A 56,046-nucleotide genomic window follows, 5' to 3' on the forward strand; every position below is an offset into this window, starting at 1 on the left:
GCGCCAGCGAGATGACGGCGCAGGCGAAGGCATCCTTCAGCACCGGCCAGGCAAAGCTGTGGCGCACCTCGGGGAACTGGCTGAGGCCGTAATAGACGAGGAACATCTGGATCATCAGCGGCGAGCCGCGGAAGATGAAGATGTAGCCGGCCGCGAAGCGCTTGAGCACCGGGTTGCGGCTCACCCGCATCCATACGACGCCGAGCGCGAGAATGCCGCCCAGGCTGATCGATAGGACGAACAGCCCCAGGGTCGTCGGCAGAGCGGCGAGCAGCTTGTTCAGGGTGTCGGAGAGGAAGGCGATGTCCATTGCTCTTGTCCTCAGGTCCGGCCGATGCCGCCGCGGAAGCTCCTGCCCACGCGTCTCTCGGCTGCCCCGAAGGCCCGGTCAGAGATCGAGGTGAGGATCAGGTAGAGAGCACCGCCAACGATGTAGAAGAGGAAATACTGGTGGGTCGATCCGGCCGCGACCTGGCTCGAGCGCATCAGTTCGGCAAGGCCGGTCACCGAGACCAGCGCCGAATCCTTGAGGCTCAACTGCCAGACATTGCCGAGACCGGGGAGCGCGAAGCGCAGCACCTGCGGCACGACGATACGCCGGAAACGCAGCATGCGGTTCATGCCGATGGCGCGGGCGGCCTCGATCTCACCCCGCGAGACGGCGAGGAAGGCGCCGCGATAGACCTCGGCCTGGTAGGCACCGGAAATCACGCCCACCGCCAGCGCACCGGCGAGAAACGACGGCAACCCGAGGAAGCCCTCGATGCCAAACGCCGCCCCGATCGAAGTGACGGCGCGCGAGCCGCCGAAATAGACGAGATAGATGATGAGTAGTTCCGGCACGCCGCGAAACACCGTGGTGTAGGCGTCGCCAACAAAGCGCGGGATCAAGCCGCGCGACAGCTTCGCCCACGCAACCAGGGCACCGAACACCGAGCCCAGCGCCAATGCGGCGAGGGTGACGGCGAGGGTGGTCAATGCCCCGATGAGCAGCAGCCCGCCCCAGCCCGTAGGTCCAAATCCAAGCGTGTCGAAAATCGTCATGAAGGACTGCTCCAGCCGTCAAAGACAAGTCGCAGGACACCCGGTGCGGCGAGAGGTGTCCGCATCGCGGCGGACACCTCTCAAAACACGCTGATCAGGGTGCGATATTGACCTTAAACCACTTCTCGCTGAGCGTCTTGACCGTGCCGTCGGCCAGAGCGGCGGCGATGGCGGTGTCGAACAGCGCCTTGAGATCGGTATCCGCCTGGCGCAGGCCCAGGCCTTCGCCTTCACCCCAGATCGGGCCGCCGATTTCAGGGCCGGTAAAGGCGAGGTCGGCATACTCAGGGGACTCGAACGCGGCCTTGAACACGGTGGCGTCGTCGAAGCCGGCATCGATGCGGCCCGACGCGAGGTCGAGGTCGCGCTCGGCGGCGGTCTTGTATTCCTTCACCGTCGCGGTAGCGCCGAAGTTGTCGTAGATGAACTTGGCGTAGACGGTCGCGGCCTGGATGCCGATGGTCTTGCCCGCAAAGGCGTCGCGGATGGTATCGACCGTGGCCTTGTCGGCGGCGAGGTCGCCGCTGAGCTTCACCGTGGTGCCGGTGCCGGCGAGGTTATCGAGGCTCGAGCCCTTCACGGTGGCGAAGGTAGCCGGGGTCGCGGCGTAGGGGACCGAGAAGGCGATGACTTGCTTCCGCTCCTCGGTGATCGACAGCGCATCCATGATCACGTCGAACTTGCCGGCATTGAGGCTCTCGATCATGCCGTCCCAGTCGGCAGCGATCAGCTTGCATTCGACCTTCATGCGCGCGCAGAGGTCGGCGGCGAGCTCGGCTTCGAAGCCGCCGATGGTGCCGTCGGGATTGGTGAGGTTCCAGGGGGCATAGGCGCCCTCGAGCGCGATGGTGACGGTGGTCCAGTCCTTGGCTTGCGCGGGGATAGCGGCAAGGCCGGTCAGCGCGAGGGCGCCGGCGAGTATCAGATGTCTTGCGTTCATTCTGCTTCTCCTGTTCGGTCGTCGTTGCATGAGGTCTAGGCGTTAGGCTTTGGAAAGCTTGGCGAGGACGGCGCGAAAATCGCGATCGACCTGCTCGTCCTGTTGGTGGTGCCGGTCGCGGATCTGCCAGGCGCCGGCGACCATGACGTCGCGCACGGCGTGGTCGCCCACGACGAACAGCCACCGATCGAGGATCTGGTCGTCAATGGCGGCGCCGACATAGGGGTCGGTGTCATCGAGCACGACGAGCGACGCGACCTTGCCCTTGGCGATCTGCCCCAAAGGCTGGCCCAGAGCCTGTGCGCCGCCGGTGCGGGCACTGTCGAAGATCGAGCGGCCCACCGATTGGCCCGGGCCGCTTGCCAGCCGGTTGCGGCGGCGATCGCGCAAGCGCTGCCCGTATTCGAGCAGGCGCAACTCGTCGGCAACGCTGGTCGAAACATGGCTGTCGGTGCCGATGCCATAGCGTCCAGCCGCCGATGCATAGGCGACACCGGGGAAGATGCCGTCGCCGAGATTGGCCTCGGTGGCCGGGCAGAGGCCGACAACGGCGCGAGATTGCGCGATGCGCGCGATCTCCGCCGGCTCGATATGGGTAGCGTGGATCAGACACCAGCGCTCGTCGACCGGCATCTCGTCGAGCAGCCACTCGACCGGACGGCGCCCGCTCCAGGCGAGGCAATCATCGACTTCCTTGGTCTGCTCGGCGACGTGGATGTGGATCGGGCCGGAGGAGGGCGCCGCCGCGAGAATGGCGCGCATCTCATCGGGCGTCGCGGCACGCAGGGAGTGGAAGGCGTAACCGAGGGTTGCGCCGGCGTCGGCACAACTGGGACCCAGCGATTGCATAAGCGCCAGGAAGCCGTCGACATCGTGAATGAAGCGCGCCTGGCCGGGATTGGGCGCAGCGCCGCCGAAATTGGCGTGGGCGTAGAACACCGGCAGCAGCGTAAGCCCAATGCCCGCCGTAGACGCGGCGCGGAGGATCGCCTTCGACATCTCGGCCGGATCGGCATAGGGGGCGCCGCCGGGGCCGTGGTGCAGGTAGTGGAACTCGGCGACGGCGCCGAACCCGCCCTTCAGCATCTCGACATAGAGCTTGGTGGCGATCGCCGTGACATCATCGGGCGTCAGCGCGCCGACGGTGCGATACATCTCTTCGCGCCAGGTCCAGAAGCTGTCGTCGCCTGTTCCGGCGATCTCGGCAAGGCCGGCCATGGCGCGCTGGAAGGCGTGCGAGTGCAGATTTGGCAGGGCGGGGATAACCGGGCCGGCGGCGACGAAATCACCCGGCAGCGGCGCGGCTTGCGATACAACTGCCTCTATGATTCCGCCGGCGCTGGTCTCGATCGCGACATTCGACGCCCATCCGTCGGCGAGCAGGGCTCGCTTGGCGTGCAATCGATGGGCGACGGGTTCGGGCATTGCCGGCTTGCCTGTGCTCAGTTGTATAGGGTACCATATGCATATTAATCCACGACGCAAGCTGAAAAGTGAAGCGATTGTGCACTTTGTGAATTTGCTGAAGGAATAGGCATATGGACAGGAAGACTGCCGTAACCGACAAGGCGCCCGTCCTTCCTGCTGACCAGCGGGCTGCCGCCCGGCGCGGTAAAGGCGCCAAGGATGCGGCCAACGATCCCGCTCCGCTCTATGCGGGGGTGAAGCAGCTGGTGCTCGACCGGATCCGCAGCGGCGAGTGGCCGCCCAATCATCGCGTCCCGTCCGAGAACGAACTTGTCGCCGAACTCAAGGTCAGCCGCATGACGGCCAACCGGGCGCTGCGGGAACTGGCGAGCGAAGGTGAGCTGGTGCGCATCCAGGGCGTCGGCTCGTTCGTGGCCGAGCGCAAGGGGCGGTCGGCGCTGTTCGAGGTGCGCAACATCGCCGAGGAGATCGCCGAGCGCGGCCACGTTCATTCGGCGCAAGTAATTCTGCTACAAGAAGAAAATGCCTCACCGGAGACGGCCGATGCGCTGGATCTGCCGATCGGGGCGCCGGTGTTCCATTCCATCGTCGTGCACAGCGAGAACGATGTGCCGGTGCAGATCGAGGATCGCTTCGTCAATCCGGCTTCGGCGCCGGGCTATCTCGCGCAGGAGTTCACGACAATCACTCCGAACGCCTATCTGACGCGCGAGGCGCCGCTCAGCCAGGCTGAGCATGTCGTCGAAGCGGCCATGCCGCAGCCGTGGGAATGCAAGCTGCTGGTTATCCAGCGCACCGAGCCCTGCCTGATGATCCGCCGGCGCACCTGGTCGGGCGACAGTGTCGTGTCGCTGGCCCGGCTGCTCTACCCGGGCAGCCGCTATCGCCTGGAGTCGCGAGCCAGCGCGCCGCCGCCTCGCTAGACCCCTCGATTTTGCCGATTGCCAGATCGTAAATCCTGTCCTAGCTTATACATGCTTGTATAGGCAACATGGATGCGAGACGATGCTCAGCAACACCCGTTATCGTGACACCGAAATCCGTGCCCCGCGGGGCACCACGCTGTCGGCCAAGAGTTGGCTGACCGAGGCGCCGATGCGGATGCTGATGAACAATCTCGATCCGGATGTGGCCGAGAACCCCAAGGAACTGGTGGTCTATGGCGGCATCGGCCGCGCCGCCCGCGACTGGGAATCGTTCGACGCGATCGTTGCGACGCTGAAGCGGCTCAACGACGACGAGACGCTGCTGGTGCAATCGGGCAAGCCGGTCGGCGTGTTCCAGACCCATCCCGGCGCGCCGCGCGTGTTGATCGCCAATTCCAACCTCGTGCCGCACTGGGCCACCTGGGAGAAGTTCAACGAGCTCGATGCGCAGGGCCTGATGATGTACGGCCAGATGACGGCCGGCTCGTGGATCTACATCGGCAGCCAGGGCATCGTTCAGGGCACCTACGAGACCTTCGTCGAGGCGGGCCGCCAGCACTTTGACGGCAAGCTCGCCGGCCGCTGGATCCTCACCGCCGGGCTCGGCGGCATGGGAGGCGCACAGCCGCTGGCGGCGACGCTGGCTGGCGCCGTGTCGCTCAATATCGAGTGCCAGCAGCAGAGCATCGATTTCCGCCTCCGCACCCGCTATCTCGACAAGCAGGCGCGCGATCTAGACGACGCGCTGGCGTTGATCGAGCATCACACCAAGCGGGGTGACGCGGTCTCCATCGGGCTCCTCGGCAACGCCGCCGAAATCCTGCCCGAACTGGTCCGCCGTGGTGTTCGTCCTGACCTCGTCACCGACCAGACCTCGGCGCACGATCCGCTCAATGGTTACCTACCGATTGGCTGGAACTGGTCCGAGTACCGCGAGCGCGCCCGCACCGAGCCCGAAGCGGTGACCAAGGCTGCCAAGCGCTCGATGGCCATCCACGTCCAGGCGATGCTGGATTTCCAGAAAATGGGCGTGCCGGTGTTCGACTACGGCAACAACATCCGCCAGATGGCCAAGGAGGAGGGGGTCGCGAACGCCTTCGATTTCCCCGGCTTCGTTCCCGCCTATATCCGCCCGCTGTTCTGCCGCGGCGTTGGGCCGTTCCGCTGGGTGGCGCTGTCGGGCGACCCCGAGGACATCTACAAGACCGATGCGCGGGTCAAAGAGCTGATCCCGGACGACGCGCACCTCCACAAGTGGCTGGACATGGCGCGCGAGCGCATCAGCTTCCAGGGCCTGCCGGCCCGCATCGCCTGGGTCGGGCTCGGCCAGCGTGCGCGTCTCGGGCTCGCCTTCAACGAGATGGTCCGGTCCGGCGCGGTGTCGGCGCCCATCGTTATCGGCCGCGATCACCTCGATTCCGGCTCGGTCGCCAGCCCCAACCGTGAGACCGAGGCGATGATGGACGGCTCGGATGCGGTCTCGGACTGGCCACTGCTCAATGCGTTGCTCAATACCGCGTCGGGCGCCACCTGGGTGTCGCTGCATCATGGCGGCGGCGTCGGCATGGGCTTCTCGCAGCATTCCGGCATGGTCATCGTCTGTGACGGATCGGAAGAGGCGGACCGCCGCATCGCGCGGGTGCTGACCAACGATCCGGGCACCGGCGTGATGCGCCATGCCGACGCCGGCTACCAGATCGCCCAGGATTGCGCCCGCGAGCAGGGGCTCGACCTGCCCATGCTGGCCCGCTGATGCCGGCGCGGGTCCTCGGCCCCGCCGATTACACCGCGATGCCCTGGCGCAACGGCAAGGGCACGACGCTCGAACTAGCCCGCGAAGACGATGCGGATGGCGCGATGCTGTGGCGCCTCTCGTCGGCCGACGTGGTCGAGGCCGGCGCCTTCTCGCTGTTTCCGGGCATCGACCGCATCCTGATGCTCACCGAAGGCGACGGGTTCGACCTCGATTTCGGCCCGCACGGCCGCGTCGCCCCGGTTGAGCCGCTGGTGCCGGTCCACTTCTCCGGCGACTGGACCACGCGGGCCGAAAACGTGCGTGGGCCGTCGCGAGACCTCAACGTGATGGTGGCTCGCGGCCGCGCCGTGGCAAGCGTTGGTGTTCATCGCGACGCCATGCGGACGACCAGCTTGGCTGATTACTGCATGATGTTGGCCCTCGCTGGCACCTTCGCAGTGACGGTTGGCAGCGACGAGTTCATGCTCGCCCCGTCACATCTGTTGCTGGTGCGCGGAGAGAAGGGACGCCGCGCAACGACGAGCGGATCCGGGGTGCTCATGCAAATCGACATCAACGCGCGGCATTCTTGACGAGGCCTATGCCAGGTGTCCGCTCCTGGCGCAAAGCGGACATCGGATAGGTCATCCCGACTATCTCGGCGAATTCGTCCGGACTGATCGCACGCCGCATTCCCTGATCAGACTACGCCCGACTTGCAATATCGAGGAACTGATCGACGAGATCGTGGAAGGCATCACGTGCGTCGCGGCGGATGAAGTGGGTTGCTCCCGGGATCACGGTCACATCGGCGCCAAATGAGCGGATGATCGCGCGATGGTTCGCGGTGATGCCGATCCGGACTGTGCCGGTGATGATCTTGACCGGCACTCCCGCCCCCGCCAGGTCGTCCAGCAGGGTGGGCCAGGCCCGCGTCGGAATCACGTCACCCTGCTCGACAAGTGCGACGTCCATGTCCTCTTTCGCCTTCGACCACGCCGCAAGCTCATCCCGGGGCCAGCGAGGAAACATCTCGACGGCATGGGCTTGCCGCCCGGCGTCGCCGAGGGCCTGCAACCGTTTCAGCTCCGCGGCGGCCGCCGCCGCCACTTCCCGGTCCTGAAAAGGCGTGACGGGCAGCCTCCAGAAGGGATCCTCGAGAACGACGGCGGCGACCTGCTTGCGCAAAGCGGAGGCAACAGCTGCCGCGGCAGCGCCACCGGCAGAATGTCCGAACAACACCAGCCGATCGTCGCCAGCGGTGAGCAGAACGTCCAGATCGCACAGGATGTCTTCGACGATGACGTCACCGGGATGGCGCCTCAGCAGGTCTTGGGTCCAGCGCGGGGAGGGGCCATGACCGCGCGGATCGATGGCGAGGACGCGGAAGCCGCGGCTTGCCCAGTGCCGGGCGGTGATGCTCAGCGTCTCCGCCGATTCCATGATGCCAGGCACCGCGACGATCGTCCCGCGATAGCGCCCGACGGCCGGTAGGTCCATCACATGGAGGGTGGTGGTCATCTCAAAGCCTCGGGGAAGGCGAGTGGCCGTCCGAGCACGATGCGGTTGAGTTCGCTTGCCACATGCTCGCCCATGCGCCGGATCTCCGTGCCCATGGATCCCGAGATATGCGGGGTAAGGAAGACGTTGGGCAACGTATAGAGCTCGTCGTCGGGCCGCAGGACTTCCGGGTGCGTGACGTCGAGGATGGCTTCAATCCGGCCATCGCGCAGCTCGAGGGTCAACGCTTCCTGGTCGACGATGAGGCCGCGCGAGGTGTTGATGAGCGTGGCGCCGTCGCGCATCAGCGCAATGTGGCGGCCGGTGATCATGCCGACGGTCGCGGCATTCAGCGGCGGATGCAGGGTGACGATGTCGCTGGTTGCCATCAGCTCGTCGAGCGATACGAGCCGCGCGCCCAGCCGGGCGGCTTCCGTCGGCGTGACGAACGGGTCGTAGAGCTGGACGGACACGTCCATCCCGCTCAGGCGCTCCATGACGATGCGGCCGATGCGAGAAGCGCCGACGATGCCGACGGTCTTCGCCACATTGCCCGCTGTAGGGAATTCCCGCTCGCGGTCGATGTGGTCGCGCCGGCGTCCGTAGAGACGGCGAGCGCGGAACGTCTCCTTGTTGGCGAGGACAATCATCGCGACAGTGAACTCGGCCACGGGGATGGCGTTTATCCACCCGGCATTGGAGACCTGAATGCCACGATCGGCGGCGCTGTCGGGCAGCAAGGGGGCAGCCTGGCCGCCGGCGTGCAGCACGTAGCGAAGCCGCGGTGCCGCATCGAGGTCGCCATCGGTGAGCTGGCTGGCTCCCCAGCCGGTCACGAGCACCTCCGCCCGGGAGAACGCCTCGCGTGCCTCGATCGCGTCGAGGGAGGTGTACGGCACGGGATGCAGGGGCGTCGCGCCGGCGTTCCTCAGAGCCTCGAAATTCGGGCCGAACAGCCGACCGGCCAGGTCCGGTGGGTTCATCGTGGCGACGAATGTCACGAGGCCACCCAAACGGTCGTCAACACCGCTGCGCTCCGCCGGCGCGTTTGAAGGGGGCAGCAGTGACATCAAAGCCTCATCGATACTCGGATCGATGAGAAACTAGTTACACATGCAGCCGAAAGCAAGCTTAGTTCAGTCGCACTGCCGAGCCGCGACGCATGAAACGAGTGGGGAGCAGCACATGCTGCACCGGCGCGAGGCCGAGTGCGATCTCCGCGGCCCGCACGCCCACCTCGAAGAACGGAGGATGCACCGTGGTGAGCCCGGGGGTGAGATCGGCAACGACAGGCACATCGTCAAAGCCAATGATCGAAAGGTCATCGGGCAGGGCGAGGCCGTGCTCGCGAGCGGCTCGGTAAGCGCCAACTGCGATATTGTCGGTCATCGCCACCAAGGCGGTCGCTTTGATACCGGAGCTCAACATCTCGCTGACCGCCCGGGCCCCGTCGGCCTCGGAATTGGCTGCCGTTCGCACCAGCGCCGGGTCGGGCACGATGGCGTGGCGGGCAAGGGCGGCCTGGTATCCGTCGAGCCGCAGTTCGGCCGTTGTCATGCCGCGCGGCTCGCCCACATAGGCAATCCGCCGGTGCCCCAGGCCGACGAGCTCATCCACCGCCTCCGCTACGCCGGCCGCCTGGTCGTAGTCGACGCTGATCAGGTCGGGATGGCCGATGACGGGGGGACGGCCGCAGAGGATCAGCGAGGCATTCACTTGTGCCAGATCCCTGGCATAGCCGGCCGCCCGTTCATCGAATGCAGCGTGGCTTTCGGTGGATCCGACGAGGAGGACAGCCTTGACCCGGAGTTCACGCAGGACGCCGATCAGCTCCTTCTCGCGCTGCTCGTCGCCTTCCGTGGCGCACATCAGCACCAGGTGACCGTTCTTTCCGGCGACGCTCTCGACCCCCGCTGCCAGCGAGGCAAAGGTCGGGCCGATCATTGCGCGGACAACAAAGGCAATGGACCGTGGTCCGCGTCCGGTCATGGCCCGCGCCAACCCGTTGACGACGTAGCCGAGCTCCTCGGCGGACGCCAGGACGCGCTCCTTGATGGGTTGCTGCACATTCGCGTTGCCCGCAAAGACCCGCGACGCCGTCGCTACCGATACGCCGGCGTGCGTGGCTACGTCGCGCAGGTTGACCGGGGCCATCCGCTCGGGTCCTCGCGAACCGCTACGGCTCGGCTTCCGACTGCTGTCGTTCTCATCCATTCCACGACATCTACAACCTCCCTTGACTCGTGTCGACGCGTGGCCTAGCGTTTGAGAAACTAGTTACACAAACTAGTTACACACTATGCCGGAGGAGGGCATCGTGCAAGGGAAAGCCGTTGTCGCAGCCTCGCGGAAGCGCGGGCTGTCATCGCGAGATAGTCTTCTGTTGCTGGTTCTGGCGCTGCCGGGCATCGCCTGGTTCGCAGTCTTCGCCTACGGGCCGATGGCCGGCCTGGTTGTGGCCTTCAAGGACTTCAACATTCGCGACGGCATCTTCGGCAGCCCGTGGAACGGCTTCGCGAACTTCCGCTACTTCCTCGCCAGCGGCGACGCTCTCACCATCGTCGTCAATACGCTCTTTCTCAACGCGCTGTTTCTCAGTGCCTCGCTGCTGACCGGCCTGATCCTCGCGCTGATGCTCAACGAGATCCGCGGCAGCCTCTATCGCCGCTTCATGCAGTCGACGATCTTCTTTCCCTATTTCGTCTCGCCGATCGTCATCAGCATCATGCTGCAGGTGATCCTCTCCGGCGTTGGCGGCAGCGGCGGGCTGCTCAACAACCTGCTCAGCATCATCGATGTGCCGCAGGTCAGCTGGTACACCGAGCCCGGTGCCTGGCCGTGGATCCTGACCATCGTCAAGATCTGGCAGCTGGGCGGCTACACCTCGGTCATCTTCCTTGCCGCCATCACCTCGATCTCCGAGGAAGTCTACGAGGCCGCCGCCATCGATGGCGCCAGCCGGGCGCGGATGGCGCTCTCCATCACCACGCCGCTGCTGCTGCCCACCTTGGGCGTGCTCATGGTGCTTGGGGTGGGGCGCATCTTCTTCGGCGACTTCGCGACCATCTACGCCATCGTCCAGGACAACGGCATCCTCTTCCCGACGACCGACGTCATCGACACCTATGTCTTCCGCTCCCTGAGGACCATAGGGGACTTTGGCACGACGGCCGCCATCGGCCTGTTCCAGTCGGTCGTCGGGTTCTTCTTCGTCACGGCCGCCGTGCTCGTGCAGCGCCGCTTCCAGAAAGAGAGCAGCATCCTATGAGCACGGCTGGCTACAACGAGAGCCTTGCCGGGCAGGGCATATCGAAGTCTCAGGGAACGACGACGCCGGCAACGCGCCGCAAGGCAAGGCGGCGTCCGGAGCCCTTCACCGCCGTCAGCTATGTCGTAGTGACGCTCTTTGGGCTTTTCTGCCTGATCCCCCTGTGGATGATCATCGCCGGCTCCCTCACCGACGAGTCGGTGCTGGCCACCCAGGGCTACAGCCTTTTCCCTCAACCCTTCTCGCTCACCGCCTACCAGATGCTGTTCAGCGGGCAATCGCTGCTCAACGGCTATGCCGCCTCGGCGTTCATCACCCTCGTCGGCACCCTGCTGTCGGTCTCCTGCACGGCGTCGCTCGCCTGGGTGATCGCTCGTCGGCTGCCCTGGATCAGCCGCTCGCTGACCGTCTTTTCCTACGTGCCGATGCTGTTCCACGGCGGGCTCGTGCCGCTCTACCTGCTGGTGACGCAGGTGCTCAACCTTTCCAACAGCTGGTTCTCGGTGATCCTGCCGATCATGCTGGCGCCGTTCCTCATCTTCGTCACCGTCAGCTTCTTCCGCCAGCTCCCCGAGGAGATCCTGGACGCTGCCCGCATCGACGGCGCCGGCGAGCTCAGGATCTTCTTCCAGATCATCCTGCCGCTATCGAAGCCGATCCTCGCCGTGCTCGGTCTCTTCTACGCCGTTACGTACTGGAACGAGTGGTTCATGGCGCTGCTGTTCGTGTCCGATCCGGACAAGTATCCGCTGCAGCTGATCCTCCAGAACCTCATCGCCAACGTCACCAATGCCACCTCGCTTCCGGGCGCGACGGCCGCGGAGGCCGCGATCCCGGTCTATCAGCTGCGCTTCGCCATGACGGTGCTGACGGTCGGCCCGATCCTTTTGGCCTACCCGTTCGCGCAACGCTTCTTCGTCAAGGGCATCACCCTGGGCGCCACCAAGGGGTAGCGGCACTCCCGACCAGAGCCGCGAGAAATCAGGAGGAGCATACCGATATGACACGTAACTTCAGTCGCCGAAACTTCCTCGCCCTCAGCGGCGCAGCGGGCCTTGGTGCTGCCTTTGCCGGCGGTATGTCGCGGGCTTACGGCCAGGGCCTTTCGGGCACGTCGCTGACCATCCTGCCGTCGCAGGCGCCGAGCAACTGGAAGGCTGTGCTGGACAAGGCCAATGCCGCGCTCCAGGCCGAGCACGGCTTCACCCTCGATGCGCAGTTCATCAACTGGAGCAATTACGGCCAGCAGGCGCTGCTGAAGTTCACCGCCGGCGCCGAATTCGACACCGCGCTGCAGGCACTGTGGCTGAACATGGCGCAGCTGCAGCAGGACGGCTCCCTCGCCGACCTCACCGGCCAGATCGACAAGTGGCCCAACCTCAAGGCGCAGATCGCCCCCAAGCTGATCGAAACCAACAGCTGGAACGGCAAGCTCTGGGGCATCCCGCAGGTCAACAGCGCCGGCCGTGTGCAGCACTTCAGCATCCGCCAGGATCTCGCCGAAAAGCACGGCTTTGTCGAAATCCAGGACTTCGACACCCTCGAGCGCTTCTTCTACGCCATCAAGGAGAAGGAGTCCGGGATCACCCCGTTCGGTATCGCGAGCAATACGACCTGGGTGCTGGCCGTGCCGACGCCGACCGGCATGTTCAACCAGCAATCGTGGGAAGATCCGACCCGCATGCAATACCTGTTCGCGGGCTCGGGCCTGCGGTTCCTGCTGGCCAAGGACGCCGCGACCACTGGCTCCTCCAGTCCGATTCCCTTCTGGGAAGACGAGGGCGTGGTCGCCGCCTTGCGCAAGATCCGCAAGTACCACGAGGACGGCATCATCAATGCCGATCCGTTCAATTCGGACTCGGCCACCATCCAGAGCCAGTTCCAGGCCGGCCGCATTGCCAGCGGTTGGTCGATCACCGATGGCCTGGCCAGCAACGCCCTCGTTGGCCTCAGGAAAGCGGTTCCGGAAGCGCGCCTCGCCCAGGTGCTGCCGTTCGGCAAACCGTTCAGTGAGGTCAAGCCGGTGCAGACCTTCCAGGCCGACAACATGGTAGTGGTGAACGCCAATGGCGGCGACGTCGACCGGGCGCTGGCGCTGCAGGACTGGCTGTCGGTGAAGGCCAACCACGACCTCATCGAATACGGTATCGAGGGCACCGACTGGGAAGCTGTCGGCGACGACGGGCTGAACCAGCTCAGCCAATACTCGTTCCCCGGCTACGCGCTGCTGTGGCGAGCCAGCCTCGAGCGCCGCTCTTCGTTCATAACCGAGTCTGAGAAAAAGGTCTTCGACTGGGCGCAGAACTACGACAACTTCACCACCGACACGTTCGCCTCGTTCATCCCCGACGTCACCCCGGTCAAGCAGGAGGCGGCACAGATGAACAATGTGATCATCCAGCACGCCAATCCCCTGTTCCACGGGCTGGCCGATGTCGATGTCCAGTTGGACAAGCTCAAGAGCGCCGCAGACGCCGCAGGCCTCGACATTCTCCGCGCGGAGATGGCGAAGCAGGCCGATGCCTATCTGAAGGCCAGGGGGTAGCCTAGGGTCCTATGCTCGCCGGAGAGTGCCTCGCCAGCTTGGCACCCTCCGGGTTTTCTTCACGCCAGCGGCCCGGTCCATCCCAGGTGACGGCGCTACCGACGCCGCTCTCCGAGAGTCCACTCTTGGCGCGAAGCGGTCGTTCGGTTGTCCGGCCTTGCACGATGCGTTGCGAACGGTGGGCGTTCCCAGATTGTGCGCGTTCGCGCCACCTACAGTCCCGCGGCGGCGCGCAGCGTCTCGATCGGGCTCTCGTGGAACGTTTCCGCGTAGTACGCCGCGAAGCGCCCCAAATGGAAGAAGCCGGCTTCCGTGGCGATCTGCGCTACAGTCCTCGGCTGGCCGTCGGGTCGGAGCATTGCCCGGCGCGCCCGGCCCAACCGGTGCTGCCGCAGCCAGACGCGTGGACTAACCCCCGTCGACTCAATGAAGGCCTGCCGGAGGACATGCTGCTGTACCCTCAGTTCGTCGGCGAGGGCTGCGACAGTCAGGCCATCGTCCGGCATGTCGTCCACGCGCTTGCGTGCGCGGCTGAACAGCGAGTGGGCGTAGGACTCGCGCAAGTGCACGACGGTGCCGTGGCTTGCGTGTTCGCATATCTCCGACATCCGCTCCGACAGCATTGCTGGAAGCACCCGCTCCAGCGCGCCGGGTGACCGGCGCAGTGTCTCGGGCGCGGACGAGATGACCGAGGAAATCCAGCGGGCCAGTTCGTCAGCTTCCGAGTAGCCGGTGATTGGGCCGATTGTGGGTAGTTTGCGGAAATTGATGTCTGCGAACGCAGTCTCGTCGGCGACCAGGTAGAAGGAACAGCCCTGGGCTGTTCCTGTCGAGAGGTCGATCTGGTGCCCGCCTCGGTGCAGAAACAGCTGCGCCGACGACTGCTGCCCATTTATCCGGCCGTGGACCATCTCGTTGTGAACGATGATCGCCACCTTGCCCGGCGGAGGCGAGGTCGACTCGGCGACATCCACATTCAGCCGCTCCTCCCCGACCGAGATACCTCCGAAATCGAGGAACGCCGTAGCGCCTTCGAAGCGTCCTCGACCGACCTGGATGTAGCGTTGCTCCCAGCCGACCAGGGCGCCCTCCTGTTCGGATGCGTCGGCGTAGGACCTGGCGATAAAGGTTGCAGAGCGGGGCACGGATCGGATCTCCGGCCCAGACCGTAGCGTCTGCTCAAGGCGTGGGCAAGGTCACGTTATGCCTATTTCGTAGGCAAACATTTCTCCGAAAGCGGATTTCCGGACCGCCGGTGCGGTGATTGGGATGCGGCCTTACCGTGATGGAGACCCGAATGGCCCACAAACTGTCAGCCGCGCTCTGCGCTGCATGCCTCATCGGAAATGCAATGGTGGGAAGCACGCTCGGCCAGGACGCCCAGTTCGTGCCCGAGACCGTTTCGAGCAAGGAGAGAATGGATCCGGGGCCCAACGTCTTCGTCAACATGCAGAACTGGCGCGGCGGACCCAGCGCGGTCTACTTCTATTCCGCCGACGACCTCACCCTGAAGGGCAGCGTCTCCGGTGGCGCCCAAAGCCACTTCGCAGTCTCGAAGGATGGGAACACCGTTTATCTCGTGTCCGGGTTCTACTCGCGGCTCGCATCCGGCAGCGGCGAGCACGTCCTCCAGATCTTCGACGTGCCCACCAACACGCTGAAGACGGAGATCGTCCTTCCCTTCAAGGTGACGCAATACACGGACGACAAGGCGCTGCTGCAGCTGAGCGCCGATGAACGGTTCCTCTATGTGCAGAACGCGACGCCTGCCACCTCGGTGACGGTTGTCGACCTCCAGAAGGGCTCGGTCGTCCAGGAAGTTCCCTCGCCGGGGTGCTTCGGAATCTACCCGACGTTCGAAGGCCACGGCTTTTCGGCCATCTGCAATGACGGTGCCTTCACCACCTTCTCCCTCAGCGAAGACGGTACGACCTTCGAAAGCCAGAAGAGCGACAAGATCTTCGATCCCGATAGCGACCCGATCTACCTGGCGTCCGATCGCGCCAAGGGCGACCTGTTGTTCGTCTCCTACCACGCCAATGTCTACCGGCTGTCCGACCGGGACGGCGTGATCAAGTCAGTCAGCGTCACGCCGATGGCCGAGGGTATCGAGGGGAACTGGGGCACAAGTGGCTACAGCGTCGTCGCCTACAACGATGCCAACGACATCCTGTTTGTGCCGATGGCGGCCGGTCACCACGACGGCAGCCACTATCACGGGGCCAGCGAGGTGTGGGCCTACGACCTCGAGAACAAGGAGCTTCTCTATCGCTCCAACGTCGACGACCTCAACGGTATCCACGTCACCGACGATGCCGTGCCGACCCTCTATGGCGTAAGCATCGGCAGTTCCAAGGTCTTCAAGTACGAAGTCGATCCGAGCGCAAAGTTCGCGGCCAGGAAGGCCGGCGAGAATGCAGACTTTGGTTTCGCCACTACGCTGACGAGTTCGCCATGACGGAGAGCTCGTTCGGGTCGCTGGCCTCCGCGGCCACCACTGTCTTCGTCGTCCTGATCTTTGTGCGCGCCGTTTGGCACAAGCTCGGGGCCTTCACCGAGTTCACCGGCTTCGTCGCCGACTACAAGTTGTTCGGCGAACGGCTCGTGCGGCCGGTGTCGATGGGCATCGTGGGGGCGGAGCTCGCGGCTGTCCTGCTGCAACTGGTGCCGGGCGCGCAGGCTGCCGGCCTGATTGTGGCGGCCGCTTTGCTGGCGATTTACGCCGGCGCCATGGCCGTGAACATCCGGCGCGGGCGCACCAGCATCGAGTGCGGCTGCGGCGGCGCGGTCCAGCCCCTGTCGTGGACGCTGGTGGGGCGCAACGCCGTCCTGGCGCTGCTTGCCATCGGAGCGGCAATGCTCGGTCCGTACGCGCTCGATGTAGCCGGCGCGATCACAGCCATAGCGTGCGGCATCTCGCTCTGGATCGCCTTCCTGCTCGCCGAGCAGCTTATCGCAAACTCATCCGTGGCTCGGCTCTCGCGCTGACCGTGATCCAGGAATCCAAGACATGAACCTCATCATCTTTGCACTTGCCGCCCTTTTTCTGATGGTCGTCGCTCTGACGGTCGCGCTGCTGGCCCTTGGCCGCCAGGTCGGCATCCTGTTCGAGCGGGTTTCTCCCATGGGCGCTCTGGTCAACGACTCCGGCCCGGAGGTCGGCCAGCAGACGCCGCTGTTCAACCTGCCCAGCCTTACCGGCGGCTCAGTCGCGCTGGGCCCAAAGCCGGGCCGGTCGACGCTCGTCTTCTTCCTCTCCCCGACCTGTCCGGTCTGCAAGAAGCTGCTGCCGATCATCAAATCGGTCCGCAAGGCGGAGGGGAGCTGGCTCGATGTCGTGTTCGCGAGCGACGGCGAGAAGGCACAGCATCAGCGCTTCATCGAAACCGCCGAACTCTCGAGCTATCCCTACGTGGTGTCCACGGAACTCGGCCTCGCCTATCGCGTGGCACGGCTGCCCTACGCGGTCCTCCTCGACCAGCACGGCACCATTCGCGCTAAGGGCCTGATCAACAGCCGCGAGCAGTTCGACAGCCTCTTCAATGCCTTCGACATGAACGTCGCGTCGATCCAGTCCTACCTGGACCGGCAGCCGGCAGTTCAGCACTAGCCGCGTGGGACACGCGACCCGAAAGCCCCTTCAAGACGGAGAGCCACAGTGGCCAGCTTTATCGACAATGTAATGGAATGGATGGACACGATGGCGGAGGCTAAAGCGCGTCGCATCGCCAGCGTCGCCGGCCGCCGCAGCTTCCTGCAGAAGGCAGGCTGGGCACTGGTCGGGGGCGCCGTCCTCCCCATGCTTCCCTACGACAATTCGAACGGCGTCGCCTTCGCCCGAGGGTTCGGCGAGCCGGAGGAGCTTCCGACCGACTGCGAATACTGGCGATACTGCTCCCTGCACGGGACGCTTTGCACCCAGTGCGGCGGGTCGGTGACGCAATGCCCGCCTGGTTCGACGCCGTCCAAGGTCGCCTGGGTCGGCACCTGCCGCAACCCCAACGACGGCAAGGATTACCTGGTCTCCTACAACGATTGCTGCGGCAAGGGCGGCAGCTGTGGCGACGGCGGCTGTTCGCGCCAGGAAGGCGATCGGCCCGGCTATCGCATGGGGCTCGCCAGCGAATCCAGCTGGTGCGTGGCCAATGGCGACAAGGGCATCCATTGCACCCTCTCGGTTGTCGTCGGTATCGCCGAATGAGGCTTTCGCCAATTCCAGTCGTGCTGGCGCTGCTCGCAGCGCCAGCCCATGCGGGAGAGGCCGGCGAGTTGCTCTTCAACGACAACTGCAGCGGCTGCCACCAACTCGGCGGCGTGGGGTCGCCGGGCCTCGCGCCACCGCTGGTGGACAGTGAGCTCTGGGGCGCGCTGGGCGGGAAAGCCGCAAGCTACGTCGCTGGCGTTCTAACCGGCGGTCTGTCGGGGACCATTGTCGCCGACGGCAACACCTATACCGGGCTTGCCATGCCGTCGCAGGCGTGGATGTCGGACCAAGATATGTCGGCTGTGGCGGACTATGTCCTCAACGACCTCAACGGTCTGGGCCTCACCATTTCACCTGAGCTCTTTAGGGAAACGCGGGGGGCTCCACTCACGCACGCCGACCTACGATCGCTTCGAAAGGGACTGCTCCCATGACGCGCGCGCTGCTCTTCCTGCTATCGCTCGTCTTCGCTACGGGCGCCGTGGCCGCAGATCGAACGGCCGAGACCAACTATGTGCTGCGCTGCATCGGCTGCCACGTCGCCGATGGCACCGGACTACCCGGCGCGGGAATACCCAACTTCGTCGATCAGGTCGGCGCCTTTGCCGGGCTGCCCGAGGGGAGGGCGTACCTGATGCATGTCCCCGGCGTCATCGGCTCGAGCCTTTCCGATGCCGAGATTGCGGACGTGCTCAACTACATCATGGAAAAGTGGGCGGGTCCTTCTCTGCCCCCGAACTATGTGCCGTTCTCGGCGGGCGAGGTCGCGACGCTTCGCGTGGCCAAGGTCGGGAACGCTGTGAAGTACAGGCGCATCGTTGCCGAACGGCTGGCTGCAGCCGGAATCGAAGTGCCGGAATACCCCTGGCCATAGAGCAGAGACTTGCTCCCGACGCTCGGACGAATTTGCCCGAGCGTGGGCTCAATCGGTGAGCGCAACCTGCTTTTCGACCCACGCATAGGTCATTTTGAGCCCGTCTTGCAGTTTAGCAGTGGGCCGCCAGTGCAGGCGTTCTTCGATCAGGTGGTTGTCGGACGAGCGGCCCCTGACGCCGGTGGGGCCGGCGACGTGGCGTTTGTGAAGCCGCTTGCCGGCGATTGCCGCGACCATATCGACGAGCGTGTCGACACTTACCATCTCGTCGGAGCCGATATTGACCGGGCCGCTGAAGTCCGAGCGCATCAGGCGCAGTGTTCCCTCAAGGCACTCATCGACATAAAGGAACGAGCGGGTCTGCCTGCCGTCGCCCCAGACCTCGATCTCGTCGCCGCTCTGCGCCACGGCGACCTTGCGGCAGATGGCGGCTGGAGCCTTCTCGCGCCCGCCGTTCCACGCGCCTTCTGGGCCGAACACGTTGTGGTAGCGCGCAATCCTCACGGCCATTCCGGAGTTTCGCGCGTGCGCCATGTAGAGCCGCTCGGAGAACAACTTCTCCCATCCGTACTCGCTGTCGGGATCGGCCGGATAGGCCGAGTCTTCGCTGCAATCGGGGTGCGCCGGATCGGTCTGGTTGCGGGCCGGGTAGATGCAGGCCGATGAAGAATAGAACAGGCGCTTGACGCCCTGCCGCGCGCTACACTCAGCCACGTTCAGGTTGATCGCCATGGAGTTGCGCATGATCTGCGCGTCGTTGTCGCCGGAAAAGATGTAGCCGGCCCCGCCCATGTCGGCGGCCAGCTGGTACACTTCATCGTAGGGTTGGTCGATGACCGCCGCGCAGGCCTGCGGGTCGCGAAGGTCCGCGATGGTGAAGCGATCGGCGGCCGAAGCAGAGAACTCCGGGTGTTTCAGGTCCACCCCGTGGACCCGGCAGCCTTCGGCGCTGAGCCGGCGAACCAGGTGCGTGCCGATGAACCCTCCGGCACCAAGGACCAATACATGTCTGGTCATGCTTGCTGAAATCCTGTTCCACTAAAAATCGACGCCATCAGCCCGTCGATGCGTCGGTAGGCGACAACATCGCCGTCTGCCCCTGGGCGCCGAGCATCCTCGGCAACGAGTATCTCTACCACCCGCTCCCAGCTCATCGGGATGATCCGCGGGCTGACGCGGTCGATGCGCGCCGCCAGGAAGCCCAGCTCGTCGAGCAAGCTGGTGAGCTCCCACGCCGTTCGTCCGCCCACCGCGAGTGCGGAAGGCGAGATTTCGCACAGCAGCACGATCTCGTGCGGATGGCTCTCGAGCAGCGTGCGAGCGCCAGCAAGAACGTCGATCTCGCTACCCTGTACGTCGATCTTGATGATGAGGGGACGCTCGCGGCTCAATCCGGAATAATCGTCGAGGCGTCCCAGCTTCACTGTTGCCGAACCCCGCCGTGTTGCGAGGGGCAAAAGGCTGTTGTCGCCGCGGTTGAGCGCGTTGAGATGAAGTGTTGCCGTGCCGGTGTGGTCCGACAGCGCCAGCTCGCTGACAGTGACATTGTCGAGCCGGTTCACCGCGACATTGGCCCTGAGCTTGACGAGATGGGCGGGATCGGGCTCGAAGCTGTGGACGTGCCCGCGGCCAGCCAGCGCGTGCGCCGCGACCAGCGTGTACCAGCCGATATTGGCCCCGACATCGATGAAGTCCGCTGCGTTGCGCAGCAGTTGCAGCACGATGGCCGTGCTGCTGCCCTCCCAACTGCCCCAGTCCTCGATGGCGGTAGAGACGAAGATATCGGCCCTTCCATGCGTCTCCATGCGGAAGCGCGGCAGGCCGATAAGGTCGATGTTCACCAGCCGAGCCTGCCCCCGCAGCCTGCGGATGAGATTACTCATCGGCATGGATGATCTCGAGGTCCGGCAGGCCCCAGCATTGGATGCCCATGTCAGCCGCCATGACGCCAAGGCCCTCGGTCTCGATCTCTCCCTTGCCCCATACCGGATGGCGCGGGCGAACATGCGCGCTCTCGACGCCATAGGGGTAAGGCGGGAATACCAGCCCGTCCCGGTGGAGGTCCGCGCGGACCAGCAGCATCGTGCCGCCGACAGCATCGAGCCGCATGGCGCCGCTGCCTCTCCGATCCGACAGCGTCGTCGCGCCGCCGTTGGTCCAGTTGTTGGCGTCGAAGGTCTTGCCGCCGGGCCGCTTGACGCAATTGGGCACAACGATATCGAACCCGGTCGCCAGCAGCCGCCGCAGCACGTCGGCTGGATAGTCGATGACGTCGACATCGATCCACAGCACCCAGTCCTCGTCGTCGAGTGCGCGGAAGAGCAGGTGGTTGCGGGCCCGTGCCAGCACCGCCCGCCGCATCAGCTGAAAAGCGGGGGCCCAGCGCGGCACGCCAGCCGGAATCGAAAAGCCGAAATCGCGATGGAACAGCTGCGCTCGCCGAGTCCGGCTGCTTAGCCGTGGCAGCAGCGCCTCGGCGACCTCATGGGTATCGTCCGTGCTGTCCCCTTCGAGCAACGCGACTGACAGCTGCTCGCGCGGCCAGTCCAGTTGCTCGATCAGTTCGACATAGCGGGGCAGGTGACGCGCCGCGCTCTTCATCGGGGTCAGGATCAGGATGTTGGGATCTGGCACTTGCGTCGTCGACATGGTTGCTCCGGGCGGCGCGATCAAATCTAATGAGCGCACAAGGCGCAAGCTGCGATCGGTCGGTGGCCGTCGTGGCATCCATCAGGGTCGATCGATGAACCAGGCAGAGGCTGCAGCCGAACGTGTCCGGCAGCTGGCCACCCAGATCCGAACTGCGGCGCGCGATCAGCCGCCCCTCGAAGGCACCGGACGCGGGCTCGTCGTTGTGGCCGGCGGCGCGCGGATCTTCACCAATGCCTATGTGCTGCTGAATGTGCTTCGGCATACGCTGGGGTCATCGATCCCGGTGGAGCTCTGGTACTTCGGCCAGGCCGAGATTTCTCCGGCCATGGCGGCCCTGGTGCAGCCTCTTGATGTCCGGCTGGTCGATGCAGTGCCGCTCATCGCAGCGACGGGCGCAAACATCCAGGACGGCTGGCAGCTCAAGTCGTTCGCCCTTCTGCACAGCCGCTTTGCCGAGGTGCTGTTGCTCGATGCAGATCAAGTCCCGGTCAGCGATCCGGCCGCCTGTTTCGATTGGCCGCAATATGCGCAGACCGGTGCGGTGTTCTGGCCCGACATCGTCGATCTGCGCAAAGACAACGGCATCTGGCCGCTGCTCGGGCTCGAGCCACGACGCGCTGTCTCGTTCGAGAGCGGTCAGCTTCTCGTCGATCGCCGCCGCCACGCCGCAGGGCTCGCCGCCGCCGTGAGGTTGAACGAGGCGGCCGAGGACATCTATCAGCTGATTTACGGTGACAAGGACACATACCTGTTGGCATGGCAGATGCTGGGCGCGCCGTACGCGCTCGTGCCCTACCGGCCTTATGTCGACGAGTTCATGCTCGTGCAGCGCGACTTCGAGGGCAACGCCCTGTTCCAACACCGCACCAACGCCAAGTGGCAGTATGGGGCGGAGCAGCGGGAACTGTTCGGCTTCCAGCACCAGACGGCCTGTCTTGCCGCCCTCGCGGAGCTCGAACGCCGCTGGAGCGGCCACGTCTTCACCCCGCCCGATCGCAGCCTTGAGGCGCGGGAGATCGAGCAACAACTGATCGCGCAGGGACCGTACGTGTTCGAAGCAGGCGACGAGCCGGCCTTCTCCATCAAGTTCGAGCCACAGGCCGAAATCGGCCAAGGGCGGGCCGCCGACCGCCGCCACTGGTGGGTCGAGGCGACTGGCAACAAGGTGCGGCTGATCCTCTCCGGGGGCGACCAGCAGAGTTACGTGCTGGAGCGCGGCACCGACAACCTTTGGAGAGGCAGGCGACATAGATTGCCGACGGTCAGCGTCAGCCTCGTTCCTGGAGGACGCGGCCAGTCCGTGTCGAGCCCGGACCACTCCGGGCTCGTCGACGACCTGCTGCGGGCGGGCGGGGCCTTCGGAGGGCACGGCGACCCGCAGCCGCGGCTGGCTGATGCACTGAGATTGTTGTCAGAAGTCGTCCCTGGCGTGCGGGATCGCCTCCAGCATCTGGCCCAAACCCAGCCGGACCAGGGCGTCGGCGAGCGGCTGCGCGCCCTGGCCGACGGCCTGGGGCAACCGCTAACGCACCGCGACGTCGATCGCAGCCTGAAATTCGAGGTCGGTTACATCCGCGCCGAGATTCCCGGATGAACGATCGGCCACGGGCGCTGCACGTCGCGCCGATCATGCCGGCTCGCTCTGGCAATGGCCTCGCCATGCGGCAGGGCATGTTCCTTGAGGCATTGAGCCGGGTGTTCGACACGCACCTGGTGGTTCTCCCCATCGCCGGAGGATCCCAGAACCCGCGAACGCTGCCCGATGAACTCGGCGTGCAGACGACACACATCCCAGTGGCGGGGAGGCAGGACACCCACTTTTCGCTTCTGGTGCGACTGACCGATCCGGCGGCTCGCGTTGCGGCGTTTCGGTCGTACGGCCGTAGCTCGCTGGCCGCCCACCTCTCCGTGCCGGTGCTGACCGAGCTTCGGGCTGTTGTGGGGCAGGGGACATACGACCTGGTCCATGTCGGCCGCTCCTATCTCGCCGACGCGCTCTCGGTTGCATCGGGAACCCGCACGACGATGGACCTCGATGAGGACGAGTGGACCTCCTACCAGGAGGTCGGGGCGACGCTGCGCGATAGTGATCCGGCCGGCGCCACGTGGGCAGAGGCCGAGGCCACGGCAATGTCTGCGTTGATCGACCGCTCGGCGTCCGGTGTCATCCGGCACTTCATTTCAAGCGAGCGCGACGCGGAATGGATTGGCCGGCGGCATCCCGGTCTGGCGCTGGAAATCATCGAGAATGCGGTAGTCCTCCCAGGCAAGTATGACCGCAGCGACGACGGCGGGACGCTGCTGTTCCTCGGCGCGTTCGGCTACTCACCCAATGTCGATGCAGCGCGCTGGCTGGTGCACGACATTTGGCCGATCGTGCAGAGGCGGGCCAAGCGACCCGTTCGGCTAGTGCTCGTCGGCCGCGACCCCGACCGTGTGGACGATCTCGGAACGCATCCCGGCGTCGAGCTGCGCGGCGACGTCCCCGACGTTGCCGATGCATATGCCGCTGCAACGCTTTTCGTTGCTCCGCTGCGCGCCGGGGCAGGGACCCGGATGAAGCTCCTGGAAGCTGCAGCGCATCGGGTCCCGATCGTCACCACCAGCCTTGGGGCCCGTGGCTTGCCCCTCGTCGCCGGCCGCGACGTGCTCGTCGCAGACGAAGCCGATGACTTTGCCGTGGCCATTCTGGATGCGCTGCAGAACCGCGAGGCGAGCGCCGCACGGGCCGGGGCCGCGCACGAGATCGTCCGCGCAAGCTACGACCGGGCGCAAGCCGTCGAGCGCCTCGCTTGCCGACTGCGCGACATTGCCGCTACATGACTGCCGGCCTAAGGAGACCGATGCGATGACCGAAATCACCCCAGATACGAAGTTCCACACCGTTGACGGCGTTGAGCTCAATCGCGTTCCCGACGGTGCCATGGTCTATCAGAATGACCGCGAGCGGGTGCACTTCCTCAATCCCACAGCTCTCGTCGTCTATGAACTGTGCGGCCTCAGCAAGACCGCCGGCGAGATCGAGATTTTCCTCGCCGATGCCTTTGGCCTCGGCGCCTCGCCCACGGAGGCGGTCCGCGAGTGCCTCGCATCGCTGCTCGATGAAGGACTCGTCGTTTGCGCCCCGTCATCTGCCGCACCCTGAGACGCGAGTACCGTCTCCATCCCCCCACCGCCGAGATCGGCGCGTTGCTGGCTTTCGTTGGAGCCGAGCCTGCGCTGCCGGGGCTGTCGCTCGAGCCCGTCGATGTTCCGATCCACTTTCGGGACGGCTTCCTCGTCGCTTCAGTGCCGGGTGAGGAGAGCATCGAAGGCACACCCAATCACCTGATCGGCGCCATGCACCGGGTGGTGCTGACGGACCTCGTCGAGGGCGATCCCGATACCCCTTTCGTCCACGGCGCAACGGTCGTGGTCGAGGGGCGGCGAGTGCTGATGGTCGGTCACAAGGGCTGCGGCAAGAGCACGTTCTCGCTGCACCTCGCGATGGCCGGACACGACGTTGAGGGCGACGAGCACCTGATGATCCGGGAGAGCGAAGTGATCGCCCGGCCTCGCACGCTGCGCGTGAAAGAGGGGAGCCTGCAACTCGTCGCCGGCCTTCCCGACGCGATACTCGAGGCGCCATCGATCCTCAACTGGGACGGCACAGCGATCCGCTCGGTCAGTCCGGCGGTGGGCGGCAGGCCATGGGTGATTCGCGCCGGACACCTCGACGCGATCGTCTTTCTCGTTGCCAACCATGGCGGCCGCTCGGCCGCGCGGCGGATCGCCGGCAACGAAGCCTTCGGCCGCCTGATGGGCGAGATCATGCTCCCGCGCGCTGGCGTTGCCGCCGCTACTGGCCGTTTGCGCCGCCTCGCGCTCGAGGTGCCGGCGTACCAACTGTTGCTCGGAGACCTCGATACTGCGGAATGGCACCTGCGCAAGATCGCAGCCAGTTGACGTAATCGACGTTACGCGCCAACATTTCGTCGTTGAGGGATCATTTTTAGGGGATTGCTTTGTCCGAAAAGAATGAACATGAGCGGCTCGAACAGGCGCTCGAAACTGTTGACCAGGGCCGCCGCGCCGCGCTGCGCAAGCTGGTGACCACCTCGGCCTTCGCGGCCCCGGTGGTGGTGTCTTTTGCCATTGGCGGTCTCACCGTCAGCCCGGCACTGGCCGCTGGCAACGCTTCTTGAATCTGGCGCTGGTGCTGGTCCCCGGATCAGCGCCTGCATGATCGTCAAGAACGAGCAGCCGTTTCTCGACGGCTGCTTGTCGTCGTTGCAGGGCCTCGTGGACGAGGTCGTCGTCGTCGATACGGGCTCCACCGATGCCTCCATTGATATCGCGCGACGGCACGACGCCCGTGTGATCGAGTATGCATGGCACGATGACTTTGCAGCGGCTCGTAATGTTGGCCTGGCGGCTGCCTCGTGTGAGTGGCTGCTCTACATCGATGCCGATGAGCGGCTGGTAGGAACAACGCGCGAGGACCTGCGCGAGGGCCTTTCCTCGCCCGATGTCTTTTGCGCTCGCCTCGTCTTCCGAGTGGCCAGCAACCGGACGCTGTTCCGCGAGTATCGGCTGTTCCGGAATGATCCGCGGCTGCGCTTCAAGGGCGCCATGCACGAGACGATCCGGCCTGATCTCGACGTCTTGCAGCGAGACATCGGCGCCCGCGTGATCGACGTGCCGGCAAAGCTCGTCCACCTGGGTTATGACGGCGATATGACCCGGAAGTACCTGCGCAACCTGCCACTGCTGCGGGCAGCCGTCCTCCGCGATCCGGACCGCGTTTACTACTGGAACGACCTCGCACACACCCTCGCCGGGCTCGGTGAGACAGACGAGGCGATCGCCGTCTCGGCGGAAGGCGTGGCGCGCGCCGTGCCTGCCGATCGATCGAGCCGCATCCTCCGCAGCATGCTGATTCACACCCACGCCCGCCTCCGCGCGCAACGCGGCGAGGATGTGCGCGAGTTGATCGAGACCGGGCTTCAACTCTACCCCGCCAACTGGAGTCTTCGCTTCCTTCGCGCGCACGCCCAGATCGACGCCGGCGCGCCCGATGCCGCACTGGCCGATCTGGAAGCGCTCGTCGCCCAGGATGCGGAGAGCCTCTGTGACGACCTTCTGGCGCATGACCGGCGGATCTTTGGCTGCTACGCCCACGACCTCATGGGGCTTGCGCTCCTGCGCATGGGGGATCGGACCGGCGCCGCCGCGGCATTCGCCCGCGCCGCCGCCGCTGCACCCGATGTGCTCGAGTACCGCGTCAAGGCGTTGGCGCTTGGCGGCGCATCGGTCGAGGCAGGATCATCGGCCGCTTGACGAAGGTCAGCGGCATCGCGAGCCACCAGTACATCCGTCGCAGGGTACTTTCGCCGCCCTGGGCTCGCCGCATGCGCTCCGGGTGTCTGGCCGCACGCAGTTCCGGACCGATGCCCGTCTCACCCTCGGCCGCGCGCATGTTCTCCCACCACTGCATGGCGTCCTCGGCCAGCCGCAGCGGCGCCACAACGGGCATGCCGAACAAGTCGACGGCCGTCGCAACCCAGAGCTCGAGGATCGCCAGCAGCCGCGGATGGCGCGCCGCTCGCGCGACCAGTGCGTAACGTTCGTCCGCACCCAACTCCATCACCTCGGCGGCGAACTCGTAGAGGCCCTTGGGCTCGATCAGCGCCCGCTTCACCGCACGGTGCCCGACATGGTGGTGCACCATGCCGTGCAGCACGCTGAGGTGGGGCGGCAATACCGCGACACCAGTCGGGGAGGCGACCGCGGCGGCGATCAGCTCTGCGGTGGGCAGGAACTGCTCTACCCGCGACGGGCCACCGCGACGGTGGATCTCGACCCAGCCGGGCAGGTCGTCACGATAGAGCTCATGCAGGTGGTGATGGACGAGTCGAGGGCGGGGCTTGCCGTCCAGCCGATACCCCAGCGACAACACGATTTCCTGCGCCTCGACTGCCCAGTGCGGCGCAACGAGCAGGTCCATGTCGCGCAAGTGCCGCCAGTCCGGGTGTCCGGTGACGATCGAGCGGCCTCCCTTTAGCGCGATTGGCACGATCCCTGCGCGACCGAGGGCCGTTGTGATCTCCGCGAGGCGCTCCCTGAGCACCAGCCGACGGGCGACATGGTCAGCCTCGCGCTGCGCCAGGGCCTTGGTGACCGTCATCCGTCCATCCGGCAACGTCAGCGGCGGCACCGCCGGGGCGAGCCCCTGCCGCGCCACCGCGCGCACCAGCACCGACCCCAGGCGCTGCTCGTCGGCGTAAGCAAGCAAGCGGTCCCACCCGATCACGTCGATGCGCACCTTGAGCTCATCGGCGTGCGCCGCATCGGCATCGAACCTGATGCAGGCGCAAAGCAGGGTGTGCGCCGCGTCGCGGCTAGCCGGATCTGCCGTCACTGGAACTGCACCTTCGTCGTCGGCTTGCCGGTCAACCGCCGAGCCAGCCGCGTGCTGCGCGCGGACAACGCAGCCATGAGCCCGAAGGGAAGGCTGGGCCTGCCCCGCCTGTGATCGGCCCGTGCCTCGCGGACCAGTTCGAGAAGCCGGACCCAAGAGGGCGTCGCCGTCGCCTCCAGCTTCTCGCGCATCCACACCGGCAGCGGCTTGCTACGCCAGGCGAAGTAGGCCTCGTACTCGTCCGGGCTGTTCATCAGGTGTCGCAGGTACTCCGCGAGGCCCTTGGTTCCGCCATAGGCCTCGGCGTCGACATACGAGTGCTCAGGCGCGAACTCGGCGGCGTTGGGGGCGCCCCGGTAGACCGGCACGGTGCCGACCAGCAGCGGATCGAACAGCTTCTCGGTGACGTAATCGGCGCCGATCGAGTTCTCGAGCGACAGGCAGAAGCGGTAGCGCGCGATGGTGTCGAGCTTGCTCTGCCGGCCCTTGTCCTCGCCGAGCTCGCGGTTGCGATAGACCCGTCCGTAGGAGTCGACGGGAATCTGCCGCATCAGGGCGCGCGAAAAGGCGTTGCGGCCGCACCCATCGATGATCGCCGTCTGGAACATGACGAGCGGGGCAGCCTCGGTCTTCTCGGGCTGCGTCAAGCCAAGGGCCGCGTTCCATCGCGCGAGGCCCGGCAGGTAAGACGACCAGACGTCAGCCGTACGCTCGTAGGTAACCGTCAGGTCGAAATGGCTGAGGAACGCAGGGTCGGCCATGCGCGGGTAGTTGATGGCGCTTTCCATGGACCACAGCACCCACATTTGTCCGGGATATTTCGGCGTGTCGTGTAACTGGCTAGGCCTCCAGTCGGGGATGTGAAACACCACCGCGTCGGCTTCCGCAATCCGGGCTGCATCGGTGGTGAAATGTCCGCGTAGCCCCGCCGGCACGCCCTCGAGCGGCACCGGCCCCCGGAAATAGGGAGTGCGAAACAACACTAGCGGGCTTGTATCCGTCAAAATGCGCGCCTGTCACCGTTCCTCCGATCCGTAGCCGCCACCACGGGAGCTAGGCAAGGGCGACGATGGCCTATGGCTCAAAGCAGTCGCCCACGAGAGGCAACTCATGGCCCAGAGCGGTCACGGTTTACATTTCTTGGTGTCGAAGTAGTAGATCAGCCCGCCCTTGGCGGCGCCGTCCGCCGAGTCCAGCGTCGCCATCGCTTCACCGGCGCCAGTCAGCGCCAGTTTCACCGAGACGTTGAGGACGGCCTCGTCGCCGCAACCCACCCGTTTCATCAGGCCGGCGCCGATGTTTTCGGTGAACAGGAACTCGCCATCGTGCTCGCCCTTGGTGGTGCGGCGGAAGTGGCGGCCCTTGTTCCGCGGACCCAACTGGTAGTCGACGGTCAGCTCCGACGTTTCCTTGCGTGCCAGGTGCGCATAGCCGCGATAGTCGACGCGGTAGACACCGAGGCTGTAGCCCTCCGGCAGATGCAGGGGAACCGACAGGCTGCACTGCTTTTGCTCGTCCCCAGCGGAAACCAGGAACGCATCGAAGAGAATGCTCAGCGCCGTGCCGTCGGGCGAGTTGACCACCGAATAGGTGCCCTGCGGGCATCCGTCCTGCGCCATGACAGCGGTGGCAAGGGGGTTGGCGAGTGCGAGCGTGAGGAAGCCGAAAACGAACTTGATGTTCATGCGCTGGCCTTTCTAGCAGTTCCGCCACTGCAGGCGGTAGACGATGGCGGTCTTGATGTCCTGCGACCTGATGCTCGAGGATGCCGCGCGCCCCCCGCTGGTGCTGACGCGCAGGCTGGTGTTGCTGCGCAGGATGACGTCCGCTCCGCACGCCGACCACACCTTGGCTCCGATGGTGTCGGATAACGCGAACCGACCCTGTAGCGGTCCATCGAAGGCCCGCGTCAGGACCGGCCCGCGCCCTCCGGCGAAGAAGTACTCGGCCCTGAACTGCGCCTTGGCGCCGGCCGGCAGGCGGTTGACGCCGCGATAGTCCACCGCCACGACCGACACCGAGATGCCCTGGGGAACACTGAGGGGAATGGCCAGGTTGCAACTCTTGCGGTCGAAGCTGCGGCTTCCGCCCGCGGCAACCTGGTACCGATCGAACCTCAGGCTGAGGCTCTTCTTGTCGGCACTCAGCGCCACTGCTGCGGTGCCGGCGGGACAGCCTGTTCCGCCGTAGCTTGCTTTGCCCAGGCGCAAACCGGTCTGGGCGTAGGCAGGCAGGCTGATCGCGAGAATGGATAAGGCCAACAGTAAGGCTCGCACGGTGAAACTCCCCGTTCCTACCCCCAAGCCTCCTGCTATTCGCCGACTCCCGGCGTCCGTCCCCGAGCAAGCGGGACGGCGCGTGCCGTCCCCTTTGCCCGGGTGAGGTGCGCTAGCACTGCTTCCACTGAAGCAGGTAGACGATGGCGGCGCTCACGTCCTCGGAATCAACGGTTGCGAGGGCCTGCTTGTTGCCGGTGGTGGTGACCCTGATGCTCGAGTTGGTGCGCAGGTTCACGTCTGCACCGCAGGCCGACCAGACGATGGCCTGTGCCACCAGTTCATTGTGGATCAGATAGTCCTCGTCCTTGGGGCCATTGAACCTCCGAGTGAAGGTCGGGCCACGCGCGCCCGCGAAGAAGTACTCGACGTTGAACTGCGAGTTGGCGCCGACGGGGACATTGTTGTAGCCGCGGTAATCGATGGCCAGGACGGAGATGGAAAGCCCCTGCGGGACGAGTACCGGGATGGCAACGTTGCAGCTCTTGCGGTCGAACGTCCTGCCGGTGTCGCCACCCGCCTCGACCGAATAGGCGTCGAACAGCAGGCTCAGTGATTTCGCGTCAGGACTTAGGGTCGCCGAGACGCTGCCACCCGGGCAGCCAGTCCCGCCATATCCCGGCTCACCCAACGCGATGTCGTCTTGTGCATGAGCAAGCGGAGCAAATGTACCGGTGAGGGCCAGTGCTGCAATCGCCAAGATCTGTTTCATTTTGGGGGTCCTTCGCTTCCAAGTTGGCAACCATGCCCCCAGTGTTGAACCTAGCAGATGGTCAGTGAGCTTCGCATGAGAGGCGCGTTCAGGCTCGGTTCAGGTTCCCGAGCGCGCCGGCCCGACTAGGGTTGCGTCGCCGTCAAGGTGAACGAGTCCGGCGCGCTTGCGTCGTCGTAGCTGTCGGCCACTTCGAGCCAGTAGCGGCCGCCGGCCGGCACCTCGAGCTTCAGCTCGCCATCGGCGCCGGGGGCAGGCGAGGACGTCCAGTTGGCGACTACGTCGAGGTTGGCGTCGAGCAGGCGCATCGCGACGTCGATGTTGACGGGGACCTGAGAGGCACGGACGGTGAGCGGCCCCGCGGTGGCATCGAGCAGGTAGAGATCGTGATCGCCGCGCGGCAGGATGCTGGCCTGCAAGGGCGAGCCGAGCGCGAGCGGTTTGGCGTCCCGTGGGCGGTCGTTCGGCTCGAGCGCGTCCTCGGCGGCGGTCAGCGTCGCGGTCAGCGTCACCGGCAGAATGGAACGCCCGTCGTCATAGGCGTCGGCCACCAGCAGCCAGTACTTGCCAGCTGTGGGCAGGTCGGCATCGAAGGTGAAGGGGGCGCCCGCGGCCGGTGCCGTCGCCCAATCGCGGACGACGTTGAGGTTGCTGTCGACCAGCCGCATCGCCACCTCGATCCCCGCGACGCCAGTGGCCGCGATCGACAGGCGGCCGCGGTGCGCGGCGTCGAGCACGAAGTTGTCGCGGTCGCCGCGCGGCAGGATGGTGAGCTGGGTTGGCACGCCGAAGGCGAGGCTCGTTGCAGCCACGCTCGTGTTGTTGGGCTCATTGGCATCCGGTGATGCAATGAACGCCGCGTTGAGCTTCAGCGGAGCGGGCGAGCGCGCGTCGTCATAGGAATCTGCAAGCTCGATGACATAGCGGCCGGGCCCGGGCAGATCGACGACGAAGGTATTGTCGACGCCGGCTGGCGTCGACTGCCAGTCGCGGAGCATGGCGTTGTCTGGCCCGTAGAGGCGCAGCGCAGGATCGATCGCCGCGGGGACGCCGCTGGCGGTCACCGTCAATTCACCGTGCTCCTCCACTTCCACGGCGAGGAAATTGTGCTCGGTGCGCGGGAATACGGCGACATCCGTGGGGGTCCCGAGGGACAGGATCGCGGGCCGGGTCAGGCTGTTATTGGGCTCGGTTGCGTCGATGGCCGGGGTGAAGGACAGCGCCAGCGAGTAGGGGTCGGGCGAGGTCGCATCGGAGTAGCTGTCCGACATCTCGATGATGTAGCGCCCTGCCTCGGGCAAATCGGCTTCTGCCGGCGCGGTACCGGGAAGCAATGCGGATGTCCAGTCCCGCACCAGCCGCCGATCGATGTCGTCGACGCGCGCCACGAGGTCGACAGGCGAGGGCATGGAGTTCGCAGCAATCGTCAGGAGCCCCGCGCCCGGAACGTCGAGCGCGCAGAAGTCGACATCGCCCTGCGGGCTGATGCTGTCCTGAATGCCGCGCGCGATGTCGAACGGGGGAGCGGCCGCGAAGCTGTTGTTGGGCTCGCCGCAGGCCAGCGCCTGAACCGGCGATCCGATGCCAAGCCGCACCTGCACGGTCTGCGCCTGCTTGGCGACGGCTTCGAATGGGGTGCGGCCGGTGGCCGTTCCTACAGCGGCCTCTGCAAGATATTGGCCGGGCGCCAGCGGCAGAGCTGGCCGCGACACGCCTGCCGTGAGCGGAACGGTGTCTTCGCTCGCCAGCGAGGTAACGGTCCAGATGACGCCCGTGGTGATGGCGTTGCCGGCCTGGTCGAGCGCCTCGAGCGTGATGAGGTCGGTCGCCGCCGGCGTTGCGGCACGGTTGGCGACGGTCTGCAGCGCCTGCTGCAGCTGCGGGGCGTTGTCGGCGGTGAGGTATAGCCCGCCGGTTTGTTCGGCGAGGCAGGCCAGCTGCTTTTCGTTGGCGGCGACCGAGAAGCCGATCACGTGGACGGAGAAGTTGACGCCCATCTTGGCGAGTTCGCCGGCGAGGGCGCAGGGGTCGCCGCCACAGGTCTCGATGCCGTCGGAGAAGAGGATGACGCTGGCCGGTCGGTCGGTGGTCGCGAGGTCGTCGGCGGCGCGGCGAACAGCCTCGGTGAGTGGGGTCTTGCCGCGCGGCGTCAGGTTGTCGACGAGCGTGCTGAACGCGCCGGCGTCGAGCGGGGCGACCGACCGCAGTGTCTCGATATCGGTGCAGTCGGACGTGCGGTTGTGGCCGTAGGCGACCAGACCAAGGTCTGCGGCGGTGTTCCAGGACTGCAGCAGCGAGCGGACGGATTCGCGGGCGATCTCGATCTTGGCCCGGCCCTCGATCTGGCCCCACATGCTGTTGGACTCGTCGAGCACCAGCATCACGGCCGGGCGTGCCGACGCGTCTGCCGGGCTGCCCGAACCGAGGCCTGTCGCCTTGCCCAGCGCGTCGGTGAGCTGCTGCTGGTTCTCGGCGGCGTAGTACTGGCCGCCGCCAGCCTTGGCCGCTTCCTCCAGCTGCGCCTTGGTCGCTTCGTCGACGCCGAAGCCGATGATCTGCAGGTCGATGTCGATCTTGCCGGGCGCAGGACCCGGACCTTGGCCAACCGCGGGCTGGCCGCTAGTTGGCGGAGGAACCAGGCCCGGGGCCTGCTGCGCCTGGGCGGCCGGGTAGAGCAGGGCCAGGAAGAAGGCGAGGGTGGCGGCGATACGCTTGGCGCTCATCAGGTCCCCCTGTGCGCGAGGTTCGACTATTCCTTGGCGGCCCCGATCAGGTCGCCACTGCAGCTCTCCGCCCCATCGGTCAAGACGACGAGGCGCTGGCTCTTGCCCTTGCCGTTGGCGCGCAAATGCTCCTTGGCAAAGCTGATACCCGCGGCAAGTGGGGTGCCGCCGCTGGGCGTGATCGGTTCGAGGGCGGCCAGCAGCGGCGCCGAGGTGGTGGTGAAGTCCTGCACGACGCGGATGTCTCCGCATTCGAAAAAGACGATCAGGGCGACCTCGACCTTGCCGCTCATCTGGCCGATCACCTGGCGCGCTGAGGCCTTGGCCTTATCCATGCGGCCCTGTTCCTCCATGCTGCCCGAGGCATCGAGGAGGATCGCGATCGATTCATCGACCTCGCCGCCCAGCATCTCGAGCAGCTGCTTGTCGAGGCTCGCGACCTCCCCCTCCGCAGCCTTGGCCTTTGCAGCGAGCGCAGCCTTGGCCTTCTCGGCCAGCTGCTGCTGGTACATGTCTTCGACCCAGGCGTTGAGGAACTGGTCCAGCTTGGCTTCCCACTCTGGAGTCAGCTTGTCCCTGGTTCCCGGAACGATGAGGGCATCCTTGGTGTACTGCTTGAAGAACTCCTCGGTCGCCATGACCCGCATCGCACCGAAGGAAATGTTGACGATTGCCTCCTCGGGGGGCGCCCCGTTGTCGCGACGCCGGGCATACCCATCCACCACCGCCTGAGTGACAGCGGGCTCGTAGACGAACTTGTTTACCAGCTCCATGCCGGTCTTGACCCAGCTGAAGGCGCTGAAGCCCTTCATGAATGCAGCGACCGCCGGATCGAAGCTCCCCATCTTCTTGAGGGCTTCCTCACCGATCTTTTCGAGGACTTTCTTGAGCGCTTCGCCATCATTGGCGCTCTGCAGGTCATTGCCGATGCGCACCAGCAGCAACGCGTTGCCGTATTGCTCGAAGAAATCGTTCAGCTCGGGCCTGTTCAGCAATTCCAGCGGCTTTGAGCCGAACGACGCTACCTTGTCGTTGGCCTCGAAATAGGTGCGCAACGCATCCCGTTGCTCATCGGTCAAGGCGGCATTGGCTGCGCTCACCGGCAAGAATAAAGCCAGGCAAACAACCATCAGAAATCTAAATGATGTAAACCTTGCAAGAAGCCTCATGACGTAAGCTCCTTCCTGCGCGACATCTGTCAGTATTGGTCGCCCCAGGCGGCCGAACATAGATGTTGTAATAATCGCGCGGATAGAGATGGCCGCGGCAACTGTCGCCATCGACGTCTTGCCTTCGTGTCCGGCGGTCAAGTCGTTCGTCTATCTCCAGAAAGATATACTATAGATCGGTCGTTTCGGATGCAAGTCACGACGCCGGGAACTTCGGAACGGACGCTCCACCCGAAGCGTCGCCGGCCTGGCGACGGAATGACCGCTGCGACTTTTAGTCCAGCTAAAATCCTGTGCGGCCCATCACATTTTCCCCACACAAATCAGCGACGCGTGCCACAGTCAGGCACGGGGGCATAAATGGGCGATCTCAACGAACTCCGCGGCCGCATTCGGGCAGCCATCCTCGCCGACGAGGCCGAGACCATCGCGCGGCTCAAGGCCGATGCGGCGCTCTCCGCCGAGGACCGTGCCGCCATCGGCGCGCGTGCGCTGAACCTGGTCGAGAAGGTACGCGCCGCCCAGTCCTCGGGCATGCTGGAATCCTTCCTCGCCGAGTATTCGCTCTCCACCGACGAAGGCATCGCGCTGATGTGCCTCGCCGAGGCGCTGCTGCGCGTCCCCGACAACCGCACCATCGACGACCTGATCGAGGACAAGATCGCGCCGTCGCGCTGGGCCGAGCATCTCGATCGCGCCAATTCGGCGCTGGTCAACGTCTCCACCCTGGCGCTCACCCTTACCGGCTCGGTGCTGCGCGAGGGCGGGGCAGGCATCGCCGGCACTATCAAGAATTTCGTGCAGCGCATCGGCGAGCCGGTGATCCGCTCCGCGGTGATGCAGGCGATGAAGATCCTCGGCAGCCAGTTCGTGCTCGGCCGCGACATCGAGGAGGCGACCCGCATCGCGCGCCGCGCCGAGAAAGACGGCTTCACCTATTCCTACGACATGCTCGGCGAAGCGGCCCGCACCGAGGCCGACGCCAAGCGCTACCGCGCCGCCTATGCCGAGGCGATCGCCGTGCTCGCCACCCGCTCCACGGCCGGCTCGGTCCGGGATAACCCGGGCGTTTCGGTAAAGCTCTCCGCCCTCCACCCGCGCTACGAATTCATGAAGCGCGAGCGGGTGATGGATGAGCTGGTCGAGCGCACGCTTGCCCTCGCCATGATGGCCCGCGGCGCCAACATGGGCTTCAACATCGATGCCGAGGAGGCCGACCGGCTCGACCTCAGCCTCGATGTCATCGCCGCCGTTCTCTCGGACGAGCGCCTCAGCGACTGGGACGGCTTTGGTATCGTGGTGCAGGCCTATGGCCAGCGCGCCAGCCATGTCATCGACTGGATCGAGGCGCTGGCCGAGCAGCTCGATCGCCGCGTCATGGTGCGGCTGGTGAAGGGCGCCTATTGGGATAGCGAGATCAAGCGCGCCCAGGTGCTGGGTCTATCAGGCTTCCCAGTGTTCACCCGCAAAGCCGCGACCGATGTGAGCTACATCGCGAACGCCAAGCGGTTGCTGTCGAAGACCAACCGCATCTATCCGCAATTCGCCACCCACAACGCCCACACTGTCGCCGCTGTGCTCGAGCTGGCGCAGACCCTCGGCGTCGGCAACGACGCCTTCGAGTTCCAGCGCCTCCACGGCATGGGCGAGCGGCTGCACCAGATCCTCCACGACGAGCACCAGACCCGCACCCGCATCTATGCGCCGGTTGGCCGCCACTCCGATCTCCTCGCCTATCTCGTGCGCCGCCTGCTCGAAAACGGCGCCAACGGCTCGTTCGTCAACATGATCGCCGATCGCGACGTGCCCGCCGCCGAGGTGGTACACGACCCTTTCGAGGCGGTCGAAACCGCCAAGGTCAAAGTGCGCGCGCCGAACGGCCTGTTCGCTCCAACACGCGCCAACTCGCGCGGCCACGATCTCACCGATCCGCTGGTCGTCCAGTACCTGCTGGCCGATCGTGACCGCTTTCGCCCGAGCGAGAAGCGCTGGCACGCTGTGCCGGCTTCGCTGGTCGCCGGCTGCCAAGGCGAGCAGTTCAACATCGTCAGCCCGGCCACCGGCGAGCCGGTGGGCGACGCCATCGGGGCAGGGCCCGAGACGCTGGAACTGGCCATCGCCACCGCCAAGGACGCCGCCCCAGGCTGGGCCGCCCGCCCGGTCGCCGAGCGCGCGCTGCTGCTGCGCCAGGTCGCCGATCTCTACGAGGACAACGCCGCCGAGTTCTTCGCGCTCTGCGCCCGCGAGGCCGGCAAGACGCTCGCTGACGCCGTCGGCGAAGTCCGCGAGGCCGTCGATTTCCTCCGCTTCTACGCCGCCGAGGCTGAAGCGAGTGAGCCCCGCCAGCCGTTGGGGGTGTTCACCTGCATCTCGCCGTGGAACTTCCCGCTGTCCATCTTCACCGGCCAGGTCGCCGCCGCGCTGGTCGCCGGCAACACCGTCTTGGCCAAACCCGCCGAAACCACGCCGCTGATCGCCGCGCTCGCCGTCCGCCTGATGTACCAGGCGGGCATCCCCGAGGAGGTGGTCCAGTTGGTCCCCGGCTCCGGTCCGGTGGTCGGCTCGGTGCTCACCTCCGATCCGCGCATCGATGGCGTCTGCTTCACCGGCTCGCTCGCCACGGCCAAGGCCATCGACGTGAAGATGGCCGACAACCTGGTGGCCGGTGCCGCCCTTGTTGCCGAAACCGGCGGCCTCAACGCGATGATCGTCGACTCCACCGCGCTCCCCGAGCAGGCGGTGCGCGACATCCTCTCGTCTGCCTTCCAGTCTGCCGGCCAGCGCTGCTCGGCGCTCCGCATCCTCTACGTGCAGGAAGACGCCGCCGAGCGGACCCTCGAAATGCTCTACGGCGCCATGGACGAGCTGAAGCTCGGCGACCCGTGGGACCTCTCCGTCGATATCGGCCCGGTGATCGATGCCAAGGCCAAGGCGAAGATGGATGCCTACATCGCCGATTTCGCCGCCCGCGACGCCGTGCTGCACCAGCTCGCCGCGCCGGAGCAGGGGACGTTCGTCGCCCCTACCGTGCTCAAGGTCTCGGGTATCGCCGAGATGAAGGAAGAGATCTTCGGCCCGGTCCTCCACGTCGCGACCTTCAGGGCGGAAGACCTCGACGCCGTCATCACCGCCATCAACGCCTCGGGCTACGGCCTCACATTCGGCCTCCACACCCGCATCGATGGCCGCGTCGAGCAGATCTCCGACCGCGTCCGCGCCGGCAATATCTACGTCAACCGCAACCAGATCGGCGCCGTGGTCGGCTCGCAGCCGTTCGGCGGTGAAGGCCTCAGTGGCACCGGCCCGAAAGCCGGCGGCCCCAACTACCTCAAGCGCTTCTGGCGCCCGGAGGAGCGGTTCGAGCCCTCCACCAGCGTCAACCCGCTCTCCGGCCTTTCCATCGGCTTTGCCATCGCAGCCGTCGACCAGGTGAAGATCGGCATCGAACGCGTCGGCATCGAGCCGGCCCAGCAGACGCTGCCAGGCCCCACCGGCGAATCCAACACGCTCTACACCTGGCCGCGTGGGGTCGTGCTTTGCCTCGGTCCCGGCACCGAGAGCGCCCTGCAGCAGGCCACATTGGCGCTGGAACAGGGCAACGGCGTGCTCGTCGTCGCCCCCGGCGCCAGCCGCATCGCCGAAGCGCTCGGCGCCAATGGCGAGCCCATCGGCGGCCTCGACAAGAAACTGTCGCCCGCCGCCATCGAAGCCGGCCTCAGCGTCGACGCGATCATGCATTTCGGCACCGACGCCGACCTCCGCCCCTGGCGGCAAGCGCTATCCCGGCGCGAGGGCGTGATCATCCCCCTCATCACCCGGCCAAGCGATGCCGAACGGCTGATCACCGAGCGGCATGTCTGCATCGACACGACAGCCAGCGGCGGCAATGCGGAGCTGCTGGCGGGGCAGTAGGGGCGCCGAGAGCCGTCTGCCAACAACTGACAGATCCAATCCGTCGAATCCCCCACGTAGTCTCCCCAACGTTACGTCCGCAGGCGGCGTGATACCTCTTTCTCGGCGGCGCCGATCTTGTTGTTGGTGCCTCGGGGGCAGGGCGTTTCATCATGGCGGCGTTGAATTCAGCGCGTCGGCACATCGCCGGCGCAGGCATCGTTGCGCGTGCGTTTGCGGCCGCGCTGGTGATCCTCGTAGCAGCGTGTTCTTCGCTGACGCCGCGCGTGGTTTCGCCCAAGCTTGACGGCAGGGCCGTCGCGACCAGCGTGTCCGAGCACAAGATACTGATCGAGGCGCTGCGCGCCGACGCGGATGTCCTCGGCTATGGCGGCTCCGACTGGTACGAAGTGGCGCTCGCCGGCTTCAACTATGTCGACGACGAATGCGCGGTCTATTTCGACTCGCTGTTCGCCTTCAACCGCCGGACGGCGGCGATCAAGTCGGGGCTCAACGCCTTCGACCAGACCACCAGCGCGATCCTCCAGATCACCGGAACGGCGAGCGTCACCATGGGCGTGATCGCCCAGGCCTTCGGCCTCGCCGGCAGCATGACCGATGTGGTCGCGGGCACGTTCCTCTACGAGCTGCCGCCGGCCAACACGCAGAAGTTCGTGCAGAAGACCATGGCCGCCTACAAGCAGGCCGCCGACGACAAGCGGGGCACCATCAATAGCCCCGCCTCGGCCTACAGCGCGGTCCGCGGCTACCTCAACATGTGCCTGCCGGTGACCATCGAAGGCCAGCTCATCGAACACATCAGCGACAGCGTCGCGGAGCCGAAAGCCGGCCGGACCGGCACCAATATCGAGGTGAGCGTCCGCTCTGCCGGCCCTGCCGACGTGCTCGCAAACGCCGATATCCGGCTACCCGGTGTTGTCACGCCACCTGCCGAAGCGCCTGGCCTCAACGCCTACGAGAAGCTGGTGCGGCGCGGGCAGTGGGAGGCCGTGCAACTCGCGATCTGCGCTGAGGTCGACGGAAACCCCGGGTCGGCGACGCACGAGGCGATGGCCGAGTTCTTCGACGGCTATGGCGAGCCCGACCCGGAAATCACCACACGCGGAATCGGGCCAGTGCAGATGGACGCGCTGCGCAAGGCGGTACGGGAGGCGAACGGTCAATCCTGCGCCGACCGTCAGGTCGCCAACGCCCGGGAAGCCGGCGCGCTCGTCAAGTGATCCAGCCGCCGGCGGCGCGCCGGCATTCAACATCCCAGGAGGTCGTCATGGCGGTACTAAAGGACACGCGCACCTTGCGTGACGCACCCAATGGTGCGGAGGTCATGCAGGTTCCCGGTGGCACCCGCGTCACCGTCGGCAACACGCACAGTGCCTGGCTCGAGGTCACGCTGATCGACCTGCCGGGAACGCCCAAGGGTTGGGTCAGCGCCGCGGCTGTCGATCAGGCGGCCGACACGCTGGGCCCGCTCGACAAGCAGCTCTTCGCGCTCGAGTGCCATTGGCAGGCGCTGCTTTTCGGCGTCAGCGCCCACTACATTGCCGCCGTCGCGGCGCTGCGCACCAACATCACCGATGGTGCCTCCGCTGGCGGCGGAACAGGACCCTACGCCTTCTCGCCCGGCGAGTGGGCGCTCAGCAGCAAGCAGCCGCAATTCATGCTGGACGCCACGCCTCAGGCAATCGGTTCATGGAGCCTGCAGGTCGCCGTATTCGCCATAACCGCGCGCCTCGCGCAGCAGCGGTTTGCGGCCCTGCTCGGTAGCCAGCCGACCGCTGCCGAGCTCTATTTCTCTCAGCTGGTAGGCAGCAAGGCGGCTGTCGCAGCGCTGCAGGATCGGAAGGCCAAGCTCGCCGACATCGTCTCGGCCATCGATCTCGCGTCCGCAAACGGCGACGGCATCGACGTCGCCAACCTCGCCACACGTGACGCGGCGCTGCTCGGCACCGGCAGCGTCGAAGCGGCGCTGAAGGCGATATCGACGGCGCTGACGGCTGCGCTCGAGGCGACGAAGCCCTTCGTCCTGACCGCCGGCGACCAGCTGATCGACGACACGGCCACCGCCATGCTGCCCGATGGCGCAGTCAGCGGCCGGATCAATTTCGACTCTCCCGAAGTCCCGGCCGCCCGCCGCGATATGGCCAAGCTCATCGCACTGCGCTTCGCCGAGGCCGGCTATGGCGTCATCCAGCAGATCGCGGCGATCGCCAACGCCATCGGCGAATCCGGGCTCAAGCCCGACATCAAGTCGGCTGGCAGCGAGCAGAGCTATGGCCTGTTCCAGCTCAATCTCAAGGGCGTCGGCCATGGCCACGATCCGGCCGAGCTGATCGATCCCGAGCGCAACATCGCGATCATGTTGGCCTACATCGCGACGCTCTCGGCCAACGCTGCATTCAGCGCCACGGCGTCGCTGCACGACGCAGTCGCGATCTTCGTGCGCGATTTCGAGCGGCCGGCGGACTCGGCCGGCGCCATCGCCAAGCGGAGCGCCATCGCCCAGACCCTGTTGGTCTAGATTGCTCGCCCGTCCTTGCCGAACACGTGGTACCGCGCGGGGTCCACGTAGGCCGTCAGCGTCGAGCCCAGCTCCACCGGCCGCTGTCCGTCCACGGCGATGATCATCGCCTGCCCATCGGCGGTCGTCGCGTAGACCATGGTCTGCCCACCCAGCTGCTCCACCAGGTCGACCTTCACATTGGCCAGTTGCACGCCCGAGCCTTCGGTGATGCCGATATGCTCGGGCCGCACCCCGAAGGTCACCGCATCGCCGGCATCGACCTTGCGGTTCACCACAATCTCGCTGCCACCGGTTCGGAGCTTGGCCCCGGCGCCGTCGGCGCTTTCCACCTTGGCCTCGAGGAAGTTCATCTTCGGCGAGCCGATGAAACCGGCGACAAAGCGGTTCTTCGGGTGGTTGTATAGCTCGAGCGGCGCGCCAACCTGCTCGATGACCCCGGCCTGCAGCACCACGATCTTGTCGGCCATGGTCATCGCCTCGACCTGGTCATGGGTCACGTAGATCATGGTGTTGCCGAGGTCGTTGTGGAGTTTTGCGATCTCCACCCGCATCTGCACGCGCAACTCGGCATCGAGGTTCGATAGCGGCTCGTCGAACAGGAAGATCCGCGGCTCGCGCACAATCGCCCGCCCGATGGCGACGCGCTGGCGCTGCCCGCCGGAGAGCTGCTTCGGCTTCCGTTTCAGCAGCGGCTCGATCCGCAAGATCTCTGCCGCCCGCTGCACCCGCTTGGCGATCTCGGCCTTAGGCAACCGCGCTGTCTCCAGCCCGAACGCCAGGTTCTGGTACACCGACATATGCGGGTAGAGGGCGTAGCTCTGGAACACCATGGCGATGCCGCGCTTGGCCGCCGGCACCTCATTCATCCTATCGCCGTCGATCAACAGGCTCCCGCCCGAGATCGGCTCCAGCCCGGCGATCATCCGCAGCAGGGTGGACTTGCCGCAGCCCGAAGGCCCGACGAACACGGTGAACTCACCCGGCTCGATGTTGAGGTCGATGCCGTGGATCACCTCCACGTCGCCATAACGCTTCTCGACCTGCTGCAGCACCACACTCGTCGACATCACACGAACTCCTTGGGCAGCCAGCTGCGGTATTTCGGATGGGTCGCGGTCACGGGGAAGCTTACCTCCTCGTGCGTCTCGGACGAATGGTAGAATGCGGTGACGATCTCGAGCGCCCGGCGGGAATCGCTCGATGTCACCGGCATCGGCGCCAGCCCCTCCAGCGCATCCCAGAAGCGGCGCATCTGCGTGGCAAAGCGCGACGGCACGTCCTGCCAGTCGGCCAGCAGCGCATCGATCTTCGCCTTGGTCTCATCGTTCCGCGGCAGGATCTTCCACGGCAGCTTGCCCGGGTTGTAAGCCTCGTGGTCGCTCTCGAAGGTCACGTTCTCGAACGCCAGCCGGATGCGGCTGATCTCGTCGGCCGAGCCGAGCGTCGCCGTGAAGCTTGCGAGCGCTCCCGACTCCATCTCCAGCGAAGCCGAAATGCAGTCCTCGACCTCGATATTGTTCACCCGCGTCGCCACCCGGCCGAACAGGCTCTTTGGCTCGCCCATCAGGTAGGTGAAGATGTCGTGCGGATGGATCGCATGCGTCATCAGCACGCCGCCGAGTTCGGTCTTCCATTTGCCGCGCCACGGCACCGCATAATAGTCGGGCCCGCGCCGCCACAGCGTCTCGACTGTGCCTACATAGGGCTTGCCCGCGATGCCGGCGTCGATGATGCGCTTCACCTGCTCGATGCCGTTGCCGTAGCGATACTGGAACACCGGCATCAGCTTGCCGCGACTCTGCTTTTCCAGCGCGATGATCTCGTCGACCTCGGCGAGCGAGCCGACCAGTGGCTTCTCGCAGATCACGTGCTTGCCGGCCTTCAGCGCCGCCACGACCATTGGGTAATGCACCATCGGCGGGGTGCAGACGTCGATGATGTCGAGGTCGTCCATCGCCAGGAGGTCGTCGAACTTCTCCACCCGGCGCTCGATGCCGAACTCGTCGGCCAGCCCGTCGCGGCGACCCGCATCGAGATCGCAGATCGCGATGACCTTGAAGCGGTCCTTGTTGTTCTCGTAGCCCTCGACGATGTGGCTCTTGCCGATGCCGCCGCCGACGACGGCGACCGTGTAAATCCTGCTCATTGCGCCCACACCGTTCCGCGCTCGGCCATCGCCTGCGCCGTCAAAGCCAGTTCCATCGCCTTGAAGGCGCGCACCTGCAGCATCGCCGTTTCAGTGCGGTTCAACACATCAGCGATCAGCTGCCGCCCATAGGGCAGGTCCTGCGCCGAGCAGTCGATATGCTGCGTGCCGTTTTTGTCGACGAGGAACAGGTGGTCGGTCCCTGGCCGCCCGGCGATGTCGATGTACTTCCGGCACTCGATGTAGCCCTCGGTGCCCAAGATGGTCAGCCGCCCGTCGCCCCAAGTCGGCAGCCCTGCCGGAGTGAACCAGTCCACCCGTACATAGCCGGTGGTGGTCGGGGTCTTGAGGTGCATGTCGCCCACGTCCTGCAGCCCGGGCTTCCCAGGATTGCCGCGGTTGTTCACCGAAGCCGAAACCACTTCGGCCTCGGTGTCGGTGCCCGAGAAGAACAGGAACTGCTCGCACTGGTGGCTCCCGATATCGCAGAGGATGCCGCCATAGCGCTTCCGATCGAAGAACCAGTCCGGCCGCTGGTTGTTGCGGATGGCATGCGGCCCAAGCCCCACGGTGTTGATCACCTGGCCGATCGCGCCCGCCTGCACCAGTTCGCCGGCCTTCACCGTCGAGCGGGTCTCGAAATGCTCGGAATAGCAAACGGAATAGATCTGCCCGGTCTCGGCCTGCACCTTCTTGATCTCAGCGAGCTGCGCGAGGCTCGTCATCCCCGGCTTGTCGCTCATCACGTCCTTGCCGTGCCGCATCGCCGCTATCGAAATTGCCGCGCGCTCACTCAGGATCGCTGCGGTCAGCACCATTGCGATCGACGGGTCCTCGAGAATGGCCCGCTGGTCGGCAACGCGCCTCGCCTGCGGGAACTTCTCGCTGAACTGCGCCGCGAGATCATCCTCGGGCGAGTGGAAAGCCACCAGCTCCGCGCCCTCGCGCAACAGCAGGTTCACCTGGCCGTAGATATGGGAATGGTTGAGGCCAATGGCCGCGAATTTGATGGTCATGGTGGTCCGTCTGTCGTCGTTACAGATTTCCCACCGGCGTCATCCCCGCGAAAGCGGGGACCCAGTGGGATGGCTCGGCGGCGGCGATTGCTGTGGCATCGCACTGGGTTCCCGCTTTCGCGGGAATGACCCCGGTGGTTGAGGAGGCAAGGCTCACCGCTTCATCCCCGTCGTCGCGATGCCCTCGATCAGCAGCCGCTGGAAGAACAGGAAGAACAGGAAGATCGGCACGAGGCTCAGCACGCTCATCGCGAACAGTCCGCCGAAGTCGCTTTCGCCGGTCGAGTCGGTGAACGTCCGCAGCCCCAGCATCACGGTGTATTGCTTCATTTCGTTGAGGTAGATCAGCGGCCCGAAGAAATCGTCCCACGTCCAGATGAAGGTGAAGATGGCGGCCGTCGCCAGCACCGGCATCGACAGTGGCAGCATGATCTTCCAGTAGATGCGCCAGGCCGAGCAGCCGTCCATCATCGCCGCCTCGTCCAATTCCCTAGGGATGCCGCGGAAGAACTGCACCATCAGGAAGATGAAGAAGCCGTCGACCGCGAGGAACTTCGGCGCCACCAGCGGCAGCACCGTGTCGACCCAGCCGATCGAGCGGAACAGCACATATTGCGGGATCAGTGTCACCTGGCTGGGCAGCATCAGCGTCATCAGCATCATGGCGAACCAGAAGGTCCGGCCCTTGAACTGCAGCCGGGCGAAGGCGAACGCCGCCATCGAGCAGGCGATCAGGTTGCCGCAAACGCAGAGGATCGCAATCACCAGCGAGTTGGCAAAGAAGGTCCCGAACGAAACGCGCAGCCCGTGCCAGCCGCGGAAATAGGAGTCGAGGCTCCACTCGCTCGGCCACAAGGTGGTAGCGTTGAAGATCTCGTTCTCCGGCCGGAACGAGGCCGACAGCAGCCAGAGCAGGGGATAAAGCATCAGGATCGACGCGCAGATCAGCAGCGCATGGGCGAGCAGGCTCAGCGCCCGCTTGCGCCAGAGCCTTGCCGGGCTCACCTCGCCCGTCACCACTGTCAGCCGGTGCACATCAGTCGTCATAGTGCACCCAGTATTTCGAGGTCAGGAACGAGAAGGCGGTGAAGATCGCGACGATCAGCAGCAGCACCCAGGCCAGCGCCGAGGCGTAGCCCATGCGGAAGAAGCCGAACGCCTCCTGGTAGAGATAGAGCGTGTAGAACAGCGTCGAGTTGATCGGATTGCCGGTGCCGCCCGAGATGATGAAGGCCGGTGTGAAGCTCTTGAAGCCCTCGATGGTCTGGATGATGCCGTTGAAGAACACCACCGGGGTCAGCATCGGCAGGGTGATCTTCCAGAACACCCGCCACTTGCTGGCGCCCTCGAGGCTCGCCGCCTCATACATGTCCTGCGGGATCGAGCGCAGGCCGGCGAGGAAGATGATCATCGGCGAGCCGAACTGCCAGATCGCCAGGATGATCAGCGTCCACAGCGAGTAGTTGGGGTTGGAAATCCAGCTCGGCCCATGGATGCCGAACAGCAGCAGGAACTGGTTGACCAGCCCGTCGCCGGAGAAAATCTGGCGCCACAGGATGGCAATGGCGACCGAGGCGCCGAGCAGGCTCGGCAGGTAGAACATGGCGCGATAGATCGGCAGGCCGCGCATGCCGCGATTGAGCAGCAGCGCCACGCACAGCGCGAAGGCCAGCTTCAGCGGCACCGAGAAGACCACGAAGAACAGCGTCACCTTCATCGAGGCGGCGAATTTCGGGTCCGCGGTGAACATGCGGATGTAGTTGTCGGCGCCCACCCATTCCGGTGCGGTCAGCAGGTCGAAATTGGTGAAGCTGAGATAGAACGAGGTGATGATCGGCCCGATGGTCAGGCAGAGAAAGCCGATGAACCAGGGCAGGAGGAAGAGGTAGCCGGGGGCGTGGTTCTGCCACACCCGCGACCACCAGGATTGGACCGCGCGCTCCACTTTGGGAGTATCGGCCTCCATGGCACGCGCGGTCATAGTATCAGGCCGCCCGGCTCAGAATGTCCGTGGCGCCCTTGACCAGCTCGGGGCCAGCGGCTTCCGGGGTCTTGGCGCCGAAGGCGACTTCCTGGCTCAGGGTGCGGAACAGCGAACTGTCGATCTCGCCTGCCGCGGCGGGCGGGGAGGGCGGCAGCTTGCCGAGCAGCGGCCCGAGGTTCGAGACGAAGTTGAGCGCAATCTGGCTCTGCTCGTCCAGCGTCGGGGCAAGGTTCTCGCGCACGGCCTTCGAGCACGGAATGCCGCGCTCGACGCCAAGCACCAGGCTCGCGTCCTTGTCGGTGACGAAGAAGTTCAGGAACTTCGCCGCGGCTTCCTTCTGTGCCGAGGTGCCGCCGATGGAGAAGAACATTGAAGGCTTGCGGTAGTGGCCGCCAGGCGCATCGGCTGCGATGCGGGGGAAGTTCGAGATGGTGATCTTGTCCTTGTTGATCGCCTGGAAGGCCACCAGCTGGTTGGAGTTGGACGGGATGACCGCCGCCTTGCCGAGCGTCAGCATGGTGGTCTCGAGCGGACCGGTGTCGAGCGCCTGGTCGTCCGGGCTGACGCAGATGCCGTCGTCGCGGAGGCCCTTCCACATGGTGAACCACTCGGTGGCGTCCGCTTCGTCGAAGGCGAGCTTGCCGTCGGCGGTGTAGAGCGCCTTGCCCTTCTGGCGCAGCCAGTTCTCGTACATCGGTTCGGAGCCAGAACCGTCGCCGATCACCTTCGTGCCGACGTTCTTGGAGTTGAACGCCTCGCCCATCTTGCGGATGTCGTCATAGGTGGTGGTGGGGCCGGGCAGTTCCACGCCGGCCTTCTCGAAGGCGGCCGTGTTGATCATCAGGGCCACGGAGTTGGCGCCGAGGCTGATGCCATAGAGCTTGCCGTCGACCTTGCCGCCGTCAAGCTGGTCCTGGTCGAAATCGGCCAGTTGCAGCGCGCCGCCAACGAACTCGTCGAGCGGGGCGATGGCGTTCCGCTTGGCGTATTCGACGATGTAGCGGTAGTCCATCTGGATGATGTCGGGGGCGTTGCCGCCGGCGGTCTGGGTCGCCAGCTTCGGCCAATAATCGTTCCAGGCGAGGAACTCGCCTTCGATCGCCGGGCCGCCGGCCTTGGCATAGAGGTCCGTTACCCCATAGGTGCGGTCGGCGCGGGCCTGGCCGCCCCAGAAGATCAGGCGCAGCGCGGTGTCCTGCGCCAGCACCGGCGACATGCCGGCGCCGACGAGCAGCGCCGTCGTTCCCATCAGAAACTGACGTCTGTCGAGTGAAATAGTCATCGATGTTCCTCCCATCTAGCTTCTCCGGGCAGCGGCGCTGTCCCGAAACCTCCAGCGCTCTTGGTGGCGCTAAATAACTAACTGGTTACAACCATGGGCCGGGACGTGCGACCTGTCAAGCGGCCAGGGACTGGCAGAAGTTCATGGTCTACGGTTGGACTATTGCTGCACTCGGGCCGGTCGTTTGCATGGATTTATGGGCAAGCCGGGGCAGCGGGGCTGCCGAACAGTGCTCAGCGGCGGGTCCGGAGGTAGTCTACCACCATCTGCACGGCCTGCGCTTCACGATCCTGGATCAGCGCGAACTGGCTGAGGTCCTTGCCGAAAACCACCGACAGCGTCTGCATGTTCGAGACGTAGAAGTAGCAGAGCGAAATGATCGAGATGTAGAGCTGCATCGGATCGACGTCGGTGCGGAAGATGCCCTGCTCATGCCCGCGCTTTACGATCTCGTGCAACTCGCCGACGATGGGCGAGCGGATCTCGTCGAGGTTCTTTATCTTTTTGACAAACCTCGCATTTTGCAGGTTTTCCACAGACAGCAGGCGGGGGAACCAGGGGTTGGCTAGGAAGTGGCGGAAGGTGAATCGGATAACCCGGTCAATTGCTTCCACCGGATCATACTGGCCGATCCGCAGCTCGCGCTCGCCGCGCCGGATCTCCTGGTAGGCGTCGAGCAGCACCGCCTCGTACAGCGCTTCCTTGTTGCCGAAATAGTGGTAGAGCAGCCGCTTGTTGGCCTTGGCCCGGTCGGCGATGGCGTCCACCCGCGCGCCGTTGAAGCCTTGCTCGCAGAACTCGTCGCGAGCCGCCTTGAGGATCGACGCCTTGGTCTTTTCGGCATCGCGCGGACGCACCGGCGCGGGCGTGGCGGTACGCCGCCGAACCTTCACCGCTGCCCCGTCGCTCGCCATAAATCCTCTCCCGCGCCGTTGCGGTCATACTGTCCGGACTGAACAGGCCGGTTCGTCACCAGCACTCGAACCGAACGAAAATCGTTCTTTCGTTCAAGCCCCCGCAGCCGTACTTGACGCTCCATCCTAGCGACGTGTATCTAAGTAACCAAGCAGTTACAAACAAGTCTGACAAGGAGGTTGCGATGGCCGAGCGGCGGCTGGGGCTGATCATGCATGGCGTGACCGGCCGGATGGGCTACAACCAGCACCTGGTGCGTTCGATCCTGGCGATCCGCGACCAGGGCGGCATTGCCCTCTCGAACGGCGACCGGCTGGTCGTCGATCCGATCATCGTCGGCCGGGATCGCGAGAAGATTCAACGGCTTGCCGAAAAGCACCAGATCAAGCGCTGGTCGACCAACCTCGACGAAGTGCTTGGTGACACCGAAGACGAAGTGTTCTTCGACGCCGGCACCACCCAGATGCGCACCGAGCTGCTGAGTCGCGCCATCGACGCCGGCAAGCACGTCTATTGCGAGAAGCCGGTTTCCGACGATCTCGAGTCCGCTATCGCCTTGGCCAAGAAGGCGAAATCGTCGGGGGTCAAGCATGGCGTGGTGCAGGACAAGCTGTTTCTCCCGGGCCTCCTCAAGCTCAAGATGCTGAAGGATGCCGGCTTCTTCGGCCGCATCCTGTCGGTCCGCGGCGAGTTCGGCTACTGGGTGTTCGAGGGCGACTGGGGCCAGCCCGCACAGCGTCCGAGCTGGAACTATAGGAAGGCCGACGGCGGCGGCATCATCCTCGATATGCTGTGTCATTGGCGCTATGTGCTGGATAACCTCTTCGGCGAAGTCGAGGCGGTAAGCTGCCTCGGCGCCACGCATATTCCGTCGCGCGTCGACGAGAAGGGCACCACCTACACCGCCGATGCGGACGACGCGGCCTATGCCACGTTCCAGCTTGCCGGCGGCGTCGTCGCTCACATCAATTCCAGCTGGGACGTCCGCGTCCGCCGCGATGATCTCGTGACTTTCCAGGTAGATGGCACCCACGGGTCAGCCGTCGCCGGCCTCCACAAGTGCTTCAGCCAGCACCGGGTCAACACCCCCAAGCCCGTGTGGAACCCCGACCAGCCGCAGACCATCGACTTCTTCCAGAACTGGGAAGAAGTGCCCGACAACTGGCCGGCCCAGAACGGCTTCAAGGCGCAGTGGGAGATGTTCCTCAAGCACGTCGCTGAGGATGCCCCCTGGCCCTACGGCCTCGAAGCCGGCGCCAAGGGCGTGCAGCTCGCGATGCTCGGGCTGCAAAGCTGGAAGGAACGCCGCTGGCTGGACGTCCCAGCACTGGGGATCTGAGATGGAAATCTCGCTCCCCAACCCCGACCGCAGCATCACCGCCTATCGCCTGAGCGGCACGCCGATTCCGTTCGAGAAGCACGCCGCCAGCGATTTCCCGCGCATCGCCTACGCCGCAGCCCACGTCGTCGCCGACCCGCTCGCCTCCAACGATCCGTGGCTCACTCCCGCCATCGACTGGGACACCACGCTCAAATTCCGTCACCGCCTGTGGGATCTCGGGCTCGGCGTCGCCGAAGCGATGGACACGGCGCAGCGCGGCATGGGTCTCGGTTGGGCCGAAGCGCAGGAGCTGATCCGCCGCGCCCAGGCCGAAGCCCGCACCCGCCCGGACGCGCTGATCGCCTACGGCGCCGGCACCGACCACCTGATGCCCGGCCCGGATGTCAGCATCGACGACATCATCCGCGCCTACGAAGAGCAGGTCGGCTTCGTCGAAGGGCAGGGGGGTCGCATCATCCTGATGGCGTCGCGCGCCCTCGCCGTCGCCGCCAAGTCGCCCGATGACTACGTCCGTGTCTACGGCCGTATCCTCAGCCAGGTGAAACAGCCTGTGATCCTCCACTGGCTTGGCGAAATGTTCGATCCGGCGCTCGCTGGATATTGGGGGCAGCCCACGCACGAAGCGGCCATGGATGTCTGCCTCGACGTCATCGCCGCCCATGCCGACAAGGTCGACGGCATCAAGATCTCCCTGCTGAGCAAGGAGAAAGAGATCGCCATGCGCCGCCGCCTGCCGGCGAGCGTCCGCATGTACACCGGCGACGACTTCAACTATGCCGAGCTGATCGCCGGCGACGCCGAGGGCCATTCCGACGCGCTGCTCGGCATCTTCGACGCCATCGCCCCGGCCGCCTCGGCGGCTCTCGCTGCCCTGGGCCGTGGCAGCGACAACGAGTTCTTCGAGCTGCTCGAGCCCACCGTGCCGCTTAGCCGCCATATCTTCGCGGCGCCCACCCGCTTCTACAAGACGGGTGTGGTTTTCCTCGCTTATCTCAACGGGTTACAGGATCATTTCACGATGATCGGCGGCCAGCAATCGACCCGCTCGTTGCAGCATTTGAGCGAGCTGTTCCGGCTGGCGGACAAGGCCCGTGTGCTGGCGGATCCGTCGCTTGCAGTGGATCGGATGAAGCGGGTGCTCGCCGTGCACGGGATTGCCTGATGGCCGACCGCCAGCTCTCCATGAACCTCGCCACCCTGCGGAACGGCAGCACCTTCCCGCAGATGATTGACGACTGCCTCCGCCACAACGTCACCGCCATCTCGCCCTGGCGCGACCAGGTCGCATCCGTCGGCCTCGCCGAAGCCGCCCGCATCGTCAAAGCCAACAACCTCCGCGTCACCGGCCTCTGCCGCGGCGGTATGTTCCCTGCCGACACGCAGGCCGGCCGCCAGGCAAACATCGACGACAACCTCCGCGCCATCGACGAAGCCGCCGCTCTCGGCGCCGACTGTCTCGTGCTCGTCGTCGGCGGCCTCCCGGGCTCATCCAAGGACATCGCCGGCGCCCGTCAGATGGTCACCGACGGCATCGCGGCGATGCTCCCGCACGCCCGTGCCTCCGGTGTGCCGCTCGCCATCGAGCCGCTGCACCCGATGTATGCGGCCGACCGGGCCTGCGTGAACACCATCGACCAGGCGCTCGATATCTCCGCCCAGCTCGGCGAAGGCGTCGGCGTCGCCATCGATGTCTACCACGTCTGGTGGGACCCAAACCTTGCCGCCGCCATCGCCCGCGCCGGCCGCGAGAACCGGATCTTCGCCCACCACATCTGCGACTGGCTGGTCCCCACCACCGACATGCTGCTCGACCGCGGCATGATGGGCGACGGCGTGATCGACCTCAAAGCCATCCGCGCCATGATCGAAGCCGCCGGCTATCACGGCCCCCAGGAAGTCGAGATCTTCAGCCGCGACAACTGGTGGAAGCGCCCCGGCGACGAGGTGGTCCGTACATGTGTCGAGCGGTTCGACACCGTCTGTTGACGCTCGAACGCACTGTTCGTCACACGCCGCCTTCCGTGCCACTCCGTAGCCCCTACATCCCATTGAGGAAGAGGCTACGGAGTAATGAAATGTCCTACGATTTCTCTGGCAAGGTCGCTCTCGTCACCGGTGGCGCATCGGGCATCGGCGAGGCCGTCGCCCTGCAACTGGCCGCCGGCGGCGCCAAGGTGGTGGTCGCCGATCTTAATGGTGACGGCGCCGCTGCCGTCGCGAAGAAGATCACCGACGGCGGCGGCACGGCCACCTCGGTGGTGGCCAACGTAGGCAAGGCTTCCGACGTTGAGGCGGCAGTGGAGGCGGCGACGAAGGCCTACGGTGGGCTGCACCTTGCGGTGAATAATGCCGGCATTGGCGGACCAATCGCCCCCACCGGCGAGTATCCGCTCGATGGCTGGGCCAAGGTCATCGACGTCAACCTCAACAGCGTGTTCTACGGCCTGCGCTACGAAATCCCGGCGATCCTCGCCTCGGGCGGCGGCGCCATCGTCAACATGGCCTCGATCCTCGGTGCCGTCGGCACGCAGGGCTCGCCCGCCTACGTCGCCACCAAGCACGCCGTGGTCGGCCTCACCAAGGCCGCCGCGCTCGAGTATGCCACCAAGGGCATCCGCATCACCGCGGTCGGTCCCGGCTATATCGACACGCCGCTCCTGGCGGGCGCCGATGCTGCCGCCAAGTCCCATCTCGTGTCGCTCCATCCGGTTGGCCGGCTCGGCAAGGCCGAGGAGGTCGCCGCGCTGACGGCGTTCCTGCTCTCCAGCGAGGCCTCGTTTATCACCGGCAGCTACCACCTGGTCGATGGCGGCTACGTTGCTCAGTAGCCCGCTCCGCCGGTCGGATTGAACCAAAAGCCGCCTTGCGCGTGCTGCCCCGAGCGGTAATCTCCCCGCTAAAATCGAGGAGACTCCATGCATATCCTGATCATCGGGGCGGCCGGCATGGTCGGCCGCAAGCTCACGTCCGCCTTGCTCAAGTCGCGGCAAGTGGGTGGCAAGGCCATCAGCAGGTTCACGCTCGCCGACGTCATCGAGCCGACCAAGGTCGACTTCTCCGGCGAAGTGACGGCGATCGCGTCCGACCTCTCCGCCCCCGGTGAAGCCACGAAGCTCATCGCCTCGCGCCCGGACCTGATCTTCCACCTCGCCGCGATCGTCTCAGGCGAAGCCGAGGCCGATTTCGACAAGGGCTACCGGATCAACATGGATGGCATGCGCTTCCTCCTCGAAGCCATCCGGCAGGAAGGCCTGAAGGCGCCCTACCTGCCGCGCCTCGTCTTCACCTCGTCAATCGCAGTGTTCGGCGCGCCCTTCCCCGAAGCCATCGGCGATGAGTTCTTCAACACCCCGCTCACCAGCTACGGCACGCAGAAGGCCATCTGCGAGCTGCTGCTCAACGACTACTCCCGCAAGGGCTTCGTCGACGGCGTCGGCATTCGCCTCCCCACCATCACCATCCGCCCCGGCAAGCCCAACGCCGCCGCCTCGGGCTTCTTCTCGAACATCCTGCGCGAGCCGCTGGTCGGCCAGGAAGCGGTGCTGCCGGTGTCCAAGGACGTGCGTCACTGGTTCGCCAGCCCGCGCGCCGCGATCGGGTTCCTCACGCACGCCGCCGAACTCGATACGACCAAGCTCGGCTGGCGCCGCACCCTGTCGGTGCCGGGCCTCTCGACCACGGTGGGCGAAGAAATCGAGGCGCTGCGCCGCGTCGCCGGCGACAAGGCCGTCAGCCTGATCAAGGACGTGCCGGATCCCAAGATCATCTCGATGGTCGCCGGCTGGCCGCGCAACTTCGACGCCAAGCGCGCCATCTCGCTGGGCTTCAAGGCCGAGTCGAGCTTTGACGAGATCATCCGCATCCACATCGAGGATGAGCTGGGCGGCAAGATCGGCGGCTAAATCTCAGAAGCGGCGCGTGCGGCTGATCATGGGCCAGCTGAGCCCGGGGACCAGCGGCGCGCGCCAGCTCACCACCAGCCCCATTCCATCGGCGACGATACTGGGATCGGCCGCGGGCCGGATGGTGTGGCGCTCCTCATCGAGCACCACGTCGCTGGCATAGCGCACCGCTATCGCCAGCCCGGCGTCACCCAGTCGCAGCGTCACCAGCTTGACCAGGTCGTTGTCGAGGGTGAAGGCGAAGGTGCTTTCACCGGGCCGCAGCTGGACCGGGCGGGGCGGCGCATCGGGCGCAACGCCCTCGGCGGCGGCCGACAGCGCCGCAAACTCAGCATCGGAGGGCAAGGCTTGCGGTGAGCTCATGCGCGAATGGCTCCAGGCACTGGACTTACTCGGTGATTCCGTCCCCGACAGTGGGAGGGTAGGTCCGCCGGGTGCTGGCGGGCAATGCACAATTGAGCGCATGCCCAGCTGCCCGTCCTCTGCATATGCCGCTACGTAGCAATACGGTCGGGCCGGCCGGCGATCAGCGACTGATCGCGTACATCAGGATCTCGCCGTCCTCGGGGTCGTGCCGCCGCCCCACCGACGAGAAGCCGCAGCGCTTCAGCACCGCTTGCGAGCCCACAAGCTCCGGCAGCGTCTCGGCCCGCACCGCTACAATCCGCGGGTCGCGAAAAGCCCTGATGACGAGCAGGTTCACGGCACCCGAGGCGTAGCCGCGAAGCTGCGCGGCCTCGACGATTGAGTAGCCGACTTCCACCGTTCTTGCTTCGTCGGGTGGTCCCTTGTAGCCGGCGCTGCCGACCAGCTGGCCGTTGCCGATCACATACCAGCTGCCGAAGCCCGGCTCGCCGGGGTTGTCGGCCAGCACCTTGCGAATCCAGGCCCGCGTCTCCGGCCCGTTGTAGGGCGGCGGCCAGCTTGCCGGCGGTTCGACGCCCAGGGCGGCGGCAAGCGCTGCACCGCTCTGCTCTTCGAGATCCAGCAACACCGGCGTCGCGGCGACAATCGATACGTTGCCGTTAGTTTCCTGCAGCCTGGTCACTTGCTCGGCAGCCACTTCTTGGGGATGCGGCAGATCATCGTGTAGGCCGGGTCGTAGACGTTGCCCACGTCGTAGCGCACCACCTGGCCCATCAGGTGGCTCGCAGCGGTCTTTGACAGCCCGTAGTCCGAGGTCAGCCAGTTGAACATGTCGTTGGTGGCGTGCTGCAGCGCCTGGTCGAGCGGCCGGGCGTTGCCCACCGAGAAGATATCCTCGGCGTTCTCGGCGCGCGGCCAAACCAGCTTCCGACCCTTTTCCACCGTCAGCCGGACCTTGACCTCGAAGCTGGTCTCGATGCCGGTGCCGACGATTTCGCCGTCACCCTGCACGGCGTGGCAATCGCCAAGGAAGAACAGTGCGCCCTCCACGGCTATCGGGAACCACACCGTCGCACCCGGGCCGAAGCGGCGACAATCCATGTTGCCGCCGTTCTCGGCGCTGGTGGCGGTGGAGAAGGCCTGGCCCATGCTCGGTGCCACGCCGAAGCAGCCGATCATCGGGTCGAGCGGCAGCACAAAATGCTCCAACCCCGCCACCGGGGGGTCGAGTTGCGCGGTGCCGGCTTGCCGGTCGATCGACCAGTAGGCGGCTTCCCGCGACGGCAGGTCCCGCACCGCTTCAGGGTCGACAACATTGGCGGAGAGTGACGAGCGGGTGAAACCGGTGGCCCGGTTCGGCGTCATCCGGACGATCTCGACCCTCAGCGCATCGCCGGGTGCGGCCCCTTCGATGAAGATCGGCCCGTTCATCGGGTTGGGCCCCGGCTGGCGATGCACGCCATCCTTGTCGAACCCCCACGCATCGAGCGTCTCGGTGATGACTGTGTCGCCCGACGCGACAGTGAAGGCAGGCGGGAGCGTGCCGAGCACGTTGTGCCATTCGGTGGGAACGAAGCGATGCGTGGTCATGGGCAAATTCCGGTGAGGCGATAAGGGGTAACGGGTCGTCAGGTTGTTGTCATCCATCCACCGCAAGAGAGGGGGTCGATGGAGGGCACGTTGGGAGGGGGCCGTCTCTATCTGCCTGCAAAGAAACTTATCCCCGCACTCCGCCCGTCTCCTATCTTTGCCCCACCTCGCCGATGCGAGGCGCTACGCGGCGTCGCGGGGAGGGTTCGGGCTGGTTGGGAGGCGTCCTGGCCAGGGTTTGGTGGAAGCGTCCGCTTTGCGCACCATCGAGCCAAAAGACCGTTCGCAATGGGCGGGGCGAGAGTCCCAACCTTGTACAGTTCGGCGGACGACCGCCACAGGGACGAAGTCCCGCCCATGCCGCTTTCGCAAGAAACGGCAAGACTGACAGGAAACCCCGAGGCCCAAGGCCGTCGGGCGCTTCGGCACGTCACAGCCCCGCCAGCCACTCCGCATACTCGGCGTCGTGCCGCCCCTCGAAGTTGGCCATTCCGCGCTTGGTCAGGAGACCTCGACGTGGCGGGATCATCGAGGTGATCCGGCCACGCCGGAACTCGCGCCAGTTGATGTTCACCGCCGCGAACCGTGGGTAGAACTCGAGCTCGTCATAGGGCAGGTGGTCGTGGATCCACCAGCCCAGCGCCTCCCAGCGGCCGGTCGCCTCGTAGTAGGGG

55 protein-coding genes (2 of these 55 running past the window's edge) are annotated in these 56,046 nt (G+C 65.6%); 26 read left to right on the top strand and 29 right to left on the bottom strand.

The genetic code is table 11. From position 1 onward, the window contains the following. The 4 genes from AC1DWU_RS03670 to hutF all read right to left on the bottom strand — a co-directional run. A protein-coding gene (locus AC1DWU_RS03670) for an ABC transporter permease (RefSeq protein WP_477148611.1) crosses the window boundary here: on the bottom strand, positions 1-310 show its start. It extends 422 nt beyond the left edge of the window; the window shows 310 of its 732 coding nt (coding positions 1-310); it begins with the start codon at positions 308-310; the stop codon falls past the left edge of the window. 11 nt (positions 311-321) lie between these two features. Further along, on the bottom strand, positions 322-1,044 hold the full coding sequence (locus AC1DWU_RS03675; RefSeq protein ID WP_477148612.1) for an ABC transporter permease: 723 nt from the start codon (positions 1,042-1,044) through the stop codon (positions 322-324). 94 nt (positions 1,045-1,138) lie between these two features. Further along, positions 1,139-1,984, bottom strand: coding sequence for a transporter substrate-binding domain-containing protein (locus AC1DWU_RS03680; RefSeq protein ID WP_477148613.1), 846 nt, complete (start codon positions 1,982-1,984; stop codon positions 1,139-1,141). Between the two features lie 42 nt (positions 1,985-2,026). Further along, the gene (hutF, locus tag AC1DWU_RS03685; RefSeq protein ID WP_477148614.1) at positions 2,027-3,409 is read right to left on the bottom strand and encodes a formimidoylglutamate deiminase; all 1,383 of its coding nucleotides are present in this window, start codon (positions 3,407-3,409) and stop codon (positions 2,027-2,029) included. A 113-nt stretch (positions 3,410-3,522) separates the two neighbouring features. Here hutF and hutC point away from each other — a divergent pair, with 113 nt between their 5' ends. The 3 genes from hutC (at position 3,523) to AC1DWU_RS03700 (ending at position 6,666) form a co-directional block, all read left to right on the top strand. Next, a complete protein-coding gene (hutC, locus tag AC1DWU_RS03690) occupies positions 3,523-4,335 on the top strand; it encodes a histidine utilization repressor (RefSeq protein WP_477148615.1) in 813 nt (270 codons plus the stop codon). An 82-nt stretch (positions 4,336-4,417) separates the two neighbouring features. Continuing rightward, positions 4,418-6,091: a urocanate hydratase gene (hutU, locus tag AC1DWU_RS03695; protein ID WP_477148616.1), complete on the top strand. Its 1,674-nt coding sequence runs from the start codon at positions 4,418-4,420 to the stop codon at positions 6,089-6,091. Next, positions 6,091-6,666, top strand: coding sequence for a HutD/Ves family protein (locus AC1DWU_RS03700; protein WP_477148617.1), 576 nt, complete (start codon positions 6,091-6,093; stop codon positions 6,664-6,666). The genes hutU and AC1DWU_RS03700 overlap by 1 nt, the downstream gene beginning before the upstream one ends. Positions 6,667-6,778: 112 nt before the next feature. On the opposite strand, the gene AC1DWU_RS03705 is transcribed toward AC1DWU_RS03700, so the two are convergent. The 3 genes from AC1DWU_RS03705 to AC1DWU_RS03715 form a co-directional block, all read right to left on the bottom strand. Next, the gene (locus AC1DWU_RS03705) at positions 6,779-7,594 is read right to left on the bottom strand and encodes an alpha/beta fold hydrolase (RefSeq protein WP_477148618.1); all 816 of its coding nucleotides are present in this window, start codon (positions 7,592-7,594) and stop codon (positions 6,779-6,781) included. Next, complete coding sequence (locus AC1DWU_RS03710) at positions 7,591-8,643, bottom strand: hydroxyacid dehydrogenase (RefSeq protein ID WP_477148619.1); 1,053 nt, start codon at positions 8,641-8,643, stop codon at positions 7,591-7,593. Before AC1DWU_RS03710 ends, AC1DWU_RS03705 begins: the two co-directional genes overlap by 4 nt. Before the next feature lie 61 nt (positions 8,644-8,704). After that, on the bottom strand, positions 8,705-9,727 hold the full coding sequence (locus AC1DWU_RS03715; protein ID WP_477148620.1) for a LacI family DNA-binding transcriptional regulator: 1,023 nt from the start codon (positions 9,725-9,727) through the stop codon (positions 8,705-8,707). A gap of 163 nt (positions 9,728-9,890) precedes the next feature. On the opposite strand from AC1DWU_RS03715, the gene AC1DWU_RS03720 reads away from it, so the two are divergent. The 3 genes from AC1DWU_RS03720 to AC1DWU_RS03730 are packed head-to-tail and all read left to right on the top strand — an operon-like array spanning position 9,891 to position 13,386. Beyond that, positions 9,891-10,841: an ABC transporter permease subunit gene (locus tag AC1DWU_RS03720; protein ID WP_477148621.1), complete on the top strand. Its 951-nt coding sequence runs from the start codon at positions 9,891-9,893 to the stop codon at positions 10,839-10,841. Then, on the top strand, positions 10,838-11,794 hold the full coding sequence (locus AC1DWU_RS03725; protein ID WP_477148622.1) for a carbohydrate ABC transporter permease: 957 nt from the start codon (positions 10,838-10,840) through the stop codon (positions 11,792-11,794). The genes AC1DWU_RS03720 and AC1DWU_RS03725 overlap by 4 nt, the downstream gene beginning before the upstream one ends. Positions 11,795-11,841: 47 nt before the next feature. Next, the gene (locus tag AC1DWU_RS03730) at positions 11,842-13,386 is read left to right on the top strand and encodes an ABC transporter substrate-binding protein (RefSeq protein ID WP_477148623.1); all 1,545 of its coding nucleotides are present in this window, start codon (positions 11,842-11,844) and stop codon (positions 13,384-13,386) included. 212 nt (positions 13,387-13,598) lie between these two features. Here the strand turns inward: AC1DWU_RS03730 and AC1DWU_RS03735 are convergent, their stop codons facing one another. Continuing rightward, on the bottom strand, positions 13,599-14,531 hold the full coding sequence (locus tag AC1DWU_RS03735) for a helix-turn-helix domain-containing protein (RefSeq protein WP_477148624.1): 933 nt from the start codon (positions 14,529-14,531) through the stop codon (positions 13,599-13,601). 206 nt (positions 14,532-14,737) lie between these two features. On the opposite strand from AC1DWU_RS03735, the gene AC1DWU_RS03740 reads away from it, so the two are divergent. From AC1DWU_RS03740 to AC1DWU_RS03765, 6 genes are read left to right on the top strand one after another with little or no spacing between them, the layout of a single operon-like run. After that, on the top strand, positions 14,738-15,844 hold the full coding sequence (locus AC1DWU_RS03740) for an amine dehydrogenase large subunit (protein ID WP_477148625.1): 1,107 nt from the start codon (positions 14,738-14,740) through the stop codon (positions 15,842-15,844). Beyond that, entirely contained in the window at positions 15,841-16,374 is a 534-nt protein-coding gene (locus AC1DWU_RS03745; RefSeq protein WP_477148626.1) for a MauE/DoxX family redox-associated membrane protein, read from the top strand. The genes AC1DWU_RS03740 and AC1DWU_RS03745 overlap by 4 nt, the downstream gene beginning before the upstream one ends. Before the next feature lie 22 nt (positions 16,375-16,396). Continuing rightward, positions 16,397-16,996, top strand: coding sequence for a methylamine dehydrogenase accessory protein MauD (gene mauD / locus AC1DWU_RS03750; protein ID WP_477148627.1), 600 nt, complete (start codon positions 16,397-16,399; stop codon positions 16,994-16,996). A gap of 48 nt (positions 16,997-17,044) precedes the next feature. Beyond that, positions 17,045-17,587 carry a methylamine dehydrogenase light chain gene (locus AC1DWU_RS03755; RefSeq protein WP_477148628.1) on the top strand — a complete coding sequence of 181 codons (543 nt, stop codon included), beginning with the start codon at positions 17,045-17,047 and terminating at the stop codon, positions 17,585-17,587. 20 nt (positions 17,588-17,607) lie between these two features. Further along, positions 17,608-18,024, top strand: a complete 417-nt coding sequence (locus tag AC1DWU_RS03760; RefSeq protein ID WP_477148629.1) for a c-type cytochrome — start codon at positions 17,608-17,610, stop codon at positions 18,022-18,024. Continuing rightward, positions 18,021-18,464: a c-type cytochrome gene (locus AC1DWU_RS03765; RefSeq protein ID WP_477148630.1), complete on the top strand. Its 444-nt coding sequence runs from the start codon at positions 18,021-18,023 to the stop codon at positions 18,462-18,464. The genes AC1DWU_RS03760 and AC1DWU_RS03765 overlap by 4 nt, the downstream gene beginning before the upstream one ends. A 48-nt stretch (positions 18,465-18,512) precedes the next feature. Here AC1DWU_RS03765 and AC1DWU_RS03770 read toward each other — a convergent pair whose 3' ends face one another. Genes AC1DWU_RS03770 through AC1DWU_RS03780 form a run of 3 tightly spaced genes read right to left on the bottom strand, consistent with a single transcriptional unit; the run spans position 18,513 to position 21,113 of the window. After that, the gene (locus tag AC1DWU_RS03770; RefSeq protein WP_477148631.1) at positions 18,513-19,481 is read right to left on the bottom strand and encodes an NAD-dependent epimerase/dehydratase family protein; all 969 of its coding nucleotides are present in this window, start codon (positions 19,479-19,481) and stop codon (positions 18,513-18,515) included. After that, positions 19,478-20,347 carry an FkbM family methyltransferase gene (locus tag AC1DWU_RS03775; protein WP_477148632.1) on the bottom strand — a complete coding sequence of 290 codons (870 nt, stop codon included), beginning with the start codon at positions 20,345-20,347 and terminating at the stop codon, positions 19,478-19,480. The genes AC1DWU_RS03770 and AC1DWU_RS03775 overlap by 4 nt, the downstream gene beginning before the upstream one ends. Continuing rightward, entirely contained in the window at positions 20,340-21,113 is a 774-nt protein-coding gene (locus AC1DWU_RS03780) for a glycosyltransferase family protein (protein ID WP_477148633.1), read from the bottom strand. Before AC1DWU_RS03780 ends, AC1DWU_RS03775 begins: the two co-directional genes overlap by 8 nt. A gap of 94 nt (positions 21,114-21,207) precedes the next feature. Between AC1DWU_RS03780 and AC1DWU_RS03785 the strand changes: the two genes are divergently transcribed. Genes AC1DWU_RS03785 through AC1DWU_RS03810 form a run of 6 tightly spaced genes read left to right on the top strand, consistent with a single transcriptional unit; the run spans position 21,208 to position 26,435 of the window. Next, the gene (locus tag AC1DWU_RS03785; RefSeq protein ID WP_477148634.1) at positions 21,208-22,710 is read left to right on the top strand and encodes an alpha-mannosyltransferase; all 1,503 of its coding nucleotides are present in this window, start codon (positions 21,208-21,210) and stop codon (positions 22,708-22,710) included. After that, entirely contained in the window at positions 22,707-23,939 is a 1,233-nt protein-coding gene (locus AC1DWU_RS03790) for a glycosyltransferase (protein ID WP_477148635.1), read from the top strand. The genes AC1DWU_RS03785 and AC1DWU_RS03790 overlap by 4 nt, the downstream gene beginning before the upstream one ends. Positions 23,940-23,964: 25 nt before the next feature. Continuing rightward, a complete protein-coding gene (locus AC1DWU_RS03795; RefSeq protein WP_477148636.1) occupies positions 23,965-24,261 on the top strand; it encodes a hypothetical protein in 297 nt (98 codons plus the stop codon). Beyond that, positions 24,234-25,061 (top strand): hypothetical protein, encoded by an 828-nt coding sequence (locus AC1DWU_RS03800; protein WP_477148637.1) that lies wholly within the window; start codon positions 24,234-24,236, stop codon positions 25,059-25,061. The genes AC1DWU_RS03795 and AC1DWU_RS03800 overlap by 28 nt, the downstream gene beginning before the upstream one ends. Before the next feature lie 59 nt (positions 25,062-25,120). Further along, entirely contained in the window at positions 25,121-25,300 is a 180-nt protein-coding gene (locus AC1DWU_RS03805; protein ID WP_477148638.1) for a hypothetical protein, read from the top strand. Between the two features lie 37 nt (positions 25,301-25,337). After that, the gene (locus AC1DWU_RS03810; protein ID WP_477148639.1) at positions 25,338-26,435 is read left to right on the top strand and encodes a glycosyltransferase; all 1,098 of its coding nucleotides are present in this window, start codon (positions 25,338-25,340) and stop codon (positions 26,433-26,435) included. Here the strand turns inward: AC1DWU_RS03810 and AC1DWU_RS03815 are convergent. The 7 genes from AC1DWU_RS03815 to AC1DWU_RS03845 all read right to left on the bottom strand — a co-directional run bounded on the left by AC1DWU_RS03815 (position 26,380) and on the right by AC1DWU_RS03845 (position 34,537). Continuing rightward, positions 26,380-27,516 (bottom strand): nucleotidyltransferase family protein, encoded by a 1,137-nt coding sequence (locus AC1DWU_RS03815; protein ID WP_477148640.1) that lies wholly within the window; start codon positions 27,514-27,516, stop codon positions 26,380-26,382. The two genes, AC1DWU_RS03810 and AC1DWU_RS03815, sit on opposite strands and share 56 nt — an antisense overlap. Further along, the gene (locus AC1DWU_RS03820; RefSeq protein WP_477148641.1) at positions 27,513-28,499 is read right to left on the bottom strand and encodes a glycosyltransferase family 10 fucosyltransferase; all 987 of its coding nucleotides are present in this window, start codon (positions 28,497-28,499) and stop codon (positions 27,513-27,515) included. Before AC1DWU_RS03820 ends, AC1DWU_RS03815 begins: the two co-directional genes overlap by 4 nt. A gap of 141 nt (positions 28,500-28,640) precedes the next feature. Next, positions 28,641-29,201, bottom strand: coding sequence for a DUF4360 domain-containing protein (locus tag AC1DWU_RS03825; RefSeq protein ID WP_477148642.1), 561 nt, complete (start codon positions 29,199-29,201; stop codon positions 28,641-28,643). Between the two features lie 12 nt (positions 29,202-29,213). Further along, positions 29,214-29,777, bottom strand: coding sequence for a DUF4360 domain-containing protein (locus AC1DWU_RS03830; RefSeq protein ID WP_477148643.1), 564 nt, complete (start codon positions 29,775-29,777; stop codon positions 29,214-29,216). Positions 29,778-29,904: 127 nt separating this feature from the next. Continuing rightward, a complete protein-coding gene (locus AC1DWU_RS03835; protein ID WP_477148644.1) occupies positions 29,905-30,504 on the bottom strand; it encodes a DUF4360 domain-containing protein in 600 nt (199 codons plus the stop codon). Between the two features lie 125 nt (positions 30,505-30,629). Continuing rightward, positions 30,630-33,227, bottom strand: coding sequence for a vWA domain-containing protein (locus tag AC1DWU_RS03840; protein WP_477148645.1), 2,598 nt, complete (start codon positions 33,225-33,227; stop codon positions 30,630-30,632). A 26-nt stretch (positions 33,228-33,253) separates the two neighbouring features. Next, the gene (locus AC1DWU_RS03845; RefSeq protein WP_477148646.1) at positions 33,254-34,537 is read right to left on the bottom strand and encodes a VWA domain-containing protein; all 1,284 of its coding nucleotides are present in this window, start codon (positions 34,535-34,537) and stop codon (positions 33,254-33,256) included. Between the two features lie 219 nt (positions 34,538-34,756). Here AC1DWU_RS03845 and putA point away from each other — a divergent pair, with 219 nt between their 5' ends. From putA to AC1DWU_RS03860, 3 genes are all read left to right on the top strand, one after another. Further along, positions 34,757-38,308 (top strand): bifunctional proline dehydrogenase/L-glutamate gamma-semialdehyde dehydrogenase PutA, encoded by a 3,552-nt coding sequence (gene putA / locus AC1DWU_RS03850; protein WP_477148647.1) that lies wholly within the window; start codon positions 34,757-34,759, stop codon positions 38,306-38,308. 152 nt (positions 38,309-38,460) lie between these two features. Continuing rightward, on the top strand, positions 38,461-39,528 hold the full coding sequence (locus AC1DWU_RS03855; protein ID WP_477148648.1) for a hypothetical protein: 1,068 nt from the start codon (positions 38,461-38,463) through the stop codon (positions 39,526-39,528). A 47-nt stretch (positions 39,529-39,575) separates the two neighbouring features. After that, complete coding sequence (locus AC1DWU_RS03860) at positions 39,576-40,826, top strand: phage tail tip lysozyme (RefSeq protein WP_477148649.1); 1,251 nt, start codon at positions 39,576-39,578, stop codon at positions 40,824-40,826. Here AC1DWU_RS03860 and AC1DWU_RS03865 read toward each other — a convergent pair. The 7 genes from AC1DWU_RS03865 to AC1DWU_RS03895 all read right to left on the bottom strand — a co-directional run bounded on the left by AC1DWU_RS03865 (position 40,823) and on the right by AC1DWU_RS03895 (position 48,171). Further along, complete coding sequence (locus AC1DWU_RS03865) at positions 40,823-41,896, bottom strand: ABC transporter ATP-binding protein (RefSeq protein ID WP_477148650.1); 1,074 nt, start codon at positions 41,894-41,896, stop codon at positions 40,823-40,825. The genes AC1DWU_RS03860 and AC1DWU_RS03865 overlap by 4 nt on opposite strands. Further along, on the bottom strand, positions 41,896-42,975 hold the full coding sequence (locus AC1DWU_RS03870; RefSeq protein ID WP_477148651.1) for a Gfo/Idh/MocA family protein: 1,080 nt from the start codon (positions 42,973-42,975) through the stop codon (positions 41,896-41,898). Before AC1DWU_RS03870 ends, AC1DWU_RS03865 begins: the two co-directional genes overlap by 1 nt. Continuing rightward, complete coding sequence (locus tag AC1DWU_RS03875; protein WP_477148652.1) at positions 42,972-43,991, bottom strand: Gfo/Idh/MocA family protein; 1,020 nt, start codon at positions 43,989-43,991, stop codon at positions 42,972-42,974. Before AC1DWU_RS03875 ends, AC1DWU_RS03870 begins: the two co-directional genes overlap by 4 nt. Positions 43,992-44,144: 153 nt before the next feature. Further along, entirely contained in the window at positions 44,145-45,038 is an 894-nt protein-coding gene (locus AC1DWU_RS03880) for a carbohydrate ABC transporter permease (RefSeq protein ID WP_477148653.1), read from the bottom strand. After that, positions 45,028-45,957, bottom strand: coding sequence for a carbohydrate ABC transporter permease (locus AC1DWU_RS03885; RefSeq protein ID WP_477149053.1), 930 nt, complete (start codon positions 45,955-45,957; stop codon positions 45,028-45,030). The genes AC1DWU_RS03880 and AC1DWU_RS03885 overlap by 11 nt, the downstream gene beginning before the upstream one ends. A 19-nt stretch (positions 45,958-45,976) precedes the next feature. Beyond that, the gene (locus AC1DWU_RS03890; protein WP_477148654.1) at positions 45,977-47,257 is read right to left on the bottom strand and encodes an ABC transporter substrate-binding protein; all 1,281 of its coding nucleotides are present in this window, start codon (positions 47,255-47,257) and stop codon (positions 45,977-45,979) included. A gap of 233 nt (positions 47,258-47,490) precedes the next feature. Continuing rightward, positions 47,491-48,171, bottom strand: a complete 681-nt coding sequence (locus tag AC1DWU_RS03895) for a TetR/AcrR family transcriptional regulator (RefSeq protein WP_477148655.1) — start codon at positions 48,169-48,171, stop codon at positions 47,491-47,493. A gap of 185 nt (positions 48,172-48,356) precedes the next feature. Between AC1DWU_RS03895 and AC1DWU_RS03900 the strand changes: the two genes are divergently transcribed. The 5 genes from AC1DWU_RS03900 (at position 48,357) to denD (ending at position 53,416) form a co-directional block, all read left to right on the top strand. After that, on the top strand, positions 48,357-49,511 hold the full coding sequence (locus AC1DWU_RS03900; protein WP_477148656.1) for a Gfo/Idh/MocA family protein: 1,155 nt from the start codon (positions 48,357-48,359) through the stop codon (positions 49,509-49,511). A 1-nt stretch (position 49,512) separates the two neighbouring features. Beyond that, positions 49,513-50,676, top strand: coding sequence for a dihydrodipicolinate synthase family protein (locus tag AC1DWU_RS03905; protein ID WP_477148657.1), 1,164 nt, complete (start codon positions 49,513-49,515; stop codon positions 50,674-50,676). Next, positions 50,676-51,500: a sugar phosphate isomerase/epimerase family protein gene (locus tag AC1DWU_RS03910; RefSeq protein ID WP_477148658.1), complete on the top strand. Its 825-nt coding sequence runs from the start codon at positions 50,676-50,678 to the stop codon at positions 51,498-51,500. Before AC1DWU_RS03905 ends, AC1DWU_RS03910 begins: the two co-directional genes overlap by 1 nt. Positions 51,501-51,589: 89 nt before the next feature. Next, complete coding sequence (locus tag AC1DWU_RS03915) at positions 51,590-52,342, top strand: SDR family NAD(P)-dependent oxidoreductase (RefSeq protein ID WP_477148659.1); 753 nt, start codon at positions 51,590-51,592, stop codon at positions 52,340-52,342. An 87-nt stretch (positions 52,343-52,429) separates the two neighbouring features. After that, positions 52,430-53,416, top strand: coding sequence for a D-erythronate dehydrogenase (gene denD, locus AC1DWU_RS03920; RefSeq protein WP_477148660.1), 987 nt, complete (start codon positions 52,430-52,432; stop codon positions 53,414-53,416). 3 nt (positions 53,417-53,419) lie between these two features. Here denD and AC1DWU_RS03925 read toward each other — a convergent pair whose 3' ends face one another. From AC1DWU_RS03925 to AC1DWU_RS03940, 4 genes are all read right to left on the bottom strand, one after another. After that, the gene (locus AC1DWU_RS03925; protein WP_477148661.1) at positions 53,420-53,779 is read right to left on the bottom strand and encodes a hypothetical protein; all 360 of its coding nucleotides are present in this window, start codon (positions 53,777-53,779) and stop codon (positions 53,420-53,422) included. Between the two features lie 163 nt (positions 53,780-53,942). Further along, a complete protein-coding gene (locus tag AC1DWU_RS03930) occupies positions 53,943-54,464 on the bottom strand; it encodes a GNAT family N-acetyltransferase (protein WP_477148662.1) in 522 nt (173 codons plus the stop codon). Next, positions 54,461-55,372 carry an acetamidase/formamidase family protein gene (locus tag AC1DWU_RS03935; protein WP_477148663.1) on the bottom strand — a complete coding sequence of 304 codons (912 nt, stop codon included), beginning with the start codon at positions 55,370-55,372 and terminating at the stop codon, positions 54,461-54,463. The genes AC1DWU_RS03930 and AC1DWU_RS03935 overlap by 4 nt, the downstream gene beginning before the upstream one ends. 430 nt (positions 55,373-55,802) lie before the next feature. Beyond that, on the bottom strand, positions 55,803-56,046 hold the end of the coding sequence (locus AC1DWU_RS03940; RefSeq protein ID WP_477148664.1) for a hypothetical protein. Its footprint extends 374 nt past the window's final position; the window shows 244 of its 618 coding nt (coding positions 375-618); its start codon lies beyond the right edge, outside the window — the gene reads right to left on this strand; the stop codon is at positions 55,803-55,805.

This window comes from Devosia sp. P2_G7, assembly GCF_056403495.1.

Bases quoted from the DNA above. Each gene is read 5' to 3' on its own strand.
- AC1DWU_RS03680 (WP_477148613.1), bottom strand. From the start codon at position 1,984: ATGAACGCAAGACATCTGATACTCGCCGGCGCCCTCGCGCTGACCGGC.
- AC1DWU_RS03835 (WP_477148644.1), bottom strand. From the start codon at position 30,504: ATGAAACAGATCTTGGCGATTGCAGCACTGGCCCTCACCGGTACATTT.
- AC1DWU_RS03795 (WP_477148636.1), top strand. From the start codon at position 23,965: ATGACCGAAATCACCCCAGATACGAAGTTCCACACCGTTGACGGCGTT.
- AC1DWU_RS03710 (WP_477148619.1), bottom strand. From the start codon at position 8,643: ATGTCACTGCTGCCCCCTTCAAACGCGCCGGCGGAGCGCAGCGGTGTT.
- AC1DWU_RS03825 (WP_477148642.1), bottom strand. From the start codon at position 29,201: ATGAACATCAAGTTCGTTTTCGGCTTCCTCACGCTCGCACTCGCCAAC.
- AC1DWU_RS03840 (WP_477148645.1), bottom strand. From the start codon at position 33,227: ATGAGCGCCAAGCGTATCGCCGCCACCCTCGCCTTCTTCCTGGCCCTG.
- putA (WP_477148647.1), top strand. From the start codon at position 34,757: ATGGGCGATCTCAACGAACTCCGCGGCCGCATTCGGGCAGCCATCCTC.
- AC1DWU_RS03730 (WP_477148623.1), top strand. From the start codon at position 11,842: ATGACACGTAACTTCAGTCGCCGAAACTTCCTCGCCCTCAGCGGCGCA.
- AC1DWU_RS03810 (WP_477148639.1), top strand. From the start codon at position 25,338: ATGATCGTCAAGAACGAGCAGCCGTTTCTCGACGGCTGCTTGTCGTCG.
- AC1DWU_RS03715 (WP_477148620.1), bottom strand. From the start codon at position 9,727: ATGGCCCCGGTCAACCTGCGCGACGTAGCCACGCACGCCGGCGTATCG.
- AC1DWU_RS03790 (WP_477148635.1), top strand. From the start codon at position 22,707: ATGAACGATCGGCCACGGGCGCTGCACGTCGCGCCGATCATGCCGGCT.
- AC1DWU_RS03770 (WP_477148631.1), bottom strand. From the start codon at position 19,481: ATGACCAGACATGTATTGGTCCTTGGTGCCGGAGGGTTCATCGGCACG.
- AC1DWU_RS03865 (WP_477148650.1), bottom strand. From the start codon at position 41,896: ATGTCGACGAGTGTGGTGCTGCAGCAGGTCGAGAAGCGTTATGGCGAC.
- AC1DWU_RS03775 (WP_477148632.1), bottom strand. From the start codon at position 20,347: ATGAGTAATCTCATCCGCAGGCTGCGGGGGCAGGCTCGGCTGGTGAAC.
- AC1DWU_RS03785 (WP_477148634.1), top strand. From the start codon at position 21,208: ATGAACCAGGCAGAGGCTGCAGCCGAACGTGTCCGGCAGCTGGCCACC.
- AC1DWU_RS03870 (WP_477148651.1), bottom strand. From the start codon at position 42,975: ATGAGCAGGATTTACACGGTCGCCGTCGTCGGCGGCGGCATCGGCAAG.
- AC1DWU_RS03910 (WP_477148658.1), top strand. From the start codon at position 50,676: ATGGCCGACCGCCAGCTCTCCATGAACCTCGCCACCCTGCGGAACGGC.
- AC1DWU_RS03890 (WP_477148654.1), bottom strand. From the start codon at position 47,257: ATGACTATTTCACTCGACAGACGTCAGTTTCTGATGGGAACGACGGCG.
- AC1DWU_RS03885 (WP_477149053.1), bottom strand. From the start codon at position 45,957: ATGGAGGCCGATACTCCCAAAGTGGAGCGCGCGGTCCAATCCTGGTGG.
- AC1DWU_RS03765 (WP_477148630.1), top strand. From the start codon at position 18,021: ATGACGCGCGCGCTGCTCTTCCTGCTATCGCTCGTCTTCGCTACGGGC.
- denD (WP_477148660.1), top strand. From the start codon at position 52,430: ATGCATATCCTGATCATCGGGGCGGCCGGCATGGTCGGCCGCAAGCTC.
- AC1DWU_RS03725 (WP_477148622.1), top strand. From the start codon at position 10,838: ATGAGCACGGCTGGCTACAACGAGAGCCTTGCCGGGCAGGGCATATCG.
- hutC (WP_477148615.1), top strand. From the start codon at position 3,523: ATGGACAGGAAGACTGCCGTAACCGACAAGGCGCCCGTCCTTCCTGCT.
- AC1DWU_RS03705 (WP_477148618.1), bottom strand. From the start codon at position 7,594: ATGACCACCACCCTCCATGTGATGGACCTACCGGCCGTCGGGCGCTAT.
- AC1DWU_RS03860 (WP_477148649.1), top strand. From the start codon at position 39,576: ATGGCGGTACTAAAGGACACGCGCACCTTGCGTGACGCACCCAATGGT.
- hutF (WP_477148614.1), bottom strand. From the start codon at position 3,409: ATGCCCGAACCCGTCGCCCATCGATTGCACGCCAAGCGAGCCCTGCTC.
- AC1DWU_RS03875 (WP_477148652.1), bottom strand. From the start codon at position 43,991: ATGACCATCAAATTCGCGGCCATTGGCCTCAACCATTCCCATATCTAC.
- AC1DWU_RS03745 (WP_477148626.1), top strand. From the start codon at position 15,841: ATGACGGAGAGCTCGTTCGGGTCGCTGGCCTCCGCGGCCACCACTGTC.
- AC1DWU_RS03935 (WP_477148663.1), bottom strand. From the start codon at position 55,372: ATGACCACGCATCGCTTCGTTCCCACCGAATGGCACAACGTGCTCGGC.
- AC1DWU_RS03740 (WP_477148625.1), top strand. From the start codon at position 14,738: ATGGTGGGAAGCACGCTCGGCCAGGACGCCCAGTTCGTGCCCGAGACC.
- AC1DWU_RS03700 (WP_477148617.1), top strand. From the start codon at position 6,091: ATGCCGGCGCGGGTCCTCGGCCCCGCCGATTACACCGCGATGCCCTGG.
- mauD (WP_477148627.1), top strand. From the start codon at position 16,397: ATGAACCTCATCATCTTTGCACTTGCCGCCCTTTTTCTGATGGTCGTC.
- AC1DWU_RS03900 (WP_477148656.1), top strand. From the start codon at position 48,357: ATGGCCGAGCGGCGGCTGGGGCTGATCATGCATGGCGTGACCGGCCGG.
- AC1DWU_RS03780 (WP_477148633.1), bottom strand. From the start codon at position 21,113: ATGTCGACGACGCAAGTGCCAGATCCCAACATCCTGATCCTGACCCCG.
- AC1DWU_RS03675 (WP_477148612.1), bottom strand. From the start codon at position 1,044: ATGACGATTTTCGACACGCTTGGATTTGGACCTACGGGCTGGGGCGGG.
- hutU (WP_477148616.1), top strand. From the start codon at position 4,418: ATGCTCAGCAACACCCGTTATCGTGACACCGAAATCCGTGCCCCGCGG.
- AC1DWU_RS03915 (WP_477148659.1), top strand. From the start codon at position 51,590: ATGTCCTACGATTTCTCTGGCAAGGTCGCTCTCGTCACCGGTGGCGCA.
- AC1DWU_RS03880 (WP_477148653.1), bottom strand. From the start codon at position 45,038: ATGACGACTGATGTGCACCGGCTGACAGTGGTGACGGGCGAGGTGAGC.
- AC1DWU_RS03895 (WP_477148655.1), bottom strand. From the start codon at position 48,171: ATGGCGAGCGACGGGGCAGCGGTGAAGGTTCGGCGGCGTACCGCCACG.
- AC1DWU_RS03905 (WP_477148657.1), top strand. From the start codon at position 49,513: ATGGAAATCTCGCTCCCCAACCCCGACCGCAGCATCACCGCCTATCGC.
- AC1DWU_RS03855 (WP_477148648.1), top strand. From the start codon at position 38,461: ATGGCGGCGTTGAATTCAGCGCGTCGGCACATCGCCGGCGCAGGCATC.
- AC1DWU_RS03925 (WP_477148661.1), bottom strand. From the start codon at position 53,779: ATGAGCTCACCGCAAGCCTTGCCCTCCGATGCTGAGTTTGCGGCGCTG.